Source organism: Burkholderia humptydooensis, assembly GCF_001513745.1.
Taxonomy (GTDB): domain Bacteria; phylum Pseudomonadota; class Gammaproteobacteria; order Burkholderiales; family Burkholderiaceae; genus Burkholderia; species Burkholderia humptydooensis.
In genome coordinates, this window is the sequence record NZ_CP013382.1 from 861,020 (window position 1) to 917,990 (window position 56,971).

50 protein-coding genes and 3 pseudogenes (2 of these 53 cut by a window edge) are annotated in these 56,971 nt (G+C 66.3%); 24 read left to right on the plus strand and 29 right to left on the minus strand.

Annotated elements, in window-relative coordinates:
• The 7 genes in view from AQ610_RS22885 to AQ610_RS22915 are tightly spaced (at most 33 nt apart) and all read left to right on the plus strand, a layout consistent with a single transcriptional unit that may run on beyond the window.
• Window positions 1-2,718, plus strand: the 3' portion of a protein-coding gene (locus AQ610_RS22885) for a cellulose synthase subunit BcsC-related outer membrane protein (RefSeq protein WP_043283171.1). Its footprint begins 1,587 nt before the window's first position; 2,718 of the gene's 4,305 nt are visible here — the last part of the coding sequence; the start codon falls outside the window, past its left edge; it ends in the stop codon at window positions 2,716-2,718.
• Between the two features lie 10 nt (window positions 2,719-2,728).
• Window positions 2,729-4,855 (plus strand): cellulose biosynthesis protein BcsE, encoded by a 2,127-nt coding sequence (bcsE, locus tag AQ610_RS22890; RefSeq protein ID WP_043283169.1) that lies wholly within the window; start codon window positions 2,729-2,731, stop codon window positions 4,853-4,855.
• Window positions 4,852-5,064, plus strand: a complete 213-nt coding sequence (locus AQ610_RS22895) for a hypothetical protein (protein ID WP_006028953.1) — start codon at window positions 4,852-4,854, stop codon at window positions 5,062-5,064. The genes bcsE and AQ610_RS22895 overlap by 4 nt, the downstream gene beginning before the upstream one ends.
• Complete coding sequence (bcsQ, locus tag AQ610_RS22900; protein ID WP_006028952.1) at window positions 5,061-5,846, plus strand: cellulose biosynthesis protein BcsQ; 786 nt, start codon at window positions 5,061-5,063, stop codon at window positions 5,844-5,846. Before AQ610_RS22895 ends, bcsQ begins: the two co-directional genes overlap by 4 nt.
• Window positions 5,843-8,383, plus strand: a complete 2,541-nt coding sequence (gene bcsA / locus AQ610_RS22905) for a UDP-forming cellulose synthase catalytic subunit (RefSeq protein ID WP_006028951.1) — start codon at window positions 5,843-5,845, stop codon at window positions 8,381-8,383. Before bcsQ ends, bcsA begins: the two co-directional genes overlap by 4 nt.
• 33 nt (window positions 8,384-8,416) lie before the next feature.
• Window positions 8,417-9,982, plus strand: a complete 1,566-nt coding sequence (bcsG, locus tag AQ610_RS22910; protein WP_006028950.1) for a cellulose biosynthesis protein BcsG — start codon at window positions 8,417-8,419, stop codon at window positions 9,980-9,982.
• Window positions 9,979-10,176 carry a hypothetical protein gene (locus AQ610_RS22915; protein ID WP_006028949.1) on the plus strand — a complete coding sequence of 66 codons (198 nt, stop codon included), beginning with the start codon at window positions 9,979-9,981 and terminating at the stop codon, window positions 10,174-10,176. The genes bcsG and AQ610_RS22915 overlap by 4 nt, the downstream gene beginning before the upstream one ends.
• Window positions 10,177-10,223: 47 nt before the next feature.
• On the opposite strand, the gene tauD is transcribed toward AQ610_RS22915, so the two are convergent.
• Window positions 10,224-11,057, minus strand: a complete 834-nt coding sequence (gene tauD / locus AQ610_RS22920; protein ID WP_015603273.1) for a taurine dioxygenase — start codon at window positions 11,055-11,057, stop codon at window positions 10,224-10,226.
• Between the two features lie 289 nt (window positions 11,058-11,346).
• Between tauD and tauA the strand changes: the two genes are divergently transcribed.
• The 3 genes from tauA to AQ610_RS22935 are packed head-to-tail and all read left to right on the plus strand — an operon-like array spanning window position 11,347 to window position 14,017.
• Window positions 11,347-12,357: a taurine ABC transporter substrate-binding protein gene (tauA, locus tag AQ610_RS22925; RefSeq protein WP_006028947.1), complete on the plus strand. Its 1,011-nt coding sequence runs from the start codon at window positions 11,347-11,349 to the stop codon at window positions 12,355-12,357.
• A 20-nt stretch (window positions 12,358-12,377) separates the two neighbouring features.
• On the plus strand, window positions 12,378-13,160 hold the full coding sequence (locus AQ610_RS22930) for a taurine ABC transporter ATP-binding protein (RefSeq protein WP_006028946.1): 783 nt from the start codon (window positions 12,378-12,380) through the stop codon (window positions 13,158-13,160).
• A gap of 2 nt (window positions 13,161-13,162) precedes the next feature.
• Complete coding sequence (locus tag AQ610_RS22935; RefSeq protein WP_006028945.1) at window positions 13,163-14,017, plus strand: ABC transporter permease subunit; 855 nt, start codon at window positions 13,163-13,165, stop codon at window positions 14,015-14,017.
• A gap of 292 nt (window positions 14,018-14,309) precedes the next feature.
• Here the strand turns inward: AQ610_RS22935 and AQ610_RS22940 are convergent, their stop codons facing one another.
• From AQ610_RS22940 to AQ610_RS22970, 7 genes and pseudogenes are all read right to left on the minus strand, one after another.
• Window positions 14,310-15,635 (minus strand): NADH:flavin oxidoreductase/NADH oxidase family protein, encoded by a 1,326-nt coding sequence (locus AQ610_RS22940; RefSeq protein WP_006028944.1) that lies wholly within the window; start codon window positions 15,633-15,635, stop codon window positions 14,310-14,312.
• A 286-nt stretch (window positions 15,636-15,921) separates the two neighbouring features.
• Window positions 15,922-16,530: an acyl-homoserine-lactone synthase gene (locus AQ610_RS22945; protein WP_006028943.1), complete on the minus strand. Its 609-nt coding sequence runs from the start codon at window positions 16,528-16,530 to the stop codon at window positions 15,922-15,924.
• Window positions 16,531-16,703: 173 nt separating this feature from the next.
• A complete protein-coding gene (gene bpsR3 / locus AQ610_RS22950; protein WP_006028942.1) occupies window positions 16,704-17,396 on the minus strand; it encodes an N-acyl-homoserine lactone dependent regulator BpsR3 in 693 nt (230 codons plus the stop codon).
• Window positions 17,397-18,019: 623 nt separating this feature from the next.
• Window positions 18,020-18,781, minus strand: a pseudogene (locus AQ610_RS22955) (AMP-binding protein); the annotation flags it as partial.
• A gap of 150 nt (window positions 18,782-18,931) precedes the next feature.
• Window positions 18,932-19,714: a 2OG-Fe(II) oxygenase gene (locus AQ610_RS22960; RefSeq protein WP_006028939.1), complete on the minus strand. Its 783-nt coding sequence runs from the start codon at window positions 19,712-19,714 to the stop codon at window positions 18,932-18,934.
• Window positions 19,715-19,860: 146 nt separating this feature from the next.
• Window positions 19,861-21,447 carry an inorganic phosphate transporter gene (locus AQ610_RS22965; RefSeq protein WP_006028938.1) on the minus strand — a complete coding sequence of 529 codons (1,587 nt, stop codon included), beginning with the start codon at window positions 21,445-21,447 and terminating at the stop codon, window positions 19,861-19,863.
• Window positions 21,448-21,590: 143 nt separating this feature from the next.
• On the minus strand, window positions 21,591-22,055 hold the full coding sequence (locus AQ610_RS22970; RefSeq protein ID WP_006028937.1) for an Lrp/AsnC family transcriptional regulator: 465 nt from the start codon (window positions 22,053-22,055) through the stop codon (window positions 21,591-21,593).
• A 134-nt stretch (window positions 22,056-22,189) separates the two neighbouring features.
• Between AQ610_RS22970 and AQ610_RS22975 the strand changes: the two genes are divergently transcribed.
• The 3 genes from AQ610_RS22975 (at window position 22,190) to AQ610_RS22990 (ending at window position 26,965) form a co-directional block, all read left to right on the plus strand.
• Complete coding sequence (locus AQ610_RS22975; RefSeq protein WP_006028936.1) at window positions 22,190-22,810, plus strand: LysE family translocator; 621 nt, start codon at window positions 22,190-22,192, stop codon at window positions 22,808-22,810.
• A 368-nt stretch (window positions 22,811-23,178) separates the two neighbouring features.
• Window positions 23,179-24,768 carry a S53 family peptidase gene (locus tag AQ610_RS22980; RefSeq protein WP_006028935.1) on the plus strand — a complete coding sequence of 530 codons (1,590 nt, stop codon included), beginning with the start codon at window positions 23,179-23,181 and terminating at the stop codon, window positions 24,766-24,768.
• Window positions 24,769-25,300: 532 nt separating this feature from the next.
• Window positions 25,301-26,965, plus strand: a complete 1,665-nt coding sequence (locus AQ610_RS22990; protein WP_006028934.1) for a S10 family peptidase — start codon at window positions 25,301-25,303, stop codon at window positions 26,963-26,965.
• A 121-nt stretch (window positions 26,966-27,086) separates the two neighbouring features.
• Here AQ610_RS22990 and AQ610_RS22995 read toward each other — a convergent pair whose 3' ends face one another.
• On the minus strand, window positions 27,087-28,310 hold the full coding sequence (locus tag AQ610_RS22995; protein ID WP_009915486.1) for an alpha-hydroxy acid oxidase: 1,224 nt from the start codon (window positions 28,308-28,310) through the stop codon (window positions 27,087-27,089).
• A gap of 99 nt (window positions 28,311-28,409) precedes the next feature.
• Between AQ610_RS22995 and AQ610_RS23000 the strand changes: the two genes are divergently transcribed.
• Complete coding sequence (locus AQ610_RS23000; protein WP_006028932.1) at window positions 28,410-29,297, plus strand: LysR family transcriptional regulator; 888 nt, start codon at window positions 28,410-28,412, stop codon at window positions 29,295-29,297.
• A gap of 106 nt (window positions 29,298-29,403) precedes the next feature.
• Here AQ610_RS23000 and AQ610_RS23005 read toward each other — a convergent pair.
• Window positions 29,404-30,129 (minus strand): annotated as a pseudogene (locus AQ610_RS23005) (MFS transporter); the annotation flags it as partial.
• Window positions 30,130-30,776: 647 nt separating this feature from the next.
• On the opposite strand from AQ610_RS23005, the gene AQ610_RS23010 reads away from it, so the two are divergent.
• The 3 genes from AQ610_RS23010 to AQ610_RS23020 all read left to right on the plus strand — a co-directional run bounded on the left by AQ610_RS23010 (window position 30,777) and on the right by AQ610_RS23020 (window position 32,540).
• A complete protein-coding gene (locus AQ610_RS23010) occupies window positions 30,777-31,010 on the plus strand; it encodes a hypothetical protein (RefSeq protein WP_004542127.1) in 234 nt (77 codons plus the stop codon).
• A 139-nt stretch (window positions 31,011-31,149) separates the two neighbouring features.
• Window positions 31,150-31,377, plus strand: coding sequence for a hypothetical protein (locus AQ610_RS23015; protein ID WP_004544884.1), 228 nt, complete (start codon window positions 31,150-31,152; stop codon window positions 31,375-31,377).
• Between the two features lie 290 nt (window positions 31,378-31,667).
• Window positions 31,668-32,540: a contractile injection system protein, VgrG/Pvc8 family gene (locus tag AQ610_RS23020; protein WP_144411897.1), complete on the plus strand. Its 873-nt coding sequence runs from the start codon at window positions 31,668-31,670 to the stop codon at window positions 32,538-32,540.
• On the opposite strand, the gene AQ610_RS23025 is transcribed toward AQ610_RS23020, so the two are convergent.
• Window positions 32,541-33,818, minus strand: coding sequence for an IS256 family transposase (locus AQ610_RS23025; RefSeq protein WP_006026243.1), 1,278 nt, complete (start codon window positions 33,816-33,818; stop codon window positions 32,541-32,543).
• Between the two features lie 169 nt (window positions 33,819-33,987).
• Here AQ610_RS23025 and AQ610_RS23030 point away from each other — a divergent pair, with 169 nt between their 5' ends.
• From AQ610_RS23030 to AQ610_RS23040, 3 genes are read left to right on the plus strand one after another with little or no spacing between them, the layout of a single operon-like run.
• Window positions 33,988-35,919, plus strand: a complete 1,932-nt coding sequence (locus AQ610_RS23030) for a type VI secretion system Vgr family protein (RefSeq protein ID WP_099975904.1) — start codon at window positions 33,988-33,990, stop codon at window positions 35,917-35,919.
• Window positions 35,920-35,922: 3 nt separating this feature from the next.
• Window positions 35,923-37,182: a VRR-NUC domain-containing protein gene (locus tag AQ610_RS23035; RefSeq protein WP_006028925.1), complete on the plus strand. Its 1,260-nt coding sequence runs from the start codon at window positions 35,923-35,925 to the stop codon at window positions 37,180-37,182.
• A gap of 44 nt (window positions 37,183-37,226) precedes the next feature.
• Window positions 37,227-38,567 carry a type VI immunity family protein gene (locus AQ610_RS23040; protein ID WP_006028924.1) on the plus strand — a complete coding sequence of 447 codons (1,341 nt, stop codon included), beginning with the start codon at window positions 37,227-37,229 and terminating at the stop codon, window positions 38,565-38,567.
• Between the two features lie 550 nt (window positions 38,568-39,117).
• Here AQ610_RS23040 and AQ610_RS34610 read toward each other — a convergent pair.
• Genes AQ610_RS34610 through AQ610_RS23050 form a run of 3 tightly spaced genes read right to left on the minus strand, consistent with a single transcriptional unit; the run spans window position 39,118 to window position 42,019 of the window.
• Window positions 39,118-39,981 carry a hypothetical protein gene (locus tag AQ610_RS34610; RefSeq protein WP_231749060.1) on the minus strand — a complete coding sequence of 288 codons (864 nt, stop codon included), beginning with the start codon at window positions 39,979-39,981 and terminating at the stop codon, window positions 39,118-39,120.
• Between the two features lie 60 nt (window positions 39,982-40,041).
• The gene (locus tag AQ610_RS34615; protein ID WP_156436737.1) at window positions 40,042-40,287 is read right to left on the minus strand and encodes a hypothetical protein; all 246 of its coding nucleotides are present in this window, start codon (window positions 40,285-40,287) and stop codon (window positions 40,042-40,044) included.
• 4 nt (window positions 40,288-40,291) lie between these two features.
• On the minus strand, window positions 40,292-42,019 hold the full coding sequence (locus AQ610_RS23050; protein ID WP_231749061.1) for a replication endonuclease: 1,728 nt from the start codon (window positions 42,017-42,019) through the stop codon (window positions 40,292-40,294).
• Window positions 42,020-42,093: 74 nt separating this feature from the next.
• Between AQ610_RS23050 and AQ610_RS36355 the strand changes: the two genes are divergently transcribed.
• On the plus strand, window positions 42,094-42,279 hold the full coding sequence (locus tag AQ610_RS36355) for a hypothetical protein (RefSeq protein WP_153260268.1): 186 nt from the start codon (window positions 42,094-42,096) through the stop codon (window positions 42,277-42,279).
• Between the two features lie 302 nt (window positions 42,280-42,581).
• On the opposite strand, the gene AQ610_RS23060 is transcribed toward AQ610_RS36355, so the two are convergent.
• The 5 genes and pseudogenes from AQ610_RS23060 to AQ610_RS23080 form a co-directional block, all read right to left on the minus strand.
• Complete coding sequence (locus AQ610_RS23060) at window positions 42,582-43,619, minus strand: IS481 family transposase (RefSeq protein ID WP_009917513.1); 1,038 nt, start codon at window positions 43,617-43,619, stop codon at window positions 42,582-42,584.
• Between the two features lie 100 nt (window positions 43,620-43,719).
• Window positions 43,720-44,589 (minus strand): hypothetical protein, encoded by an 870-nt coding sequence (locus AQ610_RS23065; RefSeq protein WP_045554808.1) that lies wholly within the window; start codon window positions 44,587-44,589, stop codon window positions 43,720-43,722.
• Window positions 44,582-45,895: a tyrosine-type recombinase/integrase gene (locus tag AQ610_RS23070; protein WP_043283165.1), complete on the minus strand. Its 1,314-nt coding sequence runs from the start codon at window positions 45,893-45,895 to the stop codon at window positions 44,582-44,584. The genes AQ610_RS23065 and AQ610_RS23070 overlap by 8 nt, the downstream gene beginning before the upstream one ends.
• A gap of 148 nt (window positions 45,896-46,043) precedes the next feature.
• A pseudogene (locus tag AQ610_RS23075) lies at window positions 46,044-46,649 on the minus strand (MFS transporter); the annotation flags it as partial.
• Window positions 46,650-46,912: 263 nt separating this feature from the next.
• Window positions 46,913-48,610, minus strand: coding sequence for a M4 family metallopeptidase (locus AQ610_RS23080; protein ID WP_009915479.1), 1,698 nt, complete (start codon window positions 48,608-48,610; stop codon window positions 46,913-46,915).
• Between the two features lie 192 nt (window positions 48,611-48,802).
• On the opposite strand from AQ610_RS23080, the gene AQ610_RS36360 reads away from it, so the two are divergent.
• A complete protein-coding gene (locus tag AQ610_RS36360; protein WP_144411896.1) occupies window positions 48,803-49,039 on the plus strand; it encodes a hypothetical protein in 237 nt (78 codons plus the stop codon).
• 26 nt (window positions 49,040-49,065) lie between these two features.
• On the opposite strand, the gene AQ610_RS36365 is transcribed toward AQ610_RS36360, so the two are convergent.
• The 10 genes from AQ610_RS36365 to AQ610_RS23125 all read right to left on the minus strand — a co-directional run bounded on the left by AQ610_RS36365 (window position 49,066) and on the right by AQ610_RS23125 (window position 55,432).
• Window positions 49,066-49,314 carry a hypothetical protein gene (locus tag AQ610_RS36365; RefSeq protein WP_009915478.1) on the minus strand — a complete coding sequence of 83 codons (249 nt, stop codon included), beginning with the start codon at window positions 49,312-49,314 and terminating at the stop codon, window positions 49,066-49,068.
• Window positions 49,296-49,733 carry a hypothetical protein gene (locus AQ610_RS23085; protein WP_006028917.1) on the minus strand — a complete coding sequence of 146 codons (438 nt, stop codon included), beginning with the start codon at window positions 49,731-49,733 and terminating at the stop codon, window positions 49,296-49,298. The genes AQ610_RS36365 and AQ610_RS23085 overlap by 19 nt, the downstream gene beginning before the upstream one ends.
• A 14-nt stretch (window positions 49,734-49,747) precedes the next feature.
• Window positions 49,748-50,659, minus strand: coding sequence for a winged helix-turn-helix domain-containing protein (locus AQ610_RS23090; RefSeq protein WP_043283164.1), 912 nt, complete (start codon window positions 50,657-50,659; stop codon window positions 49,748-49,750).
• Window positions 50,660-51,229: 570 nt separating this feature from the next.
• A complete protein-coding gene (locus tag AQ610_RS36950) occupies window positions 51,230-51,430 on the minus strand; it encodes a hypothetical protein (protein ID WP_043283163.1) in 201 nt (66 codons plus the stop codon).
• Complete coding sequence (gene sctL / locus AQ610_RS23100; RefSeq protein ID WP_006028914.1) at window positions 51,393-52,067, minus strand: type III secretion system stator protein SctL; 675 nt, start codon at window positions 52,065-52,067, stop codon at window positions 51,393-51,395. Before sctL ends, AQ610_RS36950 begins: the two co-directional genes overlap by 38 nt.
• The gene (locus tag AQ610_RS23105) at window positions 52,036-52,623 is read right to left on the minus strand and encodes a type III secretion apparatus protein OrgA/MxiK (RefSeq protein WP_006028913.1); all 588 of its coding nucleotides are present in this window, start codon (window positions 52,621-52,623) and stop codon (window positions 52,036-52,038) included. Before AQ610_RS23105 ends, sctL begins: the two co-directional genes overlap by 32 nt.
• Window positions 52,620-53,522, minus strand: a complete 903-nt coding sequence (gene sctJ / locus AQ610_RS23110) for a type III secretion system inner membrane ring lipoprotein SctJ (RefSeq protein ID WP_006028912.1) — start codon at window positions 53,520-53,522, stop codon at window positions 52,620-52,622. Before sctJ ends, AQ610_RS23105 begins: the two co-directional genes overlap by 4 nt.
• 4 nt (window positions 53,523-53,526) lie before the next feature.
• Window positions 53,527-53,829: a type III secretion system inner rod subunit SctI gene (gene sctI / locus AQ610_RS23115; protein ID WP_006028911.1), complete on the minus strand. Its 303-nt coding sequence runs from the start codon at window positions 53,827-53,829 to the stop codon at window positions 53,527-53,529.
• 59 nt (window positions 53,830-53,888) lie between these two features.
• Window positions 53,889-54,158: a type III secretion system needle filament protein BsaL gene (gene bsaL / locus AQ610_RS23120; protein WP_009915466.1), complete on the minus strand. Its 270-nt coding sequence runs from the start codon at window positions 54,156-54,158 to the stop codon at window positions 53,889-53,891.
• Window positions 54,155-55,432 (minus strand): PrgH/EprH family type III secretion apparatus protein, encoded by a 1,278-nt coding sequence (locus AQ610_RS23125; protein ID WP_009915465.1) that lies wholly within the window; start codon window positions 55,430-55,432, stop codon window positions 54,155-54,157. Before AQ610_RS23125 ends, bsaL begins: the two co-directional genes overlap by 4 nt.
• A gap of 486 nt (window positions 55,433-55,918) precedes the next feature.
• On the opposite strand from AQ610_RS23125, the gene AQ610_RS23130 reads away from it, so the two are divergent.
• Both AQ610_RS23130 and sctC read left to right on the plus strand, forming a co-directional pair.
• Window positions 55,919-56,584, plus strand: a complete 666-nt coding sequence (locus tag AQ610_RS23130; RefSeq protein ID WP_041862113.1) for a helix-turn-helix domain-containing protein — start codon at window positions 55,919-55,921, stop codon at window positions 56,582-56,584.
• Window positions 56,585-56,597: 13 nt separating this feature from the next.
• Window positions 56,598-56,971, plus strand: the beginning of a protein-coding gene (gene sctC, locus AQ610_RS23135; protein WP_006028907.1) for a type III secretion system outer membrane ring subunit SctC. It continues 1,510 nt past the right edge of the window; 374 of the gene's 1,884 nt are visible here — the first part of the coding sequence; its start codon is at window positions 56,598-56,600; the stop codon falls past the right edge of the window.

Genomic DNA, 56,971 nt, shown 5'->3' on the forward strand with positions numbered 1-56,971 from the left:
GCCGCGCAAGGGCGGCCGGAGGACGCGGAGCGCGCCGCGCGCGCGGCGCTCGCGCTCGAGCCGGACAACGCCGACGCGAAGCTGCTGCTCGCCGATTCGCTGCTCGCGCGACGCGACTGGCGCGCGGCGGAGCCGCTGCTGCGCGCGCTGCTCTCCGCGCGCGCGCCGAGCGTGTCGGCCGCGCGCAGCATGCGCACGCTATACGAGGAAACCGGCCGCGCCGATGCGTTCGGGCCGCTCGTCGATGCGCTGCAAAGCCGTTTCGCCGCGGCCGACGATCGCGCGGCGCTCGCGCGGCTGCGCGCCGAGCTGCTCGCGCAGCAGGCGGACGCGCTCGCGGCGGCGGGCAAGCGCGGGCCGGCCGCGCAGCGCTACGAGGCGTCGCTGCGCATCGCGCCCGATGCGCCGTGGGCCCGCTTCGCGCTCGCGAGCCTGTATCGCGACATGGGTTTGCCGCAGCTCGGCCGCGCGGTGATGGACGAAGGGCTCGCGGCGTCGGACGCGGCCGACATGCGCTATGCGGCTGCGCTCTATCGCAACTCGCTCGACGACGTCGCGCTTGCGCAGGCCGTGTTCGCGACGATTCCGGAGGCGAGCCGCACCGACGGGATGCGCGCGTTCGCGCGCAAGCTCGATGCCGAGGCGGCGCTCGCCGATGCGCGGGCCGCGCTCGCGCGCGACGATCGCGCGGCGGCCGACGCCGCGCTCGACCGCGCGCAACGCGCCGCGCCCGACGATCCGGACCTGCTCGCGGCCGTCGGCGCGCAGTGGATCGACCTCGGCGAAGTCGAGCGCGGCCTCGCGCCGCTGCGCGACTGGATCGCCGCGCATCCGCGGCAGGCGGACGCCGGCGTGCGGCTGCGCTACGGCGATCTGCTCGGCGGCGCGCAGCGCGACGACGCGCTGGCCGCATGGCTTGCCGCGCTGCGCGACAGCGGCGCGCCGCTCGACGCCGCACACGCCGCGCGCCTCGAGGATCAGTCGCTGCGGCTCGTGCTGCGCGAAACCGACGACGCGCTCGATCGCAACGACTATGAGGCCGCCGGGCGCCTGCTCGATCGCGCGAGCCCGGCGGGCAAGGCCGATCGCCGCTATGCGCTCGAGGTGGCCGAGCTGGCGCGCGCGCAGGGCCGCTACGACGCCGCGCGCGCGGCGCTCGCGCCGGTGCTCGCGCGTGCGTCCGACGATGCCGACGCGCAGCTCGCGCTCGCGCGCATCCTCGACGACGACGGCGAGCACGCCCGCGCGCTCGCGCTCGTGCGCGACGTGCTCGCGCGCACGCCGCCCGACGACGTCGACACGCAACTGTCGGCGTTGCGCCGGCTGACCGCGCTGCGTCGCGCCCAGGAGGCGGCCGCGCTGGCCGACACGCTGCGCGCCGCGTATCCGGCGCGCGCCGACGTGACGGTCGCGGCCGGGCGGGTCGCGCAGGCGCTCGGCCGCTACGACGACGCGGCGTCGCTGTACCGGCAGTCGCTCGCGCAGGAGCGCGCGGCGGGCGCCGCGCCGCGACGCGACGGCGCGACGCCCGCGCAGGCCGCATGGGCCGACCTGCAGCAGCGGCGCGATCCCGAGATCGAAGCGGGCTGGCTGCCCGCGTACAAGTCCGGCGACGAGGGCGTCTCCGCGTATCGCGCGCATCAGGTGCCCGTCTATCTGCAGATCCCGTATCGCTACGACGGCCATGCGTTCGTTCATCTCGACGCGGTGCGGCTCGATGCGGGCACGCTCGACACGAGCGATCCGAAAGCTTACGCGCTCGGCACGTTCGCGACGCATCCGGCGCTCGCCGACGCGTCCGCCGCGCCAGGCGGTGCGCTGCGCCAGCGCGCGACGGGCGTCGGCGGCGGCATCGGCTACCGCAACGACGCGTGGCGCGTCGACGTCGGCACGACGCCGCTCGGCTTTCCGGTGCATTACGTCGTCGGCGGCGTGCGTTACCGGTTCGACGCGGGCCCGGCGAGCTTCTCCGTCAGCGCGTCGCGGCGGCCGGAGACGGGCAGCGTGCTGTCGTACGCGGGGCTGCGCGATCCATGGACGGGCGCGACGTGGGGCGGCGTGCGGCGCGACGGCGTCGGCATGCATGCGTCCGCCGACATCGGCCGCGTGAACCTGTTCGCCGATCTCGCCGCCGCGCGGCTGACCGGGCGCAACGTCGCTGGCAACGCGGCCGTCACGCTGCGCACCGGATTCATGACGCCTGTCTATCGGCGCGCGGACATGCGCGTGAGCGCGGGGCTCGTCGGCAACGCGTGGCACTACGCGCAGAACCTGCGCTACTACACGTACGGGCAGGGCGGCTACTACAGTCCGCAGCGCTACCTGTCGATCGGCATGCCGATCGAATGGGCGGGGCGGCGCGGCGCGTTTACGTGGGACGTGAGCGCGACGGTCGGCGTGTCGAACTCGTTCGAGCGCGATTCGCCGTATTTCCCGAACGGGCTGCCGGATTCGGCGCTCGTCAAGTCCGCGCAGGCGCTCGGCAACCCGGTGTTCTCGCGCAGCTCGACGCGCGGCGTGTCGTTCTGGTACGGGTTCGCGGGCGTCGCCGAGTATCGCGTGAACGGGCGGCTCGCAATCGGCGCGCGATTCGATGTCGACCACGCGCACGATTACGCGCCGAGCGCCGGGCTGCTGTACGTGCGCTACGCGTTCGACGCACGCAAGGACAGCGGCGGCTTCTCGCCGTCGCCGGTGCGACTCTATTCGAGCTACTGACGGATGCGACATGAACGACTCACGCTTGAAATCCACCGATCCCGTTTCCATCCGGTCCGCAAGCGGCGAAGCCGACGCGGGCGCGCTCGGGCGTCTGCGCGCGCTGTGGCGCGCGTGGTCGCGCGCGGCGATGCCGCGCGAGCGCGCGAGCGCGACGAACCGGCTCGCGATCGACGCGCTGCCCGACGAGTGGACCGAGCTCGCGCCGGGCGGCCTGTACGTGGTGTACGCGGCGGCGCGCACGGGCGCGTGCGATGCGCTGATCCGGGACAGCGTGCGGCATGCGCGCACGCGCGACGTCACGGTCGTGCTCGCGCGCGAGCGCGCGGAGGTCGCGGCGCGGCTGCGCGAGATCGGCTTCGTCGACGGCGTGCACGCGCGGGGTTGGCCGCGGCGCTTGAACGTGCTCGCGATGCCGCCGCGCGATACGAACACGCGGGACGCGTCGGCCGCATTCGATACGCCGGACGAGCTGGACGCACTGAATCCGCAACTGGCGCAACTCTCGCAACGAGACGCCGCGCCCGAACCCGCAACCGCACCCGCGTTCGCGCGCCTCGTCGGCGGCCTGCGCGCGCTGAAGCGCTACCGCTTTCGTGCGAACGCGCTGTACTTCGTCGAAGGCGCCGAGCGCTGGCTCAGTTGGCACGATCCCGCCGCGCTGACGCACGAAGGGCGTGCGCTCGCCGGCTGGTGCCGCTCGCATCGGATCGCGCTCGTGCTGCTGATCGATCCGCAGGCGGCGGAGGCCGACGCGAGCCGCGCCGGCACGCCGCACACGGCAGCGTCGCGCATCGCGCCCGCCGCGCGTGACAACACGCATGGCGACGATCGCGCAGCAGATCGCATCGACGATCGCGCCGCCCCCTTCGCCGTCGACCGCACGCCCGCCGCGCGCGGCGGATTTCACGGCGCCTGCGCAGGCGTCGCGCAATTGCAGCGCACGCACGGCGAGCTGCGCTGGCGGGTCGATTTCTGGCGCGCGCGCGGCGCGGTCGCCACAGGCGAGGTGCGCGCGCTGCGCTTCACGGGCGACGGACGGCTCACGGCCGTGCCGGCGGCCGGCGCGCACGCGGCGCGCGGCGACGCGCGGCTCGCGTTCGACGAGATGCGCGTCGTCGCAAGCCGCCGCGTGGTCGAGCGCGAATCGTGGGTGCCGGGCGACTGGGACATCGTCGACGACAACGCCGCGGTGCTCGACGCCTGCGACGGCGCGCATGCGGCGACCGCGGTGCTCGCGTTCACCGGCCGCGCGCAGCTCGAGGCGCTGTGCGCGACGATCCACGCGCTGCGCCTGCGGTGCGGCGGCGCGCTGAAGATCATCGTCGTCGAGCGCGGCGAGGCGATGCGCCATCAGTTCGAGCAGCTCGCGCTGAACCTCGGCGCGAACCAGGTCGTCGCGCGCAACCTGCCGTTCTCGCGCGTGCTCGCGGTGCTGCGTTCGCTGCGGGGCCAACTGTATGCGCGCCCGGTCGCGGCCGACTATCGGGCCGCGCTCGCCGCGTCGCTCGGCGACACGGTGCTCGGCTATCTGCCCGTCGGCGCGTTCTGCTCGCATGCGCGCGCGGTGCTCGAGCGCAGCGCGGTGCTCGCGCTGTCGCATACGCTCGTGAAGCTGACGCTGCTGCCAGGCGTCGCGCATGCGCACGCGCTGCGCGCGTGCACGCTGCGCCGCGCGGGCGACGTGCTGACCGCCGACGCGCAGCACCTGTACCTGTTCCTGTTCGCCTGCGAACTCGCCGATGCGCACGACGTGCTCGGCCATCTCTTCGGCGTGCCGGTCGAGCGGATCGCGGATCGCGTCGTGCATCTCGCGGAAGAAAGCATCGAGCACGAGTTGAACGCGCTCGACGCGGCGAACCGGCGCGCGCCAATCGCCGATTACAGCGATCTCTTCTCGGCGGCGGCGGGCGGGCCCCCCGCGCGCGACGATGGTTCGTCGGCCGAACGCGCGCTGCGCGCATCGACCGAAACTGCGCAAATCGTCGTGCCGCCGCCGATCGCACCGATTACACCGACGGTTACGCCGCACGCGCCGCGACCGCTCCGGCCGCGCACTGCCGGCGCGATCGCCCACGCGCGCGCCCGCACCGCCACGCGCGACGCGATGCCGTTGCGCATCAGGGAGGCCGAATGATTTCGCTGATGGTCGCCGGCTTCGTCGCCGGCATCGTGATCGCCGTTGCGATCCGGCTCGTCGCGTCGCGCGGCGGCGCCGGCCGCGGGCTGTCGTTGCCGCGCGATTTCGATCGCCGCGACGCGGTCCACTGCACGATCGAACCGGTCGCGCTGCACGCGCGGTTGCTGCCGTCGGCCGCGCAACGCGAACGGCGGGACGGGCGATGAAGACGATCGCGATCGTTTCGACGACGGGCGGCGCGGGTCGCACGATGCTGACGGCGGCGCTCGCGGCGCTGCTCGCGCGCGGCGGCCGGCCGGTCGTCGCGCTCGATTTCGATCCGCAGAACCTGCTCGGCGTGCAGCTCGGGCTCGACGCGTTCGCGCCGGCGGGCGTCGCGCGCGCGCTGGCGGGCGCGGGCGTCGCGTGGCACGCGCACACGTGGCGCAGCGCGGATGGCGTGCTGTTCGTGCCGTACGGCCATGTCGATTCCGCGCAGGCGCTCGCGTGCGACGCGCGGCTCGCCGCCGATCCCGAATGGCTCGCGCGCTCGCTCGCCGACGTCGCGCTGCCGGCCGAAGGCGTGACGCTGATCGACACCGCGCGCTTCCCGTCGCAGCAGGCGGCGCATGCGTTGCGCTGCGCGGATCTCGCGCTGTGCGTCGTGCCGCCCGATCCCGCCGCGTGCGCGACGGCCGCCGCACGTCTGCCGGAGCTGCGCGCGGCGAGCGCGGGCGCGCTGCGCATCGTCGTGAACCGGCTGAACCCGGCGCGCGACATGCAGCGCGACGTGCTCGCGATGCTGCGTGCGGCGGCAGGCTCGGGCGTCGTGCTCGAGCAGCGCGTGCATCTCGATGCGGCATTGCCCGAGGCGCTCGCGCGCGGTACGTGGTTCTTCGACGACGCGCCGCATTCGCAGGCGTCGCACGATCTGCACGGCGTCGCGAGCTGGGTCGACGCATGGCTCGGCGCGCCGGCCGCGCGCGACGCGACGGGGGCGCCCGCATGACGGCGCGCGCGGCATTTCGTCGACGGATCGGCGGCGCGGCCGCGCGCGTGCGCGGCTGGGTCGCGCGCGGCCTCGGCGTATCCGACGAGCGTTCGTCGTTCGACTGGCTCGTGCGCGTGTTCTTCCATGCGCCCGCGCCGGGCACGCGCGACGTCGCGCGCGACTGGCTGCGCGCGGCGGTTCTTTGGGCCGCCGCGCAATGGGGCGTGACGCGGCCGCGCCGCGCGCGCGACTGGCTCTGGCGCGCGTTCGTGCGCGCGCCGCACGAAAGGCGGTCGCGCGCGCGCGATCCGTTCGCGTGGATCGACGCGACGCTCGTACCGGCGTTGACGCTCGCGCGCCGCATGCAGCGATGCATCGACGGATGGCTCGCCCGCTTGCCGTGGCATCGCTGGGGCGAGCGCGTCGAGCGCGGCGCGCAGCGCGCTGGCGCGCATCGCTGGCTGCTGCCGGCGAGCGGCGCGGCGGGGCTCGCGCTGTGGCTCGCGGCCGGCACGTCGCCGCTCGCGCCGGCGGGCCAGTTCGCGTTCTTCGCGACGCTCGCCGCGCTCGCGCTCGCGCTGCGCCGCATGCCGGGCCGCCTGCCGACGCTCGCGCTCGCGACGTTCGCGCTGCTTGCGATGGCGCGCTACATCTGGTGGCGCAGCACCGAGACGCTCGACTTGCGCACGCCGCTCGAAGCGTGCGTCGGCTATCTGCTGTACGCGGCCGAGGCGTACACATGGCTCATCCTCGTGCTCGGCTTCGTGCAGACCGCGTGGCCGCTCGAGCGTCCGGTCGCGCGCCTGCCGGACGATCCCGCCGGCTGGCCGAGCGTGGACGTCTACATTCCGACATACGACGAGCCGCTCGCCGTCGTGAAGCCGGCGATATTCGCCGCGCAGAGCCTCGACTGGCCCGCGGACAGACTCAACGTCTATCTGCTCGACGACGGCCGCCGCCCGGCGTTCGAGGCGTTCGCGCGCGATGCGGGCATCGGCTATCTGACGCGCGACGACAATCGCCACGCGAAGGCGGGCAACATCAACAGCGCGCTCGCGCGCACGCACGGCGAATACGTCGCGATCTTCGACTGCGATCACGTGCCGACGCGCTCGTTCCTGCAGACGACGATGGGCGCATTCCTTCGCGATCCGAACTGTGCGCTCGTGCAGACGCCGCATCATTTCTTCTCGCCGGACCCGTTCGAGCGCAACCTCGGCACGTTCCGCCGCGTGCCGAACGAGGGCAGCCTGTTCTACGGGCTCGTGCAGGCGGGCAACGACCTGTGGAACGCCGCGTTCTTCTGCGGCTCGTGCGCGGTGCTCAAGCGCGGCCCGCTCGAAGAGGTCGGCGGCGTCGCGGTCGAGACCGTCACCGAGGACGCGCACACCGCGCTCAAGCTGCATCGCCGCGGCTACACGAGCGCCTATCTGCCGACCGTGCAGGCCGCGGGCCTCGCGACCGAAAGCCTCGCGGGCCACATCCGGCAGCGCGCGCGCTGGGCGCGCGGAATGGCGCAGATCTTCCGGATCGACAATCCGTTCGTCGGCCGCGGCCTCGGCTTCTTCCAGCGCGTGTGCTACGGCAACGCGATGCTGCATTTCTTCTACGGCATTCCGCGGCTCGTGTTCCTGACGATGCCGATCGCGTACCTGTTCTTCCACCTGTATTTCATCAACGCGTCGGCGCTCGCGCTCGCCAGCTACGTGCTGCCGTACATGGCGCTCGCGCACGTCGCGAACGCGCGGATGCAGGGGCGCTTCAGGCATTCGTTCTGGGCCGAGGTGTACGAATCGGTGCTCGCGTGGTACATCGCGCTGCCGACGACGATCGCGTTCCTGAGCCCGAAGCACGGCAAGTTCAACGTGACCGCGAAGGGCGGGCGGATCGACGAAGGCTACGTCGACTGGGCGACGTCCAGGCCCTATCTCGCGCTCTTCGTGCTGAACGTCGCGGCGATCTTCGCGGGCGGCGTGCGGCTTGCCGCGGGCGGCGGCGACGAGGCGTCGACGATCCTGATGAACGTCGCGTGGGCGCTGTACAACCTCGCGATGCTCGGCGCGGCGCTCGCGGTCGCGCGCGAGGCGAAGCAGGTGCGCGTCACGCACCGGATCGCGATGCGGGTGCCGGCGACGCTGCTTCTCGCCGACGGCACGACGGCCGCGTGCCACACGAAGGACTACTCGGCGGGCGGCCTCGGGCTCGATGCGGTGCCGGGTGCGCGCATCGCGCTCGGCGACACGCTCGACGTCTGCGTGAGCCGCGGCGACCGGCCGTTCCATTTCCCGGTGCGCGTGACCCGCGTCGACGCCACGCATCTCGGCGTGCAGTTCGAGCGGCTGACGCTCGAGCAGGAGCGCCAGCTCGTGCAGTGCACGTTCGGCCGCGCGGACGCGTGGCTCGACTGGCGCGACGCGAACCGCGACGCCGACGACGCGCCGCTGCGCGGGCTGAAGGAGGTGCTCGCGATGGGGTTCGCTGGCTACGCGCGGATGCTGCGGGCAGCGACGAGCGCGATGCGGGCAAGACGCGCGGCCGACCGGACGCGTCATTGACGCGCCGATTCAACTGACGACGGAGCCACGTCGATGACGTTCTGGAATCTGTATTTCATTCTGAAGCTCTATCTGTTCGCGGCGGGCCATCTGAAGCCGCTGTGGATCGCGAACCTCGGTTTCGCGCTCGCGCTCGCACTGAGCTCGCCGGTGAGGCGGCGCGGCTTGCGGCTGCTGCGCCACGCGCTCGCGTTCGTGATCGGCGTGCCGCTGATGTACTACGAAGCGGACGTGCCGCCGTTCGCGCGGCTCGTCGAAACGCTCGGCAGCCTGCGCTCGTTCAGCGTCGGCTACTGGATGGAGCTCGTGCCGCGCTTCGTGCCGCCGATGCTCGCGCTGATCGCGCTCGGCGTCGTGATCGGCTATCTGATCGTCAATCGCTGGCTGCGCGTCGCGACGTTCGTGCTGCTCGCGCTGATCGCGCTGCCCGTGTGGCAGGCGGGCAGCGCGGCGCTCGCGCGCCTCGACGCGGCGGCCGTGGCCGCCGGGGCCGCGTCCGGGCCGGTTGAAACGGGGCGCGCCGCGCAGCCGCAGGATCACAACGCGGCGCTTGCCGCGTTCCGCTCGCAGGAATCGCAGCGGCAGGTGACGTTCGGCCGCCCGAGCGCCGATCCGGCGACGCAGTTCGACGTGATCGTGCTGCACGTCTGTTCGCTGTCGTGGGACGACCTCGACGTCGCGAAGCTGCGCAATCATCCGCTGCTGGGCCATTTCGACTATCTGTTCACGCACTTCAGCACGGCGGCGAGCTACAGCGGCCCGGCCGCGATCCGCGTGCTGCGCGCGAGCTGCGGGCAGGAGGCGCACGCGGACCTGTACAAGCCCGCGCCCGCGCAGTGCCATCTGTTCGCGCAGCTCGCGGGCGCCGGCTTCGCGCCGCAGACGCTGCTCAACCACGACGGCCACTTCGACAATTTCCTGCAGTTGATCCGCGACAACATCGGCGTGCCGAACGCGCCGATGATCCCGAACGCGGACGCGCCCGTCGCGATGCACGCGTTCGACGGCTCGGCGATCAAGGACGACTATGCGACGCTCGCGAACTGGTACGCGAAGCGCGGCGCGACCCTGGGCCCCGTCGCGCTGTACTACAACACGATCAGCCTGCACGACGGCAATCAGTTGACGAGCGGCCGGATGTCGAGCCTCGACTCGTATCCGCTGCGCGCGCGCAAGCTGATGGACGATTTCGACCGCTTCGCGGATCTGGTCGCCGCATCGGGCCGCCGCGCGGTGATCGTGTTCGTGCCCGAGCACGGCGCGGCGCTGCGCGGCGACGAGAAGCAGGTGGCGGGGCTGCGCGAGATTCCGACGCCGCGGATCGTGCACGGGCCGGTCGGCGTGCGGCTCGTCGGCTTCAAGGGCGACCACGGCGCGACGACCGTGATCGACGCGCCGGCGAGCTTCCTCGCGGTCGCGCAACTGCTGTCGAATCTCGTGTCGAACAGCCCGTTCAAGCCGGGCGTGACGCTGTCGCAATACGCGGCCGATCTGCCGCAGACGCGCATGATCGGCGAGAACGAAGGCACGGTGACGATGACGACGCCGACGGGCTACGCGGTGAAGACGCCGGACGGCGTATGGATCGAGGAAAAATGACGAACGGGAATCCGGACACGGCGGCGATGGCGCGCGGCGGTGAGCCGCTGCCGTCGAACGACATTGCGGGGCTCGCGCGCCGCGTGCGCGAGATCGATCCGTCGCGCTATCTCGACGAGCAGGCGCGGCTCGCGTACCACGATGCGCTCGACCGGTGGCCGCTGCTCGCGAAGCTGATGGGGCTCGCGGATTGACGCAGGCGGGCTTCGTCGCGCGATGCGCGCGGCGCCGCGCCGCCCGCTCAATACGGCCGGTCGCCGACGATCGTCGCGCGATGCATCACCCGGTGCGTTTTCCCATAGTCGTTCACCGCGTAGTGGATCGTCGAGCGGTTGTCCCAGAACGCGACGTCGCCCGGCTGCCAGCGCCAGCGCAGCGTGAACTCGGGCCGCGACTGATGCGCGAACAGGAAGCGCAGTAGCGCCGCGCTTTCTTCGTCGGGCAGCTCGTTGATCTCGGTCGTGAAGCCCTCGTTGACGAACAGCGCATGGCGGCCGTTCTCCGGATGCGTGCGCACGACGGGATGCGTGACGCCCGGATGCGTCGCGCGCGTTTCTTCCCAGCGCGCGCGATCCTCCGCTGTGAGGCCGAAGCGCTTCAGCGGAAACGACTTCGTGAAGTCGTGCTGCGCGGTGAGGCCGTCGAGCTGTGTCTTCACGCGATCGGACAGCGCGTCGTAAGCGGCGAAGCCGCTGCCCCACAGCGTGTCGCCGCCCGTCTCGGGCAGCGTGCGCGCGGCGAGGATCGACGCGCGCGGCGGCGTTTCGACGAACGTCACGTCCGTATGCCAGATCGCGTTGTCCTTCAGGTCGAACACGGCGTTGTCGAGCACCATGATCTCGCGCGCATCCGGATGCGACGGATAGATCGGATGAACGTGCAGATCGCCGAAACCGGCCGCGAAGTCGCGATGCTGGACCGCGCTCAGGCGCTGGCCGCGAAAGAACAGCACCTGATGGCGCGCGAGCGCGGCGCGGAGGTCGTCGCGCAGGTCGTCGGTCGCGTTCGAGAGGTCCACGTCGTCGACGATCGCGCCGATCGCGGGTGTCAGTCGGGTCAGTTTCAGTCGGGTCATCGTCGGTCCGGATTCGGTGTGTCGGCGTCGGAGCGCGGCTTGCGTGCGCAGCCGGCGCTCGTGCGCCGCGCGTGGCGGAAAGCCGGAGAGTCTCGCAAAGCGCATGCGTGCGGTGAACCAACGAAATCCGCATTGCTTATCGTTGCGCCGGGATTGCAGCCGGCCCGGCGCAATCGCCGAATGCGCCGTCTCATATCCTTCGCAGATTTCGTTGTTTAACAGACGGCGCGCATCCCGGTAATCTCGACGGCCATCCGAATTCAACGCATCCAGAAGAAGGGAAGGCCTCATGATTCTCAAGCGCATCCTCGTCGCCGCGACGCTCGCCGTGGCCGTCTTTTCCGCGGTTCGTTCGCAGTCCGCATGGGCGGACACGGTGAACGTCGCCTATCAGTACGGCGCCGATCCGGCGAAGCTCGCGCAGGCGGGAGCCGCGTACGAGAAGGCCACCGGCTGGAAGATCAACTGGCGCCGCTTCGATTCGGGCGCGGACGTCGTCGCGGCGCTCGCATCCGGCGATGTCCAGATCGGCGACGTCGGGCAGAGCCCGTTCACCGCCGCGGTGTCGCGCGGCGTGCCGATCCAGGCGGTCGTGCTGAACGCGCTCACCGGCGTGTCGGAAGCGCTCGTCGTGCGCGGCGGCGCGCATATCGACAAGCCGGCCGATCTCGTCGGCAAGACGATCGCGACGCCTTACGCATCGAACTGCCACTATGCGCTGCTCGCCGCGCTCAAGCACTGGGGCATCGATGCGCAGCGCGTGAAGATCGTGAACCTCGGGCCGACGGAGATCGTCGCCGCGTGGGAGCGCGGCGTGATCGACGCCGCATACACGTGGGACCCGGCGCTCGGCCGCGCGAAGGCGAGCGGCGGCAAGGTGCTCGTCGATTCGGCCGAGGTCGGCAAGTGGGGCGCGCCGACGTTCGACCTGTGGGCGGTGCGCAGCGATTTCGCGCAGGCGCATCCGGATTTCGTGTCGAAGTTCGTGAGCGTGACGACGCAGGCGATCGCCGACTATCGCGCGAACGGCCGCGCGTGGACGAGCGCGTCGCCGCAGGTCGCCGCGATCTCGCGGCTGAGCGGCGCGACGACGGGCGACATTCCGCAACTGCTCGCGGGCAATCTCTATCCGACGGCCGCCGAGCAGGCGTCGCCCGAGCTGCTCGGCGGCGGGACGGCCGCCGCGATCGCGTCGACCGCGCGCTTCCTGAAGGAGCAGCGCAAGATCGACCGCGTGCTGCCCGATTATCGGCCGACGGTGACGGACCGGTTCGTCCGCGCGTCGGTCGCCGCGCGCTGATCCGACGCGGCGGCACCGGCATGGCGAAGCTTTCCGCGCAACAGGTATCCGTCGTCTACGCGTCGCGCCGCGGCGCGCTGACGGCGCTCGAGAACGTATCGATGTCGGTCGGCAGCGGCGAGATCGTCGTCGCGCTCGGCGCGTCCGGCTGCGGCAAGAGCACGCTGCTGTCGCTGCTCGCCGGCTTCCAGCCGCCGACGTCGGGCCGCGTGAGCGTGGACGGCGCGCCCGTCACGGGGCCCGGCGCCGATCGCGGCGTCGTGTTCCAGGACGACGCGCTGATGCCGTGGCTCAACGTGATCGACAACGTCGCGTTCGGGCTGCGGATGCAGGGCGTCGGCCGCGACGCACGCAACGCGCGGGCGCGCGACGTGCTGCGGCTCGTGAAGCTCGCGGGCTTCGAACAGCACCGGATCGACGAGATTTCGGGCGGCATGCGTCAGCGCGTCGGGCTCGCGCGCGCGCTTGCCGCGGACCCGTCGTTCCTGCTGATGGACGAGCCGCTCGGCGCGCTCGACGCGCTGACGCGCGAGCACATGCAGACGCTGCTGCTCGACGTGTGGCGCGCGACCGGCAAGGGCGTCTTTCTGATCACGCACAGCGTCGAGGAAGCGGTGTTGCTCGCGACCGAGCTGCTGATCCTGTCGCCGCGGCCGGGCCGGATCGTCGCGCGTCATTCGCTCGATTTCGCGCGGCGCTACGCGCACGGCGAATCGATGCGCTCGATCAAGAGCGATCCGCGCTTCACCGAAATCCATCTCGCGCTCGTCGAGCAGTTGATGCGCGAAACCGAGGAGGTCTGACGTTGGCCGCGACCGAACCGAATTCCGATCTCGCCCTGCCGCTTTCGGCGACGAACGCGGCCGCCGCGGCGTTGCGCGTGCGCCGCGGGTTGCGCGTGCATGCGGGCCACGCGGCCGCGCTCGCGACGTGGGTCGCGCTCGTCGCCGGATGGTGGCTCGCGGCGCGCTTCGAATGGGTGCCGGCCGCGCTGCTGCCGGGCCCCGAGGCCGTGCTGCGCAAGCTCGTCGTGCTGAGCACCGAGGGCTTCGACGATGCGACGCTAGGCCAGCATCTGCTCGCGAGCCTGTCGCGGATCGCGACGGCGTTCGCGCTCGCGGTCGTCACCGCGATTCCGGTAGGCATCCTGATCGCGACGAACCGGATCGTGCGCGGCGTCGTCGATCCGGTCGTCGAGTTCTACCGCCCGATTCCGCCGCTCGCGTACTTGCCGCTGATGGTCGTCTGGTTCGGGATCGGCGATGCGTCGAAAGTCCTGCTGATCTATCTGACGATGTTCGCGCCGCTCGCGATCGCGACCGCCGCGGGCGCAAGCGGCGTATCGGAAAGCCGCCTGCGCGCGGCCGCTTCGCTCGGCGCGACGCGCTTCAAGCTGCTGCGCCACGTCGTGCTGCCGAGCGCGCTGCCCGACATCCTGACCGGCGTGCGCATCGCGCTGGGCGCGGGGTGGTCGACGCTCGTCGCGGCGGAGCTGATCGCGGCGACGCGCGGGCTCGGCTTCATGTTGTACTCGGCGTCGCGGTTCCTCGTGACGGACGTCGTGATCGCGGGGATCCTCGTGATCGGCGCGATTGCGCTCGCGCTGGAAATCGGCTTGCGCGCGTTGCAGCGGCGATTGACGCCGTGGCGGGCGGATTAGGGTCTGTTTACATACGGAACGTGCATGCGAATGCCCGAAATCGCCCGTAGGGCAAGAAGTGAGGAGTGCCGTTTGGCCGAGCCAAACAAGCGACGAGCGACGCCGCCCTACGGGCGATTTCGGGCATTCCCCTGGAATGGATTCCAAGTTTGGGGTTGCCACGAGAACGGCCGCTCGCCGCGTTGCGCTCCTTGCGAATACGTCCAGTATTCGCCGCGTCACGCGCCTCGCGAGCGGCCGTTCTCGTGGCAACGCATGCACGTTCCGTATGTAAACAGACCCTAGGGTCTGTTCAATGCGCGTCGTGCCGCTGCCCGCCGGCGATCGACGTCGTCGATCCATGCGCGGCCGACGCTTCGGATGACGAAGCACGCAGGCGCCTCGCCTTGAAGATCGCACAGCCCTTCGACGACAGATCGAGCAGGAACGACTTCAGCGCGTTCTCGTCGGGGATCGGATTGCGCCCCTTGCCGATTCGATGGAGCTGCCGCGTGTACCACGTGATCTCGAGCGAGCCGAGGCTGTCGAGGTATTTGACGCCCGTGCTGAGCGGCTTCACGCGATGCCGCGTTTCCTCGCCGCGCAACAGCCGCGCGGGCGCGTCGGGCTCGATCGCGAGGATGCGCCCGAGGCCGATCAGGTCGAGCGCGCCGTCGCGCAGCGGCGCCTGCATGCCGGCGAGGCTGCGGAAGCCGCCCGTGACCATCAGCGGCACCGTCACTTCGGCGCGCACCTTCTCGGCGAACGCGAGGAAATACGCTTCGCGCGCGATCGTCGACGCCTTGCGGTCGCCAAGCTGCATCACGGGCGCTTCGTAGGTGCCGCCGGAGATTTCGACCAGATCGATGCCCGCATCGACGAGCGCGCGGATCACGTCGCGCGATTCTTCCTCGGTGAAGCCGCCGCGCTGGAAATCGGCCGAATTGAGCTTGATGCCGATCGGAAAGTCCGGGCCGACCCGGCGTCGCACTTGCGCATACACCGCGAGCACGAAGCGCCGGCGATTCTCGGCGCTGCCGCCCCATTCGTCGGTGCGCTGGTTGTGCTGCGGCGACAGGAACTGATTGATCAGATAGCCATGCGCGCCGTGCAACTGGACACCGGTGAAGCCCGCCTGCTGCGCGATGGCGGCCGTCGTCCCATAGCGCCGGATCAGATCGTCGATCTCGGCGCTCGTCAGCGCGCGCGGCACCGCGAAATACGGCGACAGCTTCGGCCCGAAGCCGATCGCCGACGGCGCGACGGTCTCCGCGTTGAGTCCGCGTATTGCCTGCTTGCCCGGGTGATTGATCTGCATCCAGACCTCGCTGCCGTGCGATTTCGCGGCCGCGGCCCATTCGCGCAGGCGCGGCAGGTCGCGGTCGTCCTCGATCACGGCGTTGCCGGGCTCGCCGCGCGCCTGGCTGTCGATCATCACGTTGCCGGTGACGAGCAGCCCCGCGCCCGAATTCGACCAGCGCCGGTACAGCGCGATCAACTGCGGCGTCACGCGGCCGTCGTGACCGCACAGCGCTTCGCTCAGCGCCGATTTCACGATGCGATTTTTCAGCACGACGCCGTTCGGCAGCGTGAGCGGCTGCGCGAGCAACGCGCCCGCGGCGGGATTCGGATCGGACATGGCGTGACGCTCCGGTTGGGTCGACGGTCAGGCATCCATCGATGAATGTTACATCAATGGATGTATTTGTTGAGATCGTAGGTTCAAAATCGGAACTGAGTCAAGACGGGGTGACGCGGATGCCGATTCGGGTTCCGGAGCGGTCGAGCCGGGCGGCGCGCCGACGATGCGGTTAGAGGAGATCGCCCAATTCGGCGGCGCGCAGCGAAATCGCCAAAAAACAATCGGCAAGAAATCGGCAAAAACGACAAGACGCGCGTCTCGCCCGAGGCGCCCGTATCGACGCTCAATGCATCGACAGACACGATGCGCACTGCTTGCGGCCCAGCGGCGCGAACGCGAGGCACGGCAGGTCGACCGAGCACGCGGACAGGCTGCCGTCCGCGGACGCCATTGCGTTGCCGAGGCGATGCAGCGCGATGCCCGAGCGGCGGTACAGGCGCTCGATCGACAGCGTCATCACGCCGACCACGCGCGTCGCGCCGAGCGACGCGGCCACCGTGAGCACCGACGGAAAGAAGTCCATCCCGAGCGGCTCGCGCCCGGTCGCGCGGCGGCGCCGGCGCGACGCGGCGAAGCGCGACATTTCCCAGACGGCCGGCGATTGCGGCGCGGGCGACGAGCCGAGCAGATGCGGAAACACGTCGCGCAGCAGATACGGGCCCGTCGTCGGCAGCAGGCGCGCATAGCCGCAGACTTCGCGCGCGTCGTCGAGCGCGACGACGTGAACCGTCGACGGACCGTCGAACTCGTCCCATTCCGCATGATCGTCATGCGCGCGACCCGCGATCGTCCAGCCGAGCCGGCGGACGAACACGTCGTAGCGATACGCGCCGAGATCGGTCTGGACGTGCGGCGGCAGTTCGTTCAATCGGCCCGCGATGATGTATGACATGGCGCTTGGTTCTCCGATGGATCGATCGTTGGCGTGAGGACAGCGCGCGTCCGATCGCGTATGAGCGGTGAGGGGCGAGAGGCTCGCGCGCGACGCAGCCTCGCCGCGGCAGGGCGACGATGGCGGCGGCGGATGAGACGGGCGGCGCTAACGAATCCGGATGGACCGCGCGCTCATGGAAAGATGAGCCCCTGTCGCGTCGCCTTCACGGCGGCGAACGTGCGGCTGCGCGTGTTGAGCTTCTCCATCGCGTTCTCGATGTGGAAGTCGACCGTGTATTTGGAGATGTCGAGCATGTTCGCGATGACCCACGACGACTTGCCGCGCGCGACCCACGTGAGGCACATCTGTTCGCGGTCCGTCAGATGGACGGACGGCGGAATCGGGCTGCACGTGCGCATGCTCTGGAACTGCAGGTTGAACTGCATGCCGAGCAGATACGCGTTGCGCCATTTCGCGTCGGCGTCGTGCGTCGGCGCGGTGCCGGACAGGCTGACCAGCAGCACGCGTCCGAGCGGCTGATGCAGCGGAATGCTGATGCCGTTGTCGAGTCCCGCGTCCTCCGCTTCCATCAGCAGATGCCGTTCGCGCAGATTCGACGTCGCGATGTCGTTCCACGAGAACGGCGTGCTGTACTGGAATGCCGCGCGATGGACGGGATCGATGGCGAAGTAGTCGCTGCGGGTGTAATGCTCGACCCACTCCGACGGATAGTGCAGCGAGACGACGTCGATCGATGCCGGATGCGACGCGCCCGACAGTTCGACGATCGCATGGTGCTGATAGCCGATCTGCAGCGCCGCCTGCCTGAAAGTCTCGATCAGTGTGCGGACGTCGCGCGACTCCGGCAAGGTGGCGGAGAGCATCGGTGTCGAAGCGCTTTCCCCGGACGACGACCCCGCACCGTCGTCTCCACCTGTTCGATATTCGCGTTGAAGCAGCCTGCTCAATTTGCATGCCCCCGTTATTGAAAATCAAGACTTTCGAAAGTGCCGTGTACCGGGTTGGGGACGCGTCGCCAATGAAAATCGGATAACGCAATGACGTTGAAATTGTCTGCAAATAATATCAAATGCAATAACGATTGCAAGAGCGGCGTTCGGATAATCGGCGGTTCATTTTGGGAGAGCGTCCGATATTTTTATCTCGATGCGCCGGGTATTTTTCGCTGCCTGAAACGATCCGGATGACGAGGTGGTGGGGTGCGAGCAGATTGACGCAGCGATCGGCATCTTAAACCGATGCTGCGATGCAATAGGCAAGTTCATTTCATTTTCGCGTCGGCAAGTTTTTATGCGGGGAGCGAGTAAGCATGGAATCGTCGCGGGAAATCGCTGCCGGCGGGGAGTGGCGGTGAATGATTATTCGGGCGGATTCGGGCTTATTAGATGTGCGGTAAATTCTTGTTTTCGTCGGAAAATGGCGAGCGAATATATTCGTGGCGGAACGCGAGCCGGCGCCGCATTTCGCGCGGCGATCCGGCCGGCCTTCAGAGCGTTTTGACGAGATTCGCCGCGTCCGCGCGCAGCGCGACGCGATCGAATTTTCCGTTCGGATTGCGCGGCAGCGACGCGCGGGTTGCGATCGTATGCGGCACCATGTACGGCGGAAGCTGCTGCGCGCACCATGCGCGCAGCGCGTCGTGCGCGAACGAAGCGGCGGACAGCGGCACGACGACGAGCGTGATCGATTCGCCGAGTTCGTCGTGGGGCACGCCGAGCGCGACCGCTTCGGCCACGAGCCCGCTCGCGTGCGCGACATCCTCGATCTCCTCGGGGCTGATCCGGTAGCCGGAGCGCTTGATCTGCGCATCGTTGCGCGCGACGAAATAGAGGAATCCGTCGTCGTCGCGGCGCACGAGATCGCCGGACCAGACGGCCGTCTCACGCGGCGCGCCGCCCGGCTTCGCCTCGGGCGAGGGCCGATAGCGAAGCGCGGTGCGCGCCGCATCGTTCCAGTAGCCGAGCGTCACGCAAGCGCCGACGTGAACCAGTTCGCCGACCTCGTTCGGCGCGCATGGCGCGCCGTCCTCGCGCACGACGAGAATCCGCGCGTTCGGCATCGCCTTGCCGATCGAGTCGGGGCGACGGTCGACTTCGGCGGGGTCGAGCTAGGTCGAGCGGAACGCTTCCGTCAGCCCGTACATCAGATACGGCGATGCGTTCGGGAACAGGTCGCGCAGCGCACGCAGCACCGGTTGCGGCATGTGGCCGCCGGTGTTCGCGAAATAGCGCAGCCGTGTGCGCGCATCGCGACAGATGAATGCATGCGCAACCATTGGGATTCGTTCGGCCCGGCGTGCGTGGTCGAGCGCGCGGAACGCGGCGCATGCGCATCGATTTGCGCGCGTCGGCCCGTGATGCTCGTTCAGTCCGTGCCCGCGGCGGCGTGAGCGTCGGCGTCACAGCGCATCGTGAAAGATGATCCCGAGCGTGTATCGTTGCCCGGAGCGCAAGCGGCTCACGCCATGCCGAAGATTCACCCGATATGCGCCGCGCGCGCCTTGCACCGGACGATGATGAACGGCGAAGACGACCGCGTCGCCTTGTTCGAGCGGCACGACGTCGACGCGCGATTGCATGCGCGGCCGTTGCTCGGTGATCACGAATTCGCCGCCCGTGAAATCGGCGCCCGGCTTCGACAGCAGGATCGCCGCCTGCAGCGGGAATACATGCTCGCCGTACAGATCCTGATGCAGGCAGTTGTAGTCGTCTTCGCGATAGCGCAGCAGCAGCGGCGTCGGACGCCGTTGCCCGGCCGCGTGACAACGTTCGATGAATCGTTCGTGCTCGGCGGGGAAGCGCGCGTCGATGCGCATCCGCGCATGCCAGCGATTCGCGATCGGCGCGAGGTGCGGATAGAGCGACGTGCGCAGCGCGTGGATCGCGCGCGGCAGCGGGTGGCCGAAATACTGGTATTCGCCGCGGCCGAACCCGTGGCGCGCCATCGTCACGCGGCTGCGGAACAGCGCGTCGCGCGCGTAGAGCGCGGCGAGCGCTTCGCACGTGCGCGGCGCGAGCAGCCCGCGGACGATCGCGTGACCGTCGCGGTCGAGATCCCGTTCGATCGACGCCCACGGCAGCGCGTCGATCCGTTGCGCGAGCGCCGTTTCGCGCGCCGCGCCGCTCGCCGTTTCGTCGCGCGCGCGGGCGGCCGCCACAGGTGGTTCGGACATCGTATTCATCGGCGCTTCCTCGCTGCATCGTGGGGGGATCGATGCGGCCAGTCTAGCGAGGCGGGCGATTCCACGCACACCGGATCTTGCGCTGCAATTCGCGCCGCGCGTTGCACGCCGCCGCCGCACGCCGCGCCGTCATTCCGCCACGCGCGTCAGAGCAACGCGTGAAAGGTCCAATAGAGCGCGCCCGCGAGCACGATCGACGCGGGCAGCGTCAGCACCCACGCGAGCACGAGGCTGCGCACCGTGCTCCATTGCAGTCCCGAACCGTTCGCGGCCATCGTGCCCGCGACGCCGGACGACAGCACGTGCGTCGTCGACACCGGCAGCCCGTATGCATCGGCCGCGCCGATCGTCAGCATCGCGACGACTTCCGCCGATGCGCCTTGCCCGTACGTCAGATGCTGCTTGCCGATCTTCTCGCCGACGGTCACGACGATGCGCCGCCAGCCGACCATCGTGCCGAGGCCGAGCGCGATCGCGACCGCGACCTTGACCCAGGTCGGAATGAACTTTGTCGCGTGATCGAGGTGCTTGCGATAGTCGTCGAGCGCGCGGCGGTCCGCCTGCGAGAACGCCGGCTGGCCGGTCTTCTCCATCAGGCGCAGCGCTTCGGACACCAGATACATCGTATTGCGAACGTTGTCCGCCTGGCCCTCGGGCACTTTCGCGATCGAGCCCGTCGCGCCGACTTCGGCCGCGAGTGCGTCGGACAACTGACGAACCGCGGGCAGCGTCGCGCCGCCCAGGCGGCGCGACTGCACGTACGTCTGCACTGCGGCGCGCGGGTTCGGCGACGGCGGCGCGTCGCCCGCATAGTGCGCGAGCGCCTCGGACGCGCGATGCGCGACGGCGATGAACGTCTGCGTCTCGCCGGGCGTGACCGCCTTGTTGAGCGCGTACGCGGTCGGCACGGTGCCGATCAGGATCAGCATGATGAGCCCCATGCCTTTCTGCCCGTCGTTCGAGCCGTGCGCGAACGACACGCCGGTGCAGGTCAGGATCAGCAGGCCGCGGACCCAGAACGGCGGCGGCTCGTTCGTCTGCGGCTCGAGATACAGCGCGGGCACGCGCACGAGCGCCTTCAGCGCGACGAGCAGCAGGCCCGCGCACAGGAACCCGGCGATCGGCGAGAACAGCAGCGACTTGCCGACGCCCGCCGCCTGCGCCCAGTCGACGCCGCTCGTGCCGGACGGCCCGTGCATCAGTTGATTCGCGAGCCCGACGCCGATGATCGAGCCGATCAGCGTGTGCGAGCTCGACGAAGGCAGGCCGAAATACCAGGTCGCGAGATTCCATGCGATCGCCGCGATCAGCAGCGCGAACACCATCGCGAAGCCCGCGCCGTGGCCGACCTGCAGGATCAGCTCGACGGGCAGCAGTTGCAGGATGCCGAACGCGACCGCGCCCGTGGACGCCATCACGCCGAGAAAATTCCAGATGCCCGACCAGATGACCGCGACGTTCGGCGTCAGCGAATGCGTGTAGATGACGGTCGCGACGGCGTTCGCGGTGTCGTGGAAGCCGTTGACGAACTCGAAGCCGAGCGCGATCGCGAGCGCGACGCCGAGCAGCAGATACGGAAACGCCGAGCGTCCGCCGACGGGGGCGAGATCCGCGAACAGGTGGACGAACACATACGCGACGCCGGCTGCGAGGAGGGCGACGAGGAGCGCGACGCCCAGATGCCGGGTGCGCCCGAGCTCTTCGCTCGCCGCAGCGGACAGAGGGTGGTTCATGACGGCCCTTGTTTGGAACGGACCTTTCGATCCTAGCCGTCGCGATCAGGCAGTTTGATGACAGCGCGCAAAGGAGGCGCGATTCGGAGGCGCGATTCGGGCGTGCGGTTCGTCGGCGGCGCGGCACTGGCAGCCGCGCGCCGTCACGGAATCGGCAGCTCGGCTTCGCGCTTCACCTCGCGCAGCGACAGCGCCGACTCGATCGACGTGACGCCCGGCAGCACGCGCAGCGTCTCGCGCAGGAACGTGCCGTAGTCGTCGAGATCGTGCGCGACGACTTGCAGCAGATAGTCGGCGGACCCCGACACGTTGTGGCACGATAGGATGCGCGGAATGCCGAGCACCTCGCGCTCGAAGCGGTTCGCGACGCTGCGGTCGTGAACCGAGCAGCGCAGCAGCACGAACGCGACGACGCCGAAGCCGAGCGCGTTGCGCGAGAGCTGCGCGCGATAGCGCTCGATGTAGCCGTCGCTTTCGAGGCGCTTGAGCCGGCGCGCGCACGGCGTTTCGCTCAGGCCCACCGAATCGGCGAGGCGGGCGACCGGGATGCGGCCGTCGAGCTGCACTGCGGCGAGAATGGCGCGGTCGGTTTTGTCGAGATCGATCATGGTGTGGGAATGCTCTAAAAAATCTGTTTCCAGTAGTGTATTCCAATAAATTTGGTGCATCTGCCGGCTAAATTAGCCAAAAAATCCTTGCCGGGAAGGTGCAATATGGAGCCCTTTTCCACCCGGGTTCGATCATGCTTTCCGCTCATCTGCTGCTCGTCTACGTCGCTGCCGTCGTCGCTGTCTACGCCGTGCCCGGCCCCGACATGGCGTTCGTGCTGCAGACGGGCATCGGTCGCGGCGCGCGGCACGGCGCGGCCGCCGCCGCCGGGCTCGGGCTCGCGCGCGCCGCGCACGTGACGCTGTCCGCGTGCGGCATCGCCGCGCTCCTGAAGAGCGCGCCGTGGCTCTACGAGACCGTGCGCTACGGCGGCGCGCTGTACCTCGCGTACGTCGCGGTGCAGATCTTCCGCTCGCCGGCGTTTGCGCTGCCCGACGACGGCGCGCCCGCTGCCCGGCTGCGTCATACCTTCGCCAAGGGCCTCCTCACCAACCTGCTCAACCCGAAGGCGCTGCTGTTCTGCTCGGTGCTGCTGCCGCAGTTCGTCCAGCAGGGCGGCGCGCCGGTGATCGCGCAGATGGCGGCGCTCGGCGCGGTGCTCGTGCTCGCGGGCTTATGCTTCGATCTCGCGTGCGTCGCCGGCGCGACGCGCATCGCCGGATGGTTGCGCGCGCATCCGCTTGCGCAGATCGCGCAGCGCTGGACGTTTTCCGCCGTGCTGTTCGGCTTCGCGCTGCGACTGTCGATCGACTGACTCGATCGGCTGACGCGACGCGCGCGAGTGCCGGCATCGGCATCGATGCACGACGCGATCGACGCACGCGAGGCAACTAACCGCGAATTTCCCGGAATCGCCTGAAATCGCCCGAATCGGCGCGCCGCGCGCGCCGCCCGTGCGCAAGCGCGTCTCGCGCGGCGCGTCGAACGTCGCGAACGGCCGTCGCGAGCGCTCGAGATGCGTGCGCAGGAACGCCGCGCGTGCTTTACACTTGCTTTGCCGTACTGTCGCACGGTCCCCGTGGCGGCGTGTGTGCGCCGTCCGACATACCGCCCGGAACTGCGATCGGGCGACCGTGTCCGAATCCTGGCAACCCGTTATCACGGCTTCTGGAGGATCCGAATATGGCAAGGCATCTTCACGCCGGCAACGAATCGCAGATCGTCGCCGAATCCACGTGCATCGGCCCGTGCGATCCGGCCGAGACGATTCATGTGGCGGTGATGTTGCGGCGGCAGGAAGAGCAGCACCTCGATTCGCTGTTGCAAGGCCTCGCGAGCGGCGATCCGAACGCGAAGCCGGTCTCGCGCGAAGCGTTCGCCCAGCGTTTCTGCGCCCATCCCGACGACGTCGGGAAAGTCGAGGCGTTCGCGCAGCGGCACGGCCTCGCGGTCGCGCGCGTCGATCCGGTCGAGAGCCTCGTCGTGCTGACGGGCACGATCGCACAGTTCGAGGCGGCGTTCGGCGTGAAGCTCGAGCGCTTCGAGCACCGGACGATCGGCCAGTATCGCAGCCGCACGGGCGACATCACGCTGCCGGACGAGCTGCACGACGTCGTCACCGCGGTGCTCGGGCTCGACAATCGCCCGCAGGCCCGGCCGCACTTCCGGCTGCGGCCGACTTTCCAGCCCGCGCGCGGCACGGCCATCACCTTCACGCCGCCGCAGATCGCGGCGCTCTACGATTTCCCGCCCGGCGACGGCGCGGGCCAGTGCATCGCGATCGTCGAGCTCGGCGGCGGCTATCGGCCGGCCGAGGTCCAGCAGTATTTCAGCGGCCTCGGGCTCGCGCGGCAGCCGAAGCTCGTCGACGTGAACGTCGGCGCCGGCCGCAACGCGCCGACGGGCGATCCGAGCGGGCCGGACGGCGAAGTCGCGCTCGATATCGAGGTCGCGGGCGCGATCGCGCCCGGCGCGACGCTCGCCATCTATTTTGCGCAGAACAGCGACGCCGGCTTCATCCAGGCGGTCAACCAGGCCGTGCACGACACGACGAACCGGCCGTCCGTCGTGTCGATCAGTTGGGGCGCGGCGGAGGCTAGCTGGACGTCGCAATCGATCCAGGCGTTCGGCCGCGTGCTGCAGTCGGCCGCGGCGCTCGGCGTGACGGTGTGCGCGGCGTCCGGCGACGACGGCTCGAACGACGGCTTGCAGGACGGCGCGAATCACGTCGATTTCCCGGCGTCGAGCCCGTACGTGCTCGCGTGCGGCGGCACGCGGCTCGACGCGCTGCCGGGGCAGGGCATTCGCAGCGAGGTCGTGTGGAACGACGAAGCGGCGGGCGGCGGCGCGACGGGCGGCGGCGTCAGCACCGTGTTCGACGCGCCGCAGTGGCAGAGCGGCCTGAGCGCGACGCTCGCGCAGGGCGGCAGTGCGTCGCCGCTCGCGAAGCGCGGCGTGCCGGACGTCGCGGGTGACGCGTCGCCCGCGACGGGCTACGAGGTGCTCGTCGCGGGCACGTCGACGGTGATGGGCGGCACGAGCGCCGTCGCGCCGCTGTGGGCCGCGCTCGTCGCGCGGATCAACGCGGCGGCGGGCAGCCCCGCAGGCTGGATCAACCCGAAGCTGTACCGGAACGCGGGCGCGCTGCACGACGTCTCGGTGGGCGACAACGGCGCGTATGCGGCGACGCCGGGCTGGGACGCGTGCACGGGGCTCGGCAGCCCGGACGGCGCGAAGGTCGCGGCGGCGCTGAAGAGCGGCGCGGCGGGCTGACGGGCGGCGGGCGAGACGGTGCGCGGCGTCGCGCATGCCGGCGCGCCGACGCATCGGGCACGCAGGCGCGCGGGCACGCGGGCTGCGGCGTTGCGGCGCTTGACGCCGGAGGCGGGGTGCCGGAGATTTTTGCGGTGCGGGACGGCCGGAGCTGGGCCCAGCCGCGGCGGTTCGGCGGCGCCGGTGCACGATGCACGGCACCCCCGACGAAGCGATCATCGCGCCGGCGGCGACGTGACGCGCCATAAGCGCCGCGCGGCCGGCGCGGCGACGATGATTTCGAATTCCCGGCTCGCCGTTGCGGCGATGCCGGCGCCGCAACGGCGTGTCGCCGCCGCTGCGGCGAAGCAGCAGCGAAGCAGCGGCGAAGCAGCGGCGGCAGCGGCGGCAGCGCATTGCGCGAAGCCGGCCCGAAGCCGGCCCGGCGTGATTCGCCTTCCGCGGCGCGCACGCGGCCGGCGTCGGCGGCAAACGGCTTGGCACGATTGACGATTCGTTCATGCACCCTCAATAGAACAGAAGGAGCAGCACGATGAGCATCGATTCGACTTCTTCCGGCGGCGTGCAGCCGCTGCATCACGGCGCTTCGGCTTCGGTTCACGCGCCGCCGCCGATCGTCGTCACGCCGAAGGACGACGGCGATCAGCCGTTCTTCGACCCGCTCGCCTACGGCAACGGTCCCGACGATTCGGTGGCGGACACGACCGAGGCCGCGGCGATCACGCACCACACGATCCAGATCGACGGCCGCACGATCGCGTACACGGCAGCCGCGGGCCACCTCGTGACCGTCGACGCGAGCAGTTCGCAGCCGGCCGCGAAGATCTTCTACGTCGCGTTTACGCAGGACGGCCAGCAGGAGGAAACGCGCCCCGTCACGTTCTTCTACAACGGCGGGCCGGGCTCGTCGGCGGTGTTCGTGCTGCTCGGCTCGTTCGCGCCGCGGCGGATCCGCACGTCGATGCCGAGCTTCACGCCGCCCGCGCCGTACCGGATGGAAGACAATCCGGACAGCCTGATCGACAAGAGCGACCTCGTGTTCATCAATCCGGTCGGCACCGGCTATTCGGCAGCGATCGCGCCACGCAAGAACCGCGATTTCTGGGGCGTCGATCAGGACGCGAACTCGATCAAGCAGTTCATCAAGCGCTATCTGACGAAGAACAACCGCTGGAACTCGCCGAAGTACCTGTTCGGCGAATCGTACGGCACCGCGCGCAGTTGCGTGCTCGCGTTCAAGCTGCACGAGGACGGCGTCGACCTGAACGGGATCACGCTGCAGTCGTCGATCCTCGATTACCGGCAGGCGGGCAATCCGGTGGGCGCGCTGCCGACCGCGGCGGCCGACGCGTGGTATCACAAGCGGCTCGGCGTCGCGCCGGCGCCGGCCGATCTCGGCGCGTTCGTCGAGGAGGTCGCGCAGTTCGCGCGCACCGACTATCTCGGCGCGCTGCGCAAGTTCCCGCAGGCCGACGCGGCCGTCGTCAAGAAGCTGTCCGACTATACCGGCATCGACACGACGACGCTGCTGTCGTGGAGCCTCGACATCGCGGGCTACGACACGCGCGGCAACTCGCTGTTCCTCACGACGCTGCTCAAGGCGCGCGGCCTCGCGCTCGGCGCGTACGACGGCCGCGTGACGGGGATCGAATCGGGGATCGCGGGCAAGATCGATCCGAACTCGGGCGGCAACGATCCGACGATGACCGCGGTGTCGGGCGTCTACACGGCGATGTGGAACGCGTATCTGAACGAGCAACTGAAGTACACGTCGAACTCGTCGTTCACCGACCTGAACGATCAGGCGTTCAAGTACTGGGACTTCGGCCACATCGATCCGACGGGCGCGCAGCAGGGCGTCGATCCGAAGGGCAACGTGATCCTGTACACGGCGGGCGATCTCGCCGCGACGATGGCGCTGAACGTCGACCTGAAGGTGCTGTCGGCGAACGGTCTCTACGATTTCGTCACGCCGTTCTACCAGACGGTGCTCGATCTGCAGCAGATGCCGCTCGAGGCGCCGGCGGTACGGCAGAACCTGTCCGCGCGGTTCTATCCGTCGGGGCACATGGTGTATCTCGACGGCGGCTCGCGCACCGCGCTCAAGCACGATCTCGCGCAGATGTACGAATCGACGGTGCGCGACACCGCGGCGGTGATGCGGATTCGCGCGTTGCAGGAGAAAAAGCGCACGTAGCGCGGCGCTTCGAAGCCGGCGGCGAGCGCCCGAAACGCCTTGGCAGCGGGGCGTTTTCGGGCGTTCGTGGTCATTTGCGGCAGCGTCTGGCGGCGCTTGGCGACGGAATCGCCCGCCATCGTCAACGCTTGCGAATCAGCACATCGGGCGTCAACTGCTCGCAGCCGTTGACGCCGAGCATCGCCAGGTTCCGGTCCACTTCTTCCCGCAGCAGGCGAATCGCATGCGCGACGCCGGCTTCGCCCGCCACCGCCGCCGCATAGTTGAACGGCCGCCCGATGAACACCATCCGCGCGCCCAGCGCCAGCGCCTTCAGCACGTCCGAGCCGCGGCGAAAGCCGCTGTCGATCATCACCGGATACCCGTCGCCGACAGCCTGCACGACGTCGCGCAGGACCCGCATCGGCGATACGGCGCCGTCCAACTGGCGGCCGCCGTGATTGGACAGGATGATGCCGTCGGCGCCCGCTTCGCGCGTGATCAGCGCATCGTCGACGCTGAGCACGCCCTTGATCACGAGCTCGCCCGTCCATTGCTCGCGGATTTGCCGCACGTGCGCCCAGTTGAGGTGATCGCGCGCGGAGAAATCGCGCAGCACGTTGGCGGAAAGAATCGGCGCGCCGCGCGTCGCAAACGAATTCTCGAAATGCGGCATGCCGTGCGTGAGCAGCGTGCGCGCGAACGTGCGCAGCAGCCAGCGCGGCCGCGTCAGCCCGTCCCAGAAAAGGCGCGGGCTCGGGCGCAGCGGCGTCGAAAAACCCGTGCGCACGTTGTTTTCGCGGTTCGCGGACACAGGAATGTCGACGGTGACGACGAGTGTCCGGTAGCCGGCGCGCGCGATGCGCTCGACGAGCGCGCGAATGCGGCCGGCGTCGCCCGGAAGGTACGCCTGGAACCACGTGTCGGGCGCGGCGGCGGCCACGTCCTCGAGCGGGATCAGCGACGAGCCGCTCATGATCGACGCGATCCCCGCGCGCTGCGCCGCGCGCGCGAGCACGACGTCGCCGCGATACGCCGACAGCGCATTGATGCCCATCGGCGCGATGCCGAACGGCGACGCGTAGCGCCGGCCGAACAGTTCGACGCCCTGCTGCCGCTGCGAAACGTCGCGCAGCACGCGCGTCACGAAGGCGTATTCGTCGAATGCCGCGCGGTTGTCGTCGCGGGTGCGGTTGTCTTCGGCCGCGCCGCTGACGTAGCCGAAGATCGGGCGCGGCAGCGCGCGGCGCGCCTTCGCCTCGAAGTCGTGCAGGCTCAGCACGTCCCGCAGGACGCGCGGCGGCCTGGCGGCGGCGCTTGCCGCAGGCCGGTTCTGTTCGACGATCGGGGAGGTAACGGTGCTCATAGTGGGCTTTCCTGACGCGACGCAGCCATTCTATGCAGCCGCGGCATCGATAAAAAGCGATAATCTTCAAACGAAATCGTTCGATAAAAGCGAAGAATCATGGCAACTCCGACGCTCAAGCAACTGGACGCCTTCTACTGGGCGGCGACCTGCGCCAATTTCTCGACCGCGGCGCAGCGGCTTCATCTGTCGATCTCGTCGTTGTCGAAGCGGATCAACGAGTTGGAGCAGGCCGTGGGCCGCACGCTGTTCGACCGCAGCGGCCATCGCGCGGTGCTGACCGAAGACGGCGAAACGCTGCTGCCGGCCGCCGTTCGCGTGCTGGAATCCGTCGCGGCGCTGCAGGACGCGTTCGCGGAAGACAAGGGATTGACGGGCCGCCTGCGCTTCGGCGTGGGCGAGCTGTCGGCGCTGACGTGGCTGCCTCGCTTCGTCGCGGCCGTGCAGAAACTGCATCCGCAGTTGAGCCTCGAGCCGTACGTCGACGTCGGCGCAGCGCTCGAAGAGAAGGTGGATGCGGGCGAGCTGGATTTCGCGGTGATCGCGGGCCGTTCGTCGCGCGGCAGCATCCAGTCGCAGCCGGTGACGGAAGCCCGGTTCGCGTGGATGGCCGCGGAAAAACTGGCGGGCGGCGAGCGCACGTTGACGCCGGCGTTGCTCGCGCGCCATGCGCTCGTCATCCTGCCCTCGGGCTCGGGCGTCACGCGCATCCTCGACGAATGGCTGCTCGCATGCGGAATCAATCATCCGCGACGCATCGCGTGCAACAACTGGAGCGCGGTGGCGGGCATGCTGCGCGAAGGCGTCGGCATCGGTTTCCTGCCCACCGGCTGGGCCGATGCGCGAACGGGCGGCGGCCTCGTGCAACTGACGAGCGAGCCGCCGCTGTCGCCGCTCCACTATGCGTTCCAATGGCGGCGCGGCGACATGCGCGGGCTGATTCCGTCGATGCTGGCGCTCGTGCGGCAGCACGCGGATTTTCGCTGAGCCGGCGTTCGGTTTGCGTCGGGACACGTCGCGTCCCGTCGCTTCGCGGCGCAGCGGTGCGGGAATCAGCGCGGGAATCGGCGCAACGCACGACGACGAACCGGATTCAATCCCGGTCGATGCAGGACACGGCCTTCGGATCGGGCATCCACAGATAGCACAGCAGCGACACCAGCACGCACGCGGACACGTACCAGAAGAACCAGGTCTCGTGGCCGATGCTCTTCGTCCACAGCGCGATGTACTCGGCCGTGCCGCCGAACAGCGACACCGTGATCGCATAGGGCAGGCCGACGCCCAGCGCGCGGATCTCGACCGGAAACAGTTCGGCCTTCGCGACCGCGCTGACCGACGAATAGAGGCTGACGATCAGCAGCGCCGCCGAGATCAGCGCGAGTGCGCCGCCCATCGTCTTCACCGTCGTCAGCGCGCTGAAGATCGGCACCGTGCACAGCGTGCCGAGCACCCCGAACGCGATCAGCAGCGGGCGGCGGCCGACGCGATCGGACAGGCTGCCGAACACCGGCTGCATCAGCACGAACGCGATCAGGCTGATGACGGACACCATCGACGCGTCCGCCTTGCTCATCCCCGCGCTGTTGACGAGGAATTTCTGCATGTACGTCGTGTACGCGTAGAACGCGACCGTGCCGCCGAGCGTCAGGCCCGCGACGATCAGGCAGGCGCGCTTGTGCCGGAACAATCCGGCGACCGACGCGCGGCTGCGCTGGCTCTGCCGGTGCTGCTCGAACGATTCCGTTTCTTCCATGTTCCGGCGCAGGAAGATCGCGACGCCCGCCGCGAGCGAGCCGATCAGGAACGGAATGCGCCAAGCCCTGCGACTGGAATCGGACCCCAAAATTATTCTTTATAAATCAAATGGATGGGGCGATTTCTCGCGTGCCAGTGCTGGTGAGTGCCCTGCGTGTAACACCCATGTAAGCAAAAGGCGAGTGCCACGAGTGGTTCGCGCCTCCGCTCAAATGGCCGATCTCCTGTTACCGACGATCGCGGAGCCTGCGTGCGGAAGGCAACGTCAACGTGCGCCCGGCGGCGAACACAGCCTGGAATCCGGCCGGCAGCATGCATCCGCTAAACACGGTAACACGCGATGTTTCGAACAGGGGGAAATCATGCTCCCGAGTCCTACGAAACAAATGCGGCGCGATATTTGGGGGATGGCAGCGAGGCAACGATGAGAAGCACGGACATTTGCATTGAATGTCCGCGTGCAGTATTCTGTAAGCTTCGCTGAAACAACAGCGAACCGGGATGACAGCCGGAAATTGCAGAAGGCGGACAACCGCCGAGCGCGGTTTTTTTGCGTCCGCACACTAAGCGCCTTCAATGGTCGGGCCTTGGTGGGGGAGCGCTTGCGCTCGCCGGGTTCTTCTGCACCGGTCTGTCAACCCTACCTTGTGCCCGGCCACCCCCGTTTGACAGCGGGAGCCGGGTTTTTTACCCGCAGAAGGAGGCCGCATGTTGCGTCATGATTCCGCTCGTCTCGAATCCTCAGAACCGTCCCTGATTAACGTTGCACTCGTCGGCGTCGACAACTTGTTCGCGTTGGCGAAACTGCTCGCCGTAGAGCAAGGTGTCGCGTTATTTGCCGGTCTGGCATTGGTAGAGCAGATGGCGATCTTCAACCTCTTCGAAATCACGCTCACGGCGGTCCGGGACACGCTTAACGAACTCGGAGAGCAAAAAAACTAAAACACGACGATTCGAGCCGCCATCGGAAGAAAACTTGCTACCCTATGTACGGAAAGGCCTCGTGGAAAGCGAGCCAGAAGGGGACAGGTAGGTCGCCTCGTTGGCGGCGCATTTTGCGCAACCCGACACCCCTTAGAGGATGGTTGAATTGGAAAAGACCGTGGATACGCTCAAAGTTGAAGCCGAGATCGGCAAACTGATGACCGAGGCATCGAAGCTGACTGCTGAAGCTGCGAAGTTGAATGCGGAAACGATGAAGCTAAACGCGGAGGCGTTCAAGCTGCAACGGGAGTCGCGCTGGTATCCGGTCATATGGGCTACCGCGTTCGTCGGTGCGGTAATCGGTGTTGCCCGGATTCTCCACTAACCCAACAAATAGACCCGCCGCGAGGCGGGTTTTTTCTGGACGCGAAAAACCGCGATCGGCTATCGATCTTCGCAGGTTGAAAGACTCGCTCGGCAAGACTGGTTGGAAACGGGCATCCAGGTTCTCGGGCAATCCACTCGTAGCCAATCCTCCGATCTATTTGACGGCCGCCCAATTGCCTGCTAGGGTCAATCCGCATAATCCAGCGGGAGGGGAGCGGTAACGGCCGGTCGACCATTCGAACACCACAAAACGCGCCCCCGATATACCAAAGAATGTGAGGGCCAGTCGTGTTGTTGTCCGATCAAATTCGCGCCATCGCCGAAGGCATGCTTGGCTTCGGCAGCCGCCCGATACGGGTGAATTGGGGGCAGGATCGCCAGAAGCGGTTCGATAACCAACTCGCGCTTTTGTACGCCGAAACCGACGAAGGTTTGATGACCGGGATCGTCGGCCATCTTGTCTGTGTGTCAACGCGTTCCGATCTACCGTCGTCCATGTTCATGGGGCTACCGGTCGGCCTCGATATCTACACGGCCGACACGAGCACGCCCCGTTCAATCAACGGCATCGTCTCCGAAGTGCGCATCGGCGCATCAGACGGCGACCTCACCTGTTACCGGTTCACCATCATTGACGCCGTGCGGTTGCTGCACGGCAAGTTCAATTCCCGCATCTTCAAGAACAAGCGCCTGCCCGATATCTTTCAGATGCTGTTCGCCGGATATTGCCGTCATGCCGGATTTGCGCGCGCAGTCGACCTCGATCTGTCGTTGCTCAACACCGCACGGTATCCCGAACGCGTGTTCGTGCGACAAGCAGACGAGCCGGACGGCAAATTCATCGAACGGCTCGCCCGCCGGGACGGCATCACGTATTTCGCGCGGCCCGGCGACCAGAAGGGCAAGGTCAGCGACACGCCGATGCACACCGTTGTGATGGTGGACGATCCAAGCCATGTGCCGCGCTCGCGCGCGCAAACGTTACGCTACGGCGGGGCGACCGGAACGCATACCTCCGACACGATCACGTCAATGTCATGGGCGCACGCGATGACATCGCGCCGCGCCACGATCCAGTCTCCCGACTTCAAGACCGCACGTGTCGCCAGCAGCGCGCAGGAGCAGTTGTCAAATCTGGTGTATCAGCAGTCGGCGGCATGATCAGGCGGCGAGCGGTTGCTGAGCCGGTGTGCTTTCGATCACCGGGGTACCATCCTTGAAGGGAATGCCCTTCATGAGCTGTTCGATCTTGTCCACGCCGCGGATACGGCGCCACGACTGTTCAGCCGATTCGATCAGCTTGAATGCCAGACCAAGGAAGGTCGCGCGCGACAGACAGTTGCGCGTACGCGTTGTGCGATGACGTACCGTCGCAAACGTCGATTCGATCGGGTTGGTCGTTCGCAGATGCTGCCAGTGTTCAGCTGGAAAGTCGTAGAACGCGAGCAACTCGTCGCGGTCCTTCGTGACCTTCTCAGCGGCCTTGGGATATTTGGCCGAATACGTCGCAACGAACTGGTTGAACGCGACGATGGCCTCGGCTCGCGTTGCCGCATTCCAGATTTCAGACAGGGCAGCCTTGGCGCGGCCGTGCTGCGATTTCGGCAGAGCGTTGAGCACGTTGCCGATCTTGTGGAACCAGCAGCGTTGTTGCCTGGTCTGCGGGAACACTTCTTCAAGCGCCGCCCACAGGCCCATCGCGCCGTCGCCAGTAGCCAGCAGCGGGCCGGCCTGCAGCCCGCGTGCCTTCAGGTCCAGCAACAGGTCACGCCACGAATCCTTCGATTCGCGATAGCCGTCGGCGAGCGCCACGCGCTCCTTGCTCCCGTCCGGCTTCACGCCGATGATCACCAGCAGGCACTGGCCATCGGAGTCTTCGCTGCGCGCGCCGGTGTGAATGCCATCAGCCCACCAGTAGACCCAGCGCGAGCCCGACAGGTCGCGTTTGTTCCATCGCTCGAACTCGTCGGCCCATTGCGCCTTCAGGCGCACCACGACATTGGGCGAGAGGCCTTTGGCTTGTTCGCCGAGCAGCACGCTGAACGCTTCGCTCATGTCGCCGGTGGAAACACCGCGCAGGTAAAGCCACGGCAGCGCCGCGCTCACCCGGGGCGACTTGCGCACGTAGGGCGGCACGATGTTCGAGTTGAACTTCACGCCCGAGCCCGAACGGTCACGCACCTTGGGCACCTGAACCGGCACGGGCCCGACTGCCGTGACGACCTCGCGTTCGGGCAGATAGCCGTTGCGCACGATCGCGCGCCGTCCGTCCAGCGTTTTCACGTTCGAATACTGCTCGAGCAATGCCGCCAATTCCGCCTCGATCGCCTGCTGGATAATCTGCCGCGCGCCCTGCTGGATCAGGTCGTCCAGACCGGGCAGGCCCTTCACTTCCGTTGCTGCTTGACTGCCGTTTGTTTCCTGCGTACGTTTCGCCATGGTGGTGGAGTTCGGTTGCTGGGTGTTACCGTGGAAAGCAACATTTTCAGCTAACCGCCACCGCCTTCTCATTTCCCGCCGACCACCCGCCGTACACCAAATTCGACATTAGCTCAGCGCGCAGTCGAGCGATGTTGACCACGGCGAGGCCGGGAACAGCCTAGCCGCGATGCTGGACGACTATCGCATCTACAGCCCGCACGCAGGCGATTCAGCGGGCGATTTGGATCGACTCGCCCGCCTACGGATGCTGTCGCACGACCGCCGCGCCGAGCGCGTCGAGTGCCTGGGGAACATCCGCGACGTTGGCCTGTTCGAGTGGTTCGACGTGACGGGCAACACGAGCCTCGACTTCGGGCCAGAAAAAGATCGGCAGTTCGTACCAATCGAGATCCATCGGCGCATGTGGAACAACCTGCCGAAGGAACTGGATGAGCGTGCCCGCGCGTTGTTTGCCTCGAGCCAGGGCCGCTTTGACACACCCCTATCTCACCCTGTCTTCAGCGAGGCATTGCCGGCGACCGGTGACCGCTACGAAATTGCGTTCTCCTGTGTCCGGCGTAACGTCCCGCTTACGCCAGCCTATGATCCGCGCATCGACTTGCCGCGAACACCAACGATTCTCGGGCGTGTCGTCGCCCCTCAAGGCGTCACGGTCCATACAGACCAGTTCAGCCGTGCATGGGTCCAGTTCCTGGGCTTGAATCCCGAGGATCATGAAGACGGAGCGGGTACGAGCGGCACGCCGGCCGACAGCGCGCCGCTGTTGGTGATGAACCCGTGGGCGGGCGAACGTTACGGCTTCTCGTTTCCGCTGCGTGTCGGTATGTATGTCACCCTTGATTGTCTCGGTGGCGACCCGGATCGCGTATACATCAGCGGCACGCTCAACGATATTCGGCATATGCCAACCGCGTTCTCGAACGTGACCAAGTTGCCGGAAAATCCGCACGTTCTCGGCCTCCGTAGTCACGAGATCGGCGGCGGCCGCGGCAACCAGCTCGTGATGTCGGACTGGAACAACCTCATCAGTGCGCAGCTCGCGAGCGACGAGTCCTATTCTCAGCTCAATGTCGGCCATCTCTCACACCCCAGCGACGGCGGCCCCGGCCAGTCACGCGGCTACGGCGTCGAAGCGCGAACGGATGCGTCGTTGGTTGCGCGCGCGGCGCGCGGATTGATGTTGTCGACCTACGCACGCGTCGCGGCGAGCGGCGACCTGCTCGACCGCCAGGAGCTGCTCGAGCTGCTGAGCCAGTTTGCCGAACTGTTCGAGTCGATGGGCGACTTCGCGCATCAGCACGGCTTGCAGGGGCCGGACAAGAGCGGACTCGACCGGCTCGCGCAGAAGCTGCGCGAATGGAGTTCCGAGCCTGGTGCAAACGACGGCGACATGATGGCGTTCGCTGCAAAGGGCGGTGCCGGACATTTCACACCGAAGACCTACGGCGTGTTCGCGGCCGAGAACATCGACCACGCGGCCGCACAGAACGTCCAGACGACAGCCGGCAAGAACGTGCACACGTCAGCGCGCGATGCAATGGAAATGCACGCGGGAAAGAGCCTGAAAGCGACCACCGCAAACGGACCGATGCAGCTCGAATCGCACGACGACATCATCCAGCTCGTCGCGCAGAAGATGCTCGACCTGATGTCGACGACCGACATCATCCGGCTTACCGCGAGCAAGGGCATTGAATTGCGGTGCGGCAACGGACTTTTCAGGATGGATGCGGAAGGCAACGCTGACCTGCACATGCCGGGCAAGGTATCGATCAAGGGAAGCGCACACGACTGGAGCGGGCCGGTGAGCACACCCACCAACCTGACGCCGTTCAAGCCGTCGTACCAGGCCCAATACGCGTTGAAGGATACAACGGACGGTTCGCCGCTGATTCGACGGCCGTACTCGATCAAGACGCCCAACGGCCGGACGATTCAGAGCTTCACCAACGATCGCGGCGAAACCGCCCCCGTCTTCACGCCAAACGCGCAAGACGTTCCGTTACAGGCAGTGATACCCAAACCCACGCAGGTCGAATCGTGGCAGTTCGCGGGTTCGGACAAGCCGCAGATTCAACGCGACTACTTGGAGGACTGACGTATGGCCGGCACGATGCAAACCGTCGCGACCTGCGAGACCGTTAACGAAGACCGAATCACGTACGCCGAGCTGCCGCCGGGTACGAAAGGCTATTTGCAAGAGAAGATCGAATACGCGCTGAAAGCTCCGGACATCGTCAATATCAAGCTGCCGGACGGATCGAGCACGATATCGATGCTCAAGCAAATTGTGATGACCGCCGCGATTCGCGTTGATGAGAGCGTGGCCGACTTCCGGTGGCAGTACAAGGCCGAGGTCAGTTTTGATATGTGGCCGGAGTTTGCATCTGGCGGAGCTCGGGCTCCGATACCATTTCTTAGCAGCAACACTGACGACGGGCCGGGCCGCCGTCATAGCCTGAATCCATTTCCGAAGGGATTCGTACCGGGATTTCTACGTCGCCCCGATGTGATCATCGCGAGAAATCCCGCTGACCGCTGGCCGGGCCGTGCACTTGTTGATCATCAAGGACACTCACACGTCGATAATTCGCTGCGGCTGGTGGAAGTCAAGTTCCCAGGCGACGCGTGGGGAGCGGGACAGGAGGATGCTTATCGGAAGATTTCGGGAAAGCCAGGAGACTACGTCTATCGCATGACGGTAATCGACGTTAGCGACTGCAATGGCGACCTGGAAAAGGTTCGTCAACGAGCGCTCGCCATGTCGCCAGAGGAACGCGAAGCAGAATTGCGCCGTAGGCAGCGCGAGCGACAGTTGCGCGCGCCGATTCGTACCATCGAGCCGATTCCCGAACCGGCCTGGTACGAGGCGTGGATTCGCAAGGTGGAAGAGGCCGGCGAAGCGACAGTGGCGGCTGTATGGGACGCGGTGAATTCCGGGGCACAGTACCTGTCGACCGAGATGGAGGCATGGCTCCGGCAACATGCGCCTTGGGCGCTGACTGCGGGCAAATGGGTTGCCGATAAAGCGACCGCCACGTGGCGGTGGGTAGACGAGACAGGCCGCGAAATTTACCGCTATACGACCGCACAATTGAAGGCGGGATGGGATGCGATCGTGCGCGCGACCGACATGACATGGGATCTGCTGAAGCAAATCAACTGGTCGCAAATCGGCACGTCGATTATCAAGGGACTCGTATTTGTCGCAGCGGTCGTCGCCGGGGTCATTATCATCATCGTGCTCGCCGAAGTCCTTGTGCCGGTCCTACTCGCGCTTGCAGCCATTGTTGCAACGGCTGCGGCCGAAACCGTAGCGGCGCTGGCGATCGCGCTTGGCGTAACCGCCGTCGCTGCGTGATCGCCATCATCCAACTTGTCAACGTATAAGGGAATCATCGACCCATGAGCGACACCGAAACGAAGGGTCCTGTCGTGCTGACACCATTCGCCGCTTACGCGCGCTACTTCGAGGATTTAAGCGTTCGCTTGGCCGACAACAGTTTTGCTGTCAAACCGGGGGTCATCGGGACCGTGTACTTTGCGGGCGGCTCGAAACCGGAAGGGCGACGCGGCCTGCTCGCGTGTTTCGATCGATTCGACGAGTTGTTCGGCGCTCACCTCATTTCCGGGAAAGACGAAGACCTAGCCAAGTTCAGCAAGAAAACGGCAAAGGGCGTCGAAAAAATCCGTAAGGCCATCAGCGATTCACCGGAATACGAACAGGTCAGCGTTATGCGATCCAGCGCGCCGCTCCCAACTATCGCGCCCGACTATCAAATTCAAACGCTGACCGGACGCGCAAGTCCGATAGATTACGTTGCGCCGTCCGGCTACAAGGTGGCGAAGGGCGAAGAAAAAGAGCTGTCGTATTTGAAGTTCAGCGTGCCGATGGAGTTGGTCACCCGCCCTGAAGGCCAGGCACAATACGAGCAGTTCCTGCGCTACGTCTGCGAACAACTCGATGTGCGCGGCGGCTACGGAGGGTTATCAGCGGTCACTGCGTACAACTATCACAACTGGCAGGCGCAGGAATGGGCTATTGCAGAACGCTTCAGCGGAATCGAAATTGATGCCTGCGCGCACTTCGGTAGGGAAGAATATGATCCGCTTTCCTATATGGGCGATTCGACGGAAGCGATGACTGCGATTTATCATAAATTGCACCCAGGAGCGAAGGTATTCCGGTGGGGCTTCATCAAAAGCATCAACTGGTACACGTTGCTCGGCGACCTCTTTGTCGAACGGCTCGGCGGCGACGCAGCGTTGCGTAAAGCACTCGACCGCGACGATATCGGGATAGAGCGTATCAATCATTGCGTGCTCGTACGGGCCGGACCATTCCCGCGCTTGGGCGCCCCCGAAGAGGGCTTGCCCGAACCCTACGTCTTCGTCAACAAGGTGCTGCGCGTGCTGCGCAACCCGAAGCCGGACGGGCTGCACCTGTACGAACCGGACCTGCCAAACGCCGACAGCAAGAACGCCCGCGCCTGGGAAGCCCGCTTCGACCTGCCGGGCGCACCCTCGATCCCCGAGCCGCCGAAAATTGTCCCGGAATCACGCGGAAAGCGTCGCCCGAGCGTCCTTGGCGGCGAGCCCTGCCCCGAGGCCGGCTGGTGGTATACCGCCGCGAAGCAAGGCAGTGAACGATTCTTCGAACAGGGGGAGGTGATGCCTGTCATCGAGGGCAGCCAGTGGGGTACGACACATTGGAAGTGGATGCGCGGCGCCGGAGACAACGAGTAATCAAGCCAAATGCCGAGACTGCATAATCAAGGCGCATAAAACTGGATAACGAAATCGCCCCGCCTATCGCCGCGCGGCCCGCAACAGGCAGCCCCGAACACCGGTGCATGCGTGCATAAAAACCGTTCATTTTTGCGGGCAGGTGGGGCGGGTCACAAAGGCGCGCGTGTCGATGCATTAAATCGCATCGTCGCGCATTAAAACGCACGATTTCGGCGCAGTGGCGAGCGCCCGGAACCCAGCGCCATAAGGGGCGCCGGGTCCAACGACAGGATGCACTAAAACCAGCCAGTCAAGCATAGCCCGCAGGCGAGGAGGGAACTGCGCGGCGGTGGGTAAAGCGGTCTATATCGGCCTACCATAGCCGCTTGCACGTAGCGAAAGAAGCGGATGAAAGCTCCATCAATGCATCGCCTGACAGGTGGCGAACCTCCACGCCTCAGCGTTGGTCAATGGGTTGTGAAGGATGAGACCCGAAGCCATGTGCGACATCATAAAAAAAACGCCCACGAATCTCGCGGGCGTTGGGTTATCCACAGTTGATTGATGTTCAGTGATTTACGGTAACGGATTCCGCATCAACCTTGGATTTCTGGAACTCATCATAGATGCATTTGGCCATATGAACTTCCGCCGGATTCGGGTTAGGGTCGTTGTATCGATCCGGTTTCGTGATGCCTGACTCTTCGAGTGGCTTCAAATGATCGCGATAGACAATACGTGTGCGATCCTGATTCAGCACTCCCTTCCCTCCGGCATGTTTGATACCTTCAAGATATCGATCGACATTATCGGGATCGACTGCTTCAGAGTAGGTAATCGAGGAATGGCAATCTTCATACACCCGATAAAGCCAGAACATGGCACGCATATTTTCCAGCTTTGCAAGGAATTCTTCACTATTGAGGAAATCGACATAGGCTTGATGCGCCTTGTCATATTCAGCACGATAGTGACGGCTCACAAATTTCTGCGCGGCGCGCAACACTGCATCCGCCTTGTCCTTGGCATCCGAGAGCATCGATTCGATGCTGGCGATGGCGGCGGGAACATTGACCTGTTCGTCGGCATACTGCGCGAGTACGTCACGCACCTGGGCCAGTTGAGCATCGATTTCGCGGTAGTCAGGCTCCCGCCCTTCACGGGCCGACGCGATCAGTTCATCGCGCTTGTCGTTCATCAGGGCGTCAAGGCGTTCCGTTGCCGCGCGGAATTCGTCCTTTTTCGCTTGAACGCGTTCCAGCGATTTCTCAAGAATGCCGATTTCCTCTTGCTGTTCGCGGATCAGGTTGACGGCATGGTCAATGCCTTCGATCATAATTTTTTCAGCGTCGTCGCGCTTTGCCCGTCGGGCCAGCACGTCCATTGCACGTTTGAGGGACCATTTGGCGGGGAGTCGGGAAAGATCAATCATTGATTTGCTTTATTTAAATTTCGTTAGATAAAAAATAACTGCATCAGTAAAAATATTGGATCAGCAATCAGTTTCAAGGTGATTGCTTGCTGCGCCATTCAGATTGTCGATGGCTGCCAGTTCGGCGCGAAGCGTTGCTGCCAATTCTGCAATATCGCTGAAATTATCTTTCTCCTTGTTCGATGTGTATTGATTTGCGGAACGGATTCGTGTCCGTAGCTCGCACTCGACCCGATCAAGATCGGCTTGCAGGGTTGCTGTCAGCAGCGCGAATTTAGACGTGGTGAATCGTTGTGATGCGTACATGTTTTTACCTATTAAAAAGGTTGGGGTGGGTTGAGTGAAGGTGATTGTTCGATTGGAAATCAGTCGAATAGATGAAGTCTTGTTCGTCGCGAAGCGCGTCGGTCGCGTTCGAATCGGGCGCGTCCGTACAGTTATTGACACGAGTCCGAGAGGGCGCGATTTTTGCGGCAGCGGCCTTGACGATCGTCCACGTGCGGCGCACGCTCGCGACTGCCTTTGCGATGACCGTGTGAATCGTGCCGACGATGCCGCCCATGTCGACGGCCCACGGGCCGCGCACGACGACGCCCGCCGCACGCGTGCCGAGCGGATCGCCGTAGCGGCCGACGCCTTCCTGCGCTTCTTTGTGCAGCCACATCGACGCATCCTTGCGCTTGATCCACGGGCCGCCCCATGCGCGGATGAATTCGGCGTAGTCGGCGCGCTTGTCGTCGTCGCCGGTCGCGCCCTTCACGCGCTGCGCGGCGTGCCACGCGCGTTGCAGCGCGTCCGGCGAGTCCGCGATGGCTTGTTTTTCGATGCGGCGCAGTTCGCGCCAGACCGTGACCGGTGCGCCGCCGATCGCCTGAAACTGGCGGATGCCCCATTGCTTCGCCCACGCCTGCACGCGCTGCGTGGTTTGCGCGATAGGCTCGCCGTACAGGTCAAGCTCGATGCCCGCGCCGTCGATGTTCTTCGAGATGTATTTGGCGATGTACCCCGCTGCGCCGCCCTGTTCGGCAGTGATGCGCTCGAAACGCAGGCGGTGCTGTTGCGCGCCGGGTTCGTCGGGCGAATCGTTCAGCAGGAAGTAACGCACAAGCGCTTTGCGCCAAACCGACGCGTCGGCGGGATTGCGAATGAAGACCATCAGGTTCCAATGCGGCGTACCGTCGCGATGCGCTTCGACTGTGCGCATCCCGTAAAAGCTCACCCTGCGACGCTGCAACCATGCGCGGCACCGGCTCCATTGGCGTTGCAGATATTCCTGCGTGTCGCGCGGCGTCGCGCCGTCGTACTTTTCATTGACGGACCCATTGGCGCGTACCGCATGAAAACGGCTCGGCGGCGTGACCACCGCGAATTCGCATGCGCAACCGTGTTCTTCGGCAATCTCTTCCATGCCGCGCATGCGCAGCATGAGTTCGCCCCGGCGGATGGCCGGATTGCTAACGGATTTGTCGGCCAGCTCGGCGAGCGTAAAAATCTCGCCGTCTTCATTGATTGCGTTGGTGCGTTCCAGCATTTGCGCATTGCGCTCGGCCTGCGCGATGCTGCGGCGCAGGTTTTCGTCGCTAATGTATTGATCGGCGCGCGCGCTGACGAGGCCAAGGCGGATCGCCAGTGCTTCGGTCTGGCGACCGTGCATGCTGCGCAGGCGTCGCGTCCACCAGCCCGGATCAATCACGCGTGCGATGAAGCCGCCCGGACGTTCGACGGTGGGCGGGGCGATGCGCCAGCGCTCGCAAAGCGCGGTCAGGCTCGGCACGATGGTGGCCGTATCGCCCAAACGTTCGGCGATGGCGTATGCATCCGATGCGCGTCGGTATGCGCATTCGCGGATATCGGACAGGTTCGCCGTCAGCGGCAGCACGGCGTCGGCGTAGCGCTCGACGTGTTCGCGCAGGTAGACGTTGCCGTGATACCAGTTGCGATGCTGGCGGTCCAGTTCTTCAAGACGGCGCGACATGGTGCGCGCCCATTTGCCGGGCAACTTGCCGAGCATCGCTTCACGCCACGCATGCTGCGGCATGCGCGGGCTCACGGTCGCGAACGAAGTCAGGAGTGCCATGCGCTTACGTGTCCGTGTTACTGAACGGATGCGCTATGCAGAGCGACGATGCGCTCGACCGTGTCGTGCGGCCATACGAGACGCCCGTTCGGCAGTTTCGTCGGCTTGACGCCGAAATACGAACCGCGACGGCACAGCGCGACGCGCAGCGTGTCGGGTTGAAGGCCAAGGCGTTGGGCGAGGCGGTTGGTGGTCAGTCCGATTTCCATGATGTCCTTTGATTCCGGTTATGCACCGCGTGGTGCGGCGCGACGGAACGGACTCTAACGGCGAACGGCCATCCCGTGCGGCTAGGCGGGACAGTGGGACGCTAGCCGGGACAATGGGACGCTAGGCGGGACAGTTTTGGGACAACTTCGGGACGCTGCGGCATGGCCGGGGAAGCCATGCGCAGGTACGGGCGGGGAGCGAACGCTCCCCGGCGAGCATCAGGATTTCAGCGAACCGTGTTTGCGCAGAAGACTCAACGTGTATTAGCCGGGACTCGATCTGACAGGTAGTCGGACCGACAAAGAACGAGTCATCAATGGGGGATGAGTTTCTCCTTGGCGAGATCGAGCGAATCGAGGAAAGTGCGCATCGGTGTCTTGCCGTAACACCATCGCCCCTGATGCTCTCGTTCATTGTTGTACTGGTCGAGCCACGCATCAAGGTCCGTCTGCAAGGTGGCGATCGAATCGTAGATCTTCTTGCGAAAGGCGATGCGATAGAACTCGTTGAGCATAGTCTTGTGCAGCCGCTCGACGATCCCGTTGGTTTGCGGCGACTTGGCTTTGGTCCGGGTATGGTCGATGTCTTCCAAGGCCAGATACAGCTCGTATTCGTGATGCTCGGGGTTGCCGCAGTATTCAGTGCCGCGGTCTGTCAGCACGCGTAGCAGTGGAATGCCGAAGCCGTCGAAGAACGGGACAACACGATCGTTGAGTAGGTCAGCCGCCGGCAAAGGTGTCTTGCGATCGTAGAGCTTGGCGAACGCAACCTTCGAGTAGGTATCGACGAAAGTCTGCTGGTAGACACGGCCGACGCCCTTGAGGCAGCCGACATAGAACGTATCCTGCGCGCCGCAGTAGCCCGGACATTCGGACTCGAATTCGCCGTGCACTTCCTTCTCGTGCTTGGCGCGTTCGAGCGCGATGAGCTGGGCCTCGGTCAGCACCAACCCCTCTTGGGCGGATTTGGCCTCCAAGGCCTTCAGGCGCTTCGGCATGGTCTCCAGATCGTGGCGCAACCAGATGCTACGGACGCCTTGGGGAGAGACGGACAGGGCATGCCGTTTGAGGACCTCGTTGGCGATACGCACCTGACCGTAGGCCGGCAATTCGAGGGCCAGTTCGACAACGGCGGCCTCGACCTGTGGGTCAACGCGGTTCTTGAGTAGCGGCCGGTGGTGGGAAATCTCCTGCAGCGCAGCTTCGCCGCCCCGATCGTACAGTTCCTTAAATCGGTAGAAGCTGTCGCGCGAGTAACCCATCACGCGACAGGCCTGGCTGACGTTGCCGAGTTGCCGGGCCAACTCGAGTATGCCGACCTTGGCGCGAATTACCTTCTGCTCCTGAGTCATGGTGGACTCCTTGCTGTTCGCGGCGCGCATTGCCGCTACGGGCTACGCCCTCTGCGCCAATGCGCGCCAGCACGAAAAACCAACCACTGTCAGATTTAGTCTAGTCCACCGCACTCAACGCGTTCTTGAACGTCTTGAGGCTGACCGTTTTCCGGTCGCCATCCTGCGTCCGCCAATCCAGTTCGTCGGTGCGGCTCTGAGGCAGGATATAGCCGGTCACGTCATGGGCCTTGAGATAGCGCATAACCGTTCGGGCATCGGGATTGCTGCCGCACTCACGAATGATGCTCGGCCAGTTCACGACAATCGCCTCGCGCCAGCGGACCTTCACGGGCGGCGGGTCGTCGTCCCGGCGGGTCGTCTTAGCATCCGGTTGCGTGGTCGATGCGGCGGCCCTTTGATGATCGTCCGACATGAGCGAACTCAACGGGCCGTTGGGAAGCATTTCCCTCATGCGGGCATGCAGGCGGCTTGCGCGTTCGTTCAGCATTTCGGGGACCGGCACGCCATGCTGCACGAGCCATGATCGCGCATCCTCGAATGCGATATAGAGCGGGACATCGATGATGTCATCAAGGCTCAGTTGCATCTCGTCCATCTCGATCCACCGGCTCAGGCGTGTCGCCGGGACCGGCGTCATCGTCGGCGCTTCGCGAACGACAAGCGCGCCGGAATGAACGGCTGACTTCACTTCGCGAAGGAACGCGCGGAACCGGGCGGTAAAGATGGCCTCATCCTCAGGGGGCATCAGTCGCGCCGGTTGCCCGTTACCGAGCGATGCCAGCCCTTCACGCGCGAACGTCATGGCAAGCTGGCCGACGACAATGTAGCCGTCGAGAAAATACTGAAATTCTTGCTCTTGACCTTCGATCAAATCGGCAAGCGCCCGGCGGGCTTCGGCGTTTTTTCTTTCCGCCTCTTCCAGCATGAGTTGCCGGAGTTCATCGTTACGCATCGTGTTTTCAGACATGCGCCACCTCCACACCATCCTGCGCCGCTTGTGCGGGAACTTCTGCCGGCGAAACGCCCGCCTCGTTGAGCATCCACGTTTCGATTTTTGTGTGCCACATGCGTAGCAGGTCAATCGGACGTTGCTTGTAATGTTTCTCAGCGGTCGCGCTCGGCTTGTGGCCCATGATTTGCGCGACGACACCCACCGGACATTCAATCCATTCCGTGAGCGTCGCGAACGAGCGGCGCAACCCGTGCAGTGTCAACCCCTCGATATGTGCCTTTTCCAGTACCGCGTGATGCGGGACATTCGGTGCTTTCATGCGCCCCGTTTTCGAGCGCGTGCTGGCGAACACCAAATCATTGATGCGGGGTAGCACGGCGAGTAGCGACGACACGTAGGGCGTCAGCGGGATCGTGCGCTCCCCCTCGATCTTGTCGCGCAAATTCAGCGTGTTCCAGCGAAAGTCCACATCCGCCCATTTCACTTCGAGCAGTTCGCCGGGACGCGCACCGGTCAGAAGCAACATTTGCAGGTAGGTTGAATAGTGTGCGTTCCCAATCCCACGCACGCCCGAGAACCAAGGAGCCAGTTGTTCCCGTTGCAGGCAGTCCGATTTCGCACGCGGCTTCGGAACATGCTGGCGTACCTTGCGCGTCGAGCAGACCCGCTCAGGCACGAGGCCCGACCATTTTTCATGCTCTGCGCACCAGTTCAGGCACGCACGCAGCAGCCGAAACGCAAGTGACGCCTGCGTCGGTCGCGTGGCGGTTTCGCGCGCCAGCCAGTCGGCAATCGTATCGGCGGTCAGTCCGGACAGTGGTACGTCGAGCAGCCCCACCAGCGCACCGGCTACTCTCAGCGCTCCGCCGCGTTTGCCCGCTTTGGGTGCGTCACCGCCGCGTCGAGAAACCTTTTCGCGGTCGGAAAGGGTATGCTTACCCCACCGTGCGCGGTTCGCCTCGATATGGGCTTTCCACGCGTCTTCCAGTGTCACCTGACGGCGTTGCGATTCGACGCGTTGTTCCTGTACCGCCTTGAGCACGGCGGCTTTTTCGACACGCGGGTCTTTCCCTTCGTCAATGAGTTTCTTGAGTTCGCGGGCTTTCTGCCGTGCACCGTCAATATCCCACGCGCGAACGTCGCCAATCGTCGTGCGAATCGTGTTGCCCGCGATGCGCCCTTGAAAGATGAAAGACACGCTGCCGGTTGTGGCGCGCAGTCCAAGACCGGGCATGCCTGCGTCCCACATGAAGACTTGTTTGCTGTCGGGCGGGCAACGGAAGTCGCGCACGCGACCTGCGGTGAAGTTGATACGGGCCAAGTGGTGTAACTCCTGCGTAATTGATTTGGGCTAAAACCAACCAATTATATTACATTGACCCTACTTCCATAAACACATTAAGTCATTGATAGTCTTGCACTATCTCTGTTTTTGTCGTGCTGTTCAATGGCGTTACATGGGGTTAGTTGGGAATGCGCCAGCCCCAGCTTTCGAGTTGCGCGGCGCTCAGGAAGAACTGCTGCAGCGCGACCAGCACCGCCATCGCCAGCAACTGGCCGAGCGACAGCGTCGCGAACAGGAAGCTCGAATAGAAGCCGCGGTTCGTCTTGTCGGCCATCTCGCTCAGATAGGTGGCCGAGCTCGCGTATTCGCCGCCGAGGCTCAAGCCCTGCAGCAGCCGCGCGGTGACGAGCAGCACGGGCGCCGCGATGCCGATGCTGGCGTAGCCGGGCGTGAGGCCGATGATCAACGAACCCGCGCACATCGCGAGCACCGAAATCAAGAGCGCGGCGCGGCGCCCCTTGCGATCCGCGTACAGGCCGACCAGCCAGCCGCCGATCGGCCGCATCACGAAGCCGACGGCGAAGATCTCCGCGGTGTTGAGCAACTGCACGGTCTGGCTGCCGGACGGAAAGAAGACCTTCGCGAAATACAGCGAAAACGCCGAGTACACGTACCAGTCGTAGTACTCGATCAGATTGCCGACCGATCCGCTGAAGATCGAGCGAAGGCGGGCGAGGGTCCCGGCTGGCGGGGAATAGGGGGCAGTAGCAAGAGGGCGGACTTGCGACACGTGATGTCTCCGGTTTCGATTGTCTTCATTGCCCGTGCGGATGCCGGCGCCGGACGGCGGCGCGCGTTCGGGTGCAGCAAGGGTAAGAGGAGGAGGCAATCGGCGGAAAGCGAAATAATCGGAACAAGTTTGTTCGCTTTTGTGGAAGCTTCCGCGAAGAGACAAGCCGGCGGCGAGACTGGGCCCTGTATCGGCCGGCCCCCGTATCGCGCCGCGGGCCGGACGCGCCGCGCGACTGTTGCCGCGCGGCCCGCGATGCGCCGTCAGTTCACGCCGGCGGCGCTCCACGCTCGCGCGACCGTTGCGCTCTCAACCGAATTCGCGCCGTACAGGTCGTTCGCCGCCTGGATCGACGCGCGACGCGCGCTCGGGTAGCTGGAGTAGGTGGTCAGGTACAAGGTCAGCGTCCGATACCAGATCTTGCCCGCTTTGTCGCGGCCCAGGCCGCCGAAGCCGGTGTCGCCGTTGCAGACCAGTTGGCTCTTCGACAGCCCGGTATCGGTCGACGGCGTGACCGGGCCTTCCGCCAGCAGATAGAAGAACCGGTTGCCGACGCCCGACGTGTAGTGCGGGTCGTGGCGCGGATTCATCCACGAGAAGCCGCCGGACGGATAGCAACTGTACGACCGGCCGTCGAGATCCTGCTTGTACATCTTGCGCAGGCCGCCGCTCGTGATGCGCGCACCGATCACGTAGTTGCCCGGATCGTTCGGATTGTTCGCGTAGTACTTGACGAGCGTGCCGAAGATGTCGGACGTCGATTCGTTGAGGCCGCCCGCGTCGCCCGAGTAATTCAGGTTCGCGGTGGCCTCGGTCACGCCGTGGCTCATCTCGTGCCCGGCCACGTCGATCGACACGACGGGCTTCGGCAGGCGCGTGCCCGGCTCGCCGTCGCCGTACGCCATCACGCGCGACGACAGCCATGCGGCGTTCGCGCCCGTCGTGCCGCTGCCGGTGTCGAACACGACGTGCGCGTAGCTCTTCACGCCGCGGCCGTCGTTGAAGATGCCGTTGCGGTTGTGCGTGGCCTTGTAGTAGTCCCAGGTCAGCGCGAGGCCGTAGTCGATGTCGGCGGCGACGGTTTGCCGGTCGCTCGTCGTGTTGTTGCCCCACACGTTCGTGCTGCTCGTGAAGATCGGCAGATCGGTGGACTGCTCGACTTCGTCCGAGCTCAGGCCGCGGCCGTCGTACACCGAGCCGCCGCCGCGGGTCGGATCGAGCAGCCGGTACGCGTTCCTGCCGGTCTGGTCGGTCGTCAGCGACAGGTTGCCGTAGTACAGCGAACGGCCGGTGCCCGTCACGGAGGCGGTCTTGATGAGGTCCTGCGCGTCGAGCACGCTGCCCGTGCGCGCATCGATGTAGTAGATCACGGCTTCGCCGTGCGCGTCGGTCGCCTTGCCGTACACGCGCACCGCATAGGCGAGCGTGGGCGCGGCGTCGCGCGCGAACACGACGAGCGCCGCGCCGTCGACGCGGCGCACGTCCGCGCCGAAACGCTTCGACGCGACGCGCAGCGCCGCGTCCGCGCCCACGTCTGGCGCGTTGCGCACCACGAAGCGCTCGCCGATCTTGCCGATCTTGCCCGCGAGATCGATCGGCGCGGGCTGCGTGAGGCTCGCCTGCTTCAGCCGCCCCTGGCTCGAATGGACGACGACGTCGCCGCCGATCACGGACAGCCCCGCGTAGAAGCGGTCGAAGCGCACGTGCTCGGTGCCGTCGGGGTCGACGATCACGTCGCGCACCTGGAACTGGTCGCCGTCCGCCGGCGCTTTCGCCTGCGCGCCGGCGAACTTCAGCGTGCGCGCGGCGCTGCCGGCGGCGAGGTTGAAGGTGGACGGGTTCTGCTGGATCAACTGCAGCGCGCGGTCGGCCGCGGCCTGCGGATCGTCGGCTTGCGCAAACGCGCTGACACACGCGAGGGAAATCGCGGTGATCGACAGCAGGCAAGATAGTTTCTTCATGTAATCCCCCAGATAATGAATGATTGCGTGATTATTCAAAATGCATTAACTGCAAGCATTAAACATGAGAGGTACCCTTGAACTGCAGAGGCATGCTAGGAGGCCAATTCAATATTTACAAGATATTTACCAAAATATTAATGTTTCATTGTTTCGGTGTGAATCGAGTCAGGCGTTGGTGAGGAATTTGAAATGATCCTGTGCGGCGCATCGGGCGCGCCGCCGATGTCGAGCTGCCGGCGCGCGCCGGGCGGCAATCGCGTGGTGCGGGCGGCGGGGCGGCGCTGCTCGCGAGGCGGCTCGGTGGAATGCGCGGCGCGCATGCGGGCCGCCAACGGCGGTCATATTCAGTTTTTCTGGATATTCAATTGGATTGTTGATGGTATTTTTTGTGAATATTCCATTGATTCGCGAGGATCTGATTGTTGACCCGGATTGCCTGAGTTTCGAATTTGTCAGCGAAGATCGGGCGAATGAGTGGCGCGCCGAATGGCGATATTTGTCCGGAAGGATGAAATGGCGCGGCGGCCGATGATGCGGAAAAACGACGCGCCGCATGATGCGATGGCCGCCGGCACGGCGGACGGCGGCGCGATATTGCCGCGACGGGCTTGCGCGGTGATCGATTGGCCGCGCGAGGATCGAAAGCCGGTCGCGGCGACGCGATGCGAAGCGAAGCGGCCGCTCAGGGCTGCGCGACGCACATGCCGGCGCGATCGTCGCCCGTCTCGACGATCCACGCGTTCGACGCGAGCTTGCGAAAGCGCAGGTCGATTTCGTCGCCGACGTCAGGCAGTGCGGACGGCAGCGGCTGCGACGCCGCGCTGTCGCGCGCCGTATAGGCGACGTGGTTGACGCGGCACAGCAGCGAGCCGTCGCCTCTGAAGAGCGTTTGCAGCGAGCCGCTGCGATCGATGGACAGGTTCACTTTCTCGTGCTCGAAGCAACCCCACACGTGCACGCGGTGCACGTCGAGCCAGAACGACGTCGACAGCGTGGCCTGACGCGTCACGCCGTCCTTGCTCAGCACGAAGCGCGGCTGGCGGATCACGCATTTGCTGCGCGGCAGGTCGCGATACGCGCCGACCGTGACGTACCAGGCCGTCCATCCGCTCAGCACCACGACGCACAGTGCGATTAGTTGCTCTTTTCGAAGAAATAGGCTTGGCACAGTTCAGGCGTTTCGTAGATGGATTCCGGGCATACCGCGAGCCAGTCATTCGATCCCAGCTCGATCTCGTAGACGAAGCTGCCCTTGAGCGGCTTGACGTCGATGGCTTTCAGCAGATCGGGCTGGTTCATGCGGCCGTCGGAGAAGTAGTGGATGCCGTCGATGGTTCGCGTGAAGCGGAACCGGAAGGTGTTGTCGCGATGCCGGAACGTCTGCCACGTGAGCACGCTCGCCCACGCCGCGAGCGTCACGTAGATCGCGAGATACGCCGCTCGGCGCCGTGGCGATCGCGCATGCGTCGCGCGCGTGGCGGGCGGCGGCGCGGGAGTCGCGCGCGGCGTAGTCGATGTATCCGGCGCATGCGGTGCGTCCGGCTCGTTCGATGCGATCGGTGCGATCGGTGCGGCAAGCGGGGCGTGTGCTGCGTGCGCGTCGGCCGGCGCGGCGGCGGGCTCCGGTTCGGACGAAGCGGGCGCGGCATGCGCATCCGAAGCAGGCGGCGATTCGTCGAGCGGCTCGGCGAACCCGAGGAAGCGAAGGCCGAGCCGCGGCAGCGTCTTCACTTGCGTGGGCGGGATGCCTTGCTCGTCGAGCTTGACGCGCAGCGCGCGCACGAGCTGGTGATAACTGCCTTCCGTGACGAAGAGCCCCTTGCTCTCCCAGATGTGCTCGATCACGGCCTGCTTGCTGGCCGTGCCCTGCATCAAGATGCAAAGCAATTCGGTTTCGTTGGCGGTAAGCGTGGTGACGATGTCGCCGCGAGAAAGCGTCATCGCTTGACTATCGAATATGACACTGCCGTCGATCTGGTACTTGCTCAAAATATGGCGTTTCTCACTGTTTGAAAAGTCATTCGAAGGCGATGTGAATCGCCTCATATGGGCCGACTCGAGCGAGTGCGCATCGAATTGCGCATCGTGCGTATTTCTTTTCGAGTACTGACCAATGGCGGCGCGTGTGGAAGCCGCGCTGCCGCGTCGTTGGGCGGCATCTGCGTCAATTTGTCGCGGAGATCCGGATAAAGCGAGCGGCGTATGGCGCCCCGATAGTGAATGGTCCTAAAGCGTTTCTTGTGACCTCGACAACAGACAGATGCTGCATTATCTTTTACGAAATTGTCGTAAGCAATTATTTAAGAATAGTGCTCAATTGTGTGTCTCGGCGATTCAGCATCGAATGATGCCGAAGTTCGGTGTGCGAATTGCACGATTTCAATGGGAAATTGCGCTTGAAAAGCGCCCGGCGAGAAAAAAGAGACGCCGCGGGAATCGATGAGAGAAGGTGCGCCGGTGCATGTGGCGCATGCGTTTCGTGGTCGATGCGTCACGTCGTCTTTTTCGTGCGGCGTGTGCGACGAGGGGGGATGCGCAGCGATGCCGGGGGCGGCATCGCGAATCACGCGGTGCGAATGCGAATGGGGGAGCGGCGGGGGAAGGCGGCGCTCGCCATCACCAACTGCCGTTGCCGTCGAACGTCGGGCAGGCGCTCGGATCGTCGGGGTCGGGGAACATCACCTGCTGCTTGAAGCCGTCGATCAGCCATCGCCTCATGATCTCGTCGAGCGAGGTGGACGGCTTCGGTGCGTCGCGCTCCGTCGAATGATCGACGGCGTCAGTCTGCACGTGTGTCGCGGTTTGCAAGGGCGTCATGGCATGGCTCCTGTTCGGTTGAAGTGTCGGCGGTCCCGGCTGCCGCGCGGCACGCGGCGAGCGCCGCATCGCAAAGCTCGTGTGCGATGTCGCGCGGATCGAATTCGAGAATGGCCTCGTCCGATTCGACGACGAACGTTCGCGTGTCGGCGACGACGACCTGCGCCGACGGATACGCGTCGTTCAGGCGTTCGCGTATCGCGGGCGCGATCCGCTTCGCGTGCGCCGGCACGGACACGCGCAGCGGGCGATCGGCCGCGCACGCGCGCCGGCTCGCGAGCGCGCCGGCGATGCGCAGCAGCAGATCGGGATCGTCGAGCAGGCGTTCGAGCGAGCAGCGGACATCGTCGACGACGCGTTCGAGCAACGTCGCCCGCTGCGCGTCGACCCGCTCGATGCAAGCGGCGACTTCCGCGATCGCGCGGGCGAACCCGGCTTCGTAGCCGGCCGTCGCCGCGCGCGCGCGGCATGCATTGGCGTCGCGTTCGGCGTCGCGCACGAGCCGTTGTGCGCGGCGCCTCGCTTCGTCGAGCAATCGTTCGGCGCGGGCCGCCTGCGACAGCGGCGCGCGCTTGAGCAGCACGCCGGCCAGCGGCGCGAGCGTGTCAGGAAACTGGCGCAGGGTCGAGGAGCGCATGATTCACCGCGAAGGAGAAGAGCGTGGGAGACGAGGCGCCGCACGCATCGCCGCGCGCGCCGCCCAGTTCGGAGGCGAGCCGCGTCGCATGCGCGCGCGGGAACAGCAGCGGCAGCCGCTGGCGCAGCGCACGCGGCGCGTCGCGCAGCGCGGCCGCGACGCACGCGGCGCCGGCCGCGACGATCGCGTCGTCGTCGGGCGCGCCGGCGCACGCGGCTTTAGGCACGGCCGCGAGCGGTACGCACAGAAAGCGCTGGCTCGACGCATCGAGCCGCACGTAGCGCCCGTGCTCGACGAGCGCCGCGCGCAGCCGCTGCACGCCGATCAGGAACGCGATGCGCGGCAGCCGCGCCCAATGGTCGACGCAGGGCGCCGCGAGCGGCGCGCCGCGCCAATCGCAATCGATCGCGGTGTCGAGGCGATGATGATCGATCAGCCACTGGTTCGCGACGTCCGCGGGCACGCGCGCGAGGTCGACGCCGGCGATCGTCCGATGATCCGGATGCGCATAGCCGAGCGGGCCGTACATCACCTGCATCAATGCGTGCGGATTCATCGGCGTGGCTCCGGCGGGGCGCCGCGCGACGCGTGCGATGCATCCGGCGCGTTCTCCGCGTCGAAGTGCGCGGCCGTGCCGGGTGCGTCGAGTGCGTCGATCGGGGCCGGCGCATCGGTGATGTCCGGCGCGGCCGCGCCGACCGGCCCGTCGGGCGCGGTGCTCGCCGACGCGTCGCGCGCGGCGGCGGCGCGCCTGCGGCGCTGGCAGGCGAGCCCGCCCGCGGCCGCCGCCGCGAGCGCGACCGGAATGGCGGCGAGCCAGTAGAGCCACGCGGCGCCCGCATGCGACGCCGGCGGCGTCGGCGCGCCGCGGAACAGTGACGGCGCGCGATACAGGATGACCGAGATGTCGTCGTAGTCGATGTTCGTGAAGCTGTTCTTCACGAACCGCTTCACTTCGCTCACGAGGATGTCCGCGTTCACGTCGTTGCGGTACGTGAGGAGCGCGGCGACGTGCATCCGCGCGTCGGGCTTGCCGCTGTCGGACGGCTTGAGCGGATAGCTCACCTGCACGCGCGCGCTGACGACGTTCTGCAGCGCGGCGAGATTCTGCTCGAGGCGCTGCTCGACGGCCGACAGCAGCCGCGCCTGCTCGGCCTGCGGCGACGCGACGAGCGCGTCGGCCGGAAATGCCTGCGCGATCTGCACGCGCGCCTGCGACGGCAGGTTGTATTGCCGCAGCAGATCGACGGCGGTCGGAAAGTCGGCCTGCTCGACGCTGACCGCATAGCCGGTCTTGCCGAGGTCCTCCTTGCGCACGGCGAGATCGTGCGCCTGGAGCACCGCGACGACGTCGTTCGCCTGCTGCTCGGTCAGGTTCTTCAGCAACTCCTGCTGGTTGCACGCGGCGAGCAGCAGCAGCGCCGGCAGCAGCGAGAAAGAGACGAATCGCTTCATCGCGTCATTGCGCCTTGACGAGCGTCTCCACTGCCGAGACGGCCTTGCGCGCGAGCGTGCTCGCGAGCGACATGTAGATGTTGTAGTCGGACAGCTCGGTCTGCAGCGCGATCAGCTTCTCCGGATGCGCGAAGGCGACCGGATCGGCGAGCCGCGACTCGATGCTCGCCTTCGCGACGTTCGACTTGTCGTTCGCATCGGCGAGCGTTTGCTTCAGGATCGCGTCGAGCGTCGCCGGCCGCTCGGGCGATTCGATTTCGCTGAGCTGCGGCAGCGCGGACACGGCGTGCGGATTCATGATGTTCATGATCGTTCGGACCGGCGCGGCGCGGCTCGCGCCGCGTCGCCCCGGAGAGGAAGTGAGGGTTAGCGGAAGTTCGAGACGATCGACGAATCGATGTCCTTCATCGATTTGACCGCGCTGCTCTGCGCGTTCCGGTACAGGTTGTATTCGGACATGATCATCTGATAGTTCGCGAGCGCCGTCGGGTCGCTCGGGTTCTTCGTGAGGTTCGCCTGCGCGTCCTGCAGTTGCTGGTTCAGATCCTTCACGCCGGTGTCGAACGCGCGGCCGATGCCGGTCAGGTAGCCTGACCACTCGTAGTCGGCCAGCAATGGAGTCGGGGAATTGCTCATCGGAAATGTGCTCCTTCCAGGGGTTGCGGGAAATACCAGGACGCGTGATCGAGCAGCACGTAGCCGTCGCCGCCTTCCCGATAGGATTTGCCCTTCAGCCAGTCGGTGCGCAGCGCGATCTTGAAGTCGACGCGGCGCGTGCCCCACTTGTGGCCGAACGAGCGCATGAGGTTTTGCAACGCGGCGAGCTCCTCGTCGCCGAACGACGTCGCCACCTCGAACGTCGCGCCGCCTTGCCGCGCGAGCAGCCGGTAGCGCGCGCCCACCTTGTCGAGCGCGTTGCGCGCTTCCTGCTCGATCGCGCCGAGGCTCGCGTCGATCACGCGGACGTCCTGCACGTACGGCGCCGCGCGCCGCAGCTCGCGGACCGCGCGTTCGCGCGCGGCCGCGGGCAGGCGGTCGGTGACGATCAGCTCGGGGCGCTCGGGCGCGTCGAGCCGCACGGTCACGAAATCGATGCCGGCTTCGTCGAGCCGGCCCTCGATCCGCCGCCGCTCCGCGCCGATCACGGCGACCTCGACCCGCTCCGGCAGCGCCGCCTTCAGCAGCGCCTCGCGGTCCCATTCGGCGCCGTCCTGCGACGCGCTCAGCACATAGATCCGGCCGTCGTCGCCTGGCAGGATCGCGTTGCGCGCGGGCGCGCCCGCCAGCACGCCGTTCACGCTCGCGAGCTTCTGCGCGCCCGCATAGCGTTGCACTTGCCAATACGCCAGCGCCGCGAGCGCGCCCCCCGCGACGAGCACTGCGCCCAGCTTGAGCGCGAAGCGCGATATGCGCTCGGGGGGCTCGGCGGCGGCGTCCGACGCCTTCGGGCGCAGCGCGTGCGGCTCGGGCTGCGGCGCATAGTGCACGACCGCGTCGCTCCATTCGTCGCCCTGGCGCTTGACCGCGAACGCGACGTCGCCGGTGCGGCAGACGGTATTGAACGCCGCGTATTGCGTGACGCAACCGTCCGCGGACAGAAAATCGACTTCGAAATCGCCGCGTGCGGCGTCGCCGGTTTCCGCGATTTGTGTCGCCCGCCCCGGCAAGCGGGGAAAACGCAGGCGAAAATTCGGCGAACCGGCCCGATGCGGGATATACAGCGTATCGACCGCATGCTCCAGAAAATGATCGGCGCGATTTTCCGGTTTCCCGGCCGGACGATCGTCGACCACGTGCTCGCCGACACAGAAAAATAGTTCGCCCGACGGAATCGCAATGTCCGATCCGAAAAGCGGGCCGAACAGGATTCGAAGCTGCAGGCTTTCATGTCCGGGATCTGGTTTATTCATCTCGGTGATTTTCCAAGGCGGCCTGGACGACAAATGGCCCGATGATGGATATGCCGTTCGTTCGATCGATTCCGTTGCCGTCGATCGTGAACCGGATAATCGGATTCGAATCGGGCGACTGCATCGATCGGGATCTTGGCTGACGCGCCGGAATCCGGCTCGATGACCGGAATGTACCGCCGGGCGGACTTCTGCACCATGAATGGCCCTGAATAGTTCTGAATGGAAATATGAAAGAAGATTATTGTCAGATGAATCCATCTGATTTTCGTGAGATTTTATAAATCGCCGAATTTTTGCTTGATCGGAATGTGACGCCTGATTAATCTGCGTTCCCGGAAAGGCCGCGAAATGCATGGGCGAGATTTCACGGACAATATCGAGGAGTGCGCGATGGCGAATCGATTCAATAAATTCGATTGCGTGGTGGTTTCACCAGGAAAATCCAGATTATTTACGGGGCCGGCAATCAGGCTGATCAGGCCGATCACGGAAAACGCGAAACTGGACGTATCGTTCGGCGCGGCGTCCCATGCCGTTTCGATCGACAAGGATAAATCGGCGCTGGTCGCCGGCGCCGGTCAATTCAAAATCGCGTCGCGCGAAGGCGCATGGCGTTTTCATGACGTGCCGTTATTCGAGGCGGCGAAATTGCTCGCTTTTCTGGAAAGCTGCGCGAAGCCGAATGGCGCAGGACGCGAATATCGCGCGGGCGTGCCGGACGGCGCGGTGATCGACGCGCCGGGCGACCTGAGCATCTGGAAATTCGACCGGTGGCTGATCGCTCGCGTGATGGGCGCGCCGCACGCCGCCGATCCGCTGCTCGCGTTCCTGCGCGCGCAGGAGAGCTACGAACTCGTGCGCTTTCTGCTGCGCGAGCGCGCGAGCCCGCAGCCGATCGCCGCGCTCGCCGCGCGCTACGGCGTATCGGAGCCGCACTTTCGGCGGCTGTGCCGGCAGGCGCTCGGCCGCGGCCTGAAGCGCGAGCTTCGGCAATGGCGCGCCGCGCAGGCGGTGCTCGAAGTCGTCGAGAGCCGCGACAGCATGACCGAGGTCGCGATGAGCAACGGCTTTGCGTCGTCGTCCCACTTCTCCAGGGAAATCAAGGACTTGTTCGGCATTTCGCCGTGCCGGTTCCGCCGCAGGACATGAGGAGCCCGAACCGATGATGTATGCCGACACGGCCAGACGACACGCAGCCGCGCTCGCCGCATCGCTGCTGATGACGGGCGCGGCGCTCGCCGCGCCGACCGACGCGGCGCCGCCCGCCGACTCGGGCGGGCCGCCCGTGCGGCTCGACGCGGCGGACGGCGCCGCGCGCGCCGCTGCGCAGCCGGCGGGCGTCGCGCCGCAAGACGGCGAGCGCCATTTCGTTGCGAACGACGCGAGCATCAGCGTGCTGCTCAACGCGCTGTCCGGCCGGCTGCGCAAGCCGATCGTCGCGAGCGACAAGGTGCGCCGCAAGCACGTGACGGGCGAGTTCGACCTCGCGCGTGGGCGCGCGCTCCTCGCGCAACTGGGCGAATCGATGTCGCTGCT

Coding starts and splice junctions, on each gene's coding strand:
- AQ610_RS34610 (WP_231749060.1), bottom strand. CDS start 39,981: ATGATTGATCTTTCCCGACTCCCCGCCAAATGGTCCCTCAAACGTGCA.
- bcsG (WP_006028950.1), top strand. CDS start 8,417: ATGACGTTCTGGAATCTGTATTTCATTCTGAAGCTCTATCTGTTCGCG.
- AQ610_RS23065 (WP_045554808.1), bottom strand. CDS start 44,589: ATGTCTGAAAACACGATGCGTAACGATGAACTCCGGCAACTCATGCTG.
- tauD (WP_015603273.1), bottom strand. CDS start 11,057: ATGACCCGACTGAAACTGACCCGACTGACACCCGCGATCGGCGCGATC.
- AQ610_RS22965 (WP_006028938.1), bottom strand. CDS start 21,447: ATGAACCACCCTCTGTCCGCTGCGGCGAGCGAAGAGCTCGGGCGCACC.
- AQ610_RS23035 (WP_006028925.1), top strand. CDS start 35,923: ATGGCCGGCACGATGCAAACCGTCGCGACCTGCGAGACCGTTAACGAA.
- AQ610_RS23105 (WP_006028913.1), bottom strand. CDS start 52,623: ATGAATCCGCACGCATTGATGCAGGTGATGTACGGCCCGCTCGGCTAT.
- AQ610_RS22960 (WP_006028939.1), bottom strand. CDS start 19,714: ATGAATACGATGTCCGAACCACCTGTGGCGGCCGCCCGCGCGCGCGAC.
- bcsE (WP_043283169.1), top strand. CDS start 2,729: ATGAACGACTCACGCTTGAAATCCACCGATCCCGTTTCCATCCGGTCC.
- AQ610_RS23030 (WP_099975904.1), top strand. CDS start 33,988: ATGCTGGACGACTATCGCATCTACAGCCCGCACGCAGGCGATTCAGCG.
- AQ610_RS23010 (WP_004542127.1), top strand. CDS start 30,777: ATGTTGCGTCATGATTCCGCTCGTCTCGAATCCTCAGAACCGTCCCTG.
- AQ610_RS22945 (WP_006028943.1), bottom strand. CDS start 16,530: ATGTCATACATCATCGCGGGCCGATTGAACGAACTGCCGCCGCACGTC.
- AQ610_RS22915 (WP_006028949.1), top strand. CDS start 9,979: ATGACGAACGGGAATCCGGACACGGCGGCGATGGCGCGCGGCGGTGAG.
- AQ610_RS23050 (WP_231749061.1), bottom strand. CDS start 42,019: ATGCCGCAGCATGCGTGGCGTGAAGCGATGCTCGGCAAGTTGCCCGGC.
- AQ610_RS23015 (WP_004544884.1), top strand. CDS start 31,150: ATGGTTGAATTGGAAAAGACCGTGGATACGCTCAAAGTTGAAGCCGAG.
- sctL (WP_006028914.1), bottom strand. CDS start 52,067: ATGCGCTCCTCGACCCTGCGCCAGTTTCCTGACACGCTCGCGCCGCTG.
- AQ610_RS36360 (WP_144411896.1), top strand. CDS start 48,803: ATGATCCTGTGCGGCGCATCGGGCGCGCCGCCGATGTCGAGCTGCCGG.
- tauA (WP_006028947.1), top strand. CDS start 11,347: ATGATTCTCAAGCGCATCCTCGTCGCCGCGACGCTCGCCGTGGCCGTC.
- bsaL (WP_009915466.1), bottom strand. CDS start 54,158: ATGAGCAATTCCCCGACTCCATTGCTGGCCGACTACGAGTGGTCAGGC.
- AQ610_RS23025 (WP_006026243.1), bottom strand. CDS start 33,818: ATGGCGAAACGTACGCAGGAAACAAACGGCAGTCAAGCAGCAACGGAA.
- AQ610_RS22895 (WP_006028953.1), top strand. CDS start 4,852: ATGATTTCGCTGATGGTCGCCGGCTTCGTCGCCGGCATCGTGATCGCC.
- AQ610_RS22995 (WP_009915486.1), bottom strand. CDS start 28,310: ATGAGCACCGTTACCTCCCCGATCGTCGAACAGAACCGGCCTGCGGCA.
- sctI (WP_006028911.1), bottom strand. CDS start 53,829: ATGAACATCATGAATCCGCACGCCGTGTCCGCGCTGCCGCAGCTCAGC.
- AQ610_RS22990 (WP_006028934.1), top strand. CDS start 25,301: ATGAGCATCGATTCGACTTCTTCCGGCGGCGTGCAGCCGCTGCATCAC.
- bcsQ (WP_006028952.1), top strand. CDS start 5,061: ATGAAGACGATCGCGATCGTTTCGACGACGGGCGGCGCGGGTCGCACG.
- bpsR3 (WP_006028942.1), bottom strand. CDS start 17,396: ATGCTCTCCGCCACCTTGCCGGAGTCGCGCGACGTCCGCACACTGATC.
- AQ610_RS23090 (WP_043283164.1), bottom strand. CDS start 50,659: ATGAGGCGATTCACATCGCCTTCGAATGACTTTTCAAACAGTGAGAAA.
- AQ610_RS23000 (WP_006028932.1), top strand. CDS start 28,410: ATGGCAACTCCGACGCTCAAGCAACTGGACGCCTTCTACTGGGCGGCG.
- bcsA (WP_006028951.1), top strand. CDS start 5,843: ATGACGGCGCGCGCGGCATTTCGTCGACGGATCGGCGGCGCGGCCGCG.
- AQ610_RS22980 (WP_006028935.1), top strand. CDS start 23,179: ATGGCAAGGCATCTTCACGCCGGCAACGAATCGCAGATCGTCGCCGAA.
- AQ610_RS34615 (WP_156436737.1), bottom strand. CDS start 40,287: ATGTACGCATCACAACGATTCACCACGTCTAAATTCGCGCTGCTGACA.
- AQ610_RS22940 (WP_006028944.1), bottom strand. CDS start 15,635: ATGTCCGATCCGAATCCCGCCGCGGGCGCGTTGCTCGCGCAGCCGCTC.
- sctJ (WP_006028912.1), bottom strand. CDS start 53,522: ATGAAGCGATTCGTCTCTTTCTCGCTGCTGCCGGCGCTGCTGCTGCTC.
- AQ610_RS36950 (WP_043283163.1), bottom strand. CDS start 51,430: ATGACGCCCTTGCAAACCGCGACACACGTGCAGACTGACGCCGTCGAT.
- AQ610_RS36355 (WP_153260268.1), top strand. CDS start 42,094: ATGCAGAGCGACGATGCGCTCGACCGTGTCGTGCGGCCATACGAGACG.
- AQ610_RS22930 (WP_006028946.1), top strand. CDS start 12,378: ATGGCGAAGCTTTCCGCGCAACAGGTATCCGTCGTCTACGCGTCGCGC.
- AQ610_RS22975 (WP_006028936.1), top strand. CDS start 22,190: ATGCTTTCCGCTCATCTGCTGCTCGTCTACGTCGCTGCCGTCGTCGCT.
- AQ610_RS22970 (WP_006028937.1), bottom strand. CDS start 22,055: ATGATCGATCTCGACAAAACCGACCGCGCCATTCTCGCCGCAGTGCAG.
- AQ610_RS23040 (WP_006028924.1), top strand. CDS start 37,227: ATGAGCGACACCGAAACGAAGGGTCCTGTCGTGCTGACACCATTCGCC.
- AQ610_RS23080 (WP_009915479.1), bottom strand. CDS start 48,610: ATGAAGAAACTATCTTGCCTGCTGTCGATCACCGCGATTTCCCTCGCG.
- AQ610_RS23125 (WP_009915465.1), bottom strand. CDS start 55,432: ATGAATAAACCAGATCCCGGACATGAAAGCCTGCAGCTTCGAATCCTG.
- AQ610_RS23060 (WP_009917513.1), bottom strand. CDS start 43,619: ATGACTCAGGAGCAGAAGGTAATTCGCGCCAAGGTCGGCATACTCGAG.